This is a genomic window from uncultured Pseudosulfitobacter sp. (genome assembly GCF_963976325.1).
Classification (GTDB): Bacteria; Pseudomonadota; Alphaproteobacteria; order Rhodobacterales; family Rhodobacteraceae; genus Pseudosulfitobacter.
Window position 1 is genome coordinate 842,311 of record NZ_CAXBJW010000001.1, and the last position, 57,671, is coordinate 899,981.

At 61.9% G+C, this 57,671-nt stretch carries 51 protein-coding genes and 1 tRNA gene (2 of these 52 only partly in view); 27 read left to right on the top strand and 25 right to left on the bottom strand.

Features of this window, described 5'->3' with window-relative positions; all coding sequences use genetic code 11:
• Nucleotides 1–708, bottom strand: partial view of an alanine--tRNA ligase gene (alaS, locus tag AAC077_RS04195; protein WP_339766831.1) — the 5' end (the start) only. Its footprint begins 1,947 nt before the window's first position; only the first 708 of its 2,655 coding nucleotides appear in the window; it begins with the start codon at nt 706–708; its stop codon lies beyond the left edge, outside the window.
• A 150-nt stretch (nt 709–858) separates the two neighbouring features.
• Nucleotides 859–1,932 (bottom strand): recombinase RecA, encoded by a 1,074-nt coding sequence (recA, locus tag AAC077_RS04200; protein ID WP_339766833.1) that lies wholly within the window; start codon nt 1,930–1,932, stop codon nt 859–861.
• A 200-nt stretch (nt 1,933–2,132) separates the two neighbouring features.
• Between recA and AAC077_RS04205 the strand changes: the two genes are divergently transcribed.
• Nucleotides 2,133–2,726 carry a gamma-glutamyl kinase gene (locus AAC077_RS04205; RefSeq protein WP_339766835.1) on the top strand — a complete coding sequence of 198 codons (594 nt, stop codon included), beginning with the start codon at nt 2,133–2,135 and terminating at the stop codon, nt 2,724–2,726.
• 7 nt (nt 2,727–2,733) lie between these two features.
• On the opposite strand, the gene AAC077_RS04210 is transcribed toward AAC077_RS04205, so the two are convergent.
• The 3 genes from AAC077_RS04210 to guaB form a co-directional block, all read right to left on the bottom strand.
• Nucleotides 2,734–4,938 (bottom strand): ATP-binding protein, encoded by a 2,205-nt coding sequence (locus AAC077_RS04210; RefSeq protein ID WP_339767945.1) that lies wholly within the window; start codon nt 4,936–4,938, stop codon nt 2,734–2,736.
• 234 nt (nt 4,939–5,172) lie between these two features.
• Nucleotides 5,173–6,330, bottom strand: a complete 1,158-nt coding sequence (locus AAC077_RS04215) for an RsmB/NOP family class I SAM-dependent RNA methyltransferase (RefSeq protein WP_339766837.1) — start codon at nt 6,328–6,330, stop codon at nt 5,173–5,175.
• A 131-nt stretch (nt 6,331–6,461) separates the two neighbouring features.
• Nucleotides 6,462–7,910, bottom strand: coding sequence for an IMP dehydrogenase (gene guaB, locus AAC077_RS04220; RefSeq protein WP_339766839.1), 1,449 nt, complete (start codon nt 7,908–7,910; stop codon nt 6,462–6,464).
• A 138-nt stretch (nt 7,911–8,048) separates the two neighbouring features.
• On the opposite strand from guaB, the gene speB reads away from it, so the two are divergent.
• The 3 genes from speB to AAC077_RS04235 all read left to right on the top strand — a co-directional run bounded on the left by speB (nt 8,049) and on the right by AAC077_RS04235 (nt 12,355).
• Entirely contained in the window at nt 8,049–9,005 is a 957-nt protein-coding gene (speB, locus tag AAC077_RS04225; RefSeq protein WP_339766841.1) for an agmatinase, read from the top strand.
• Nucleotides 9,006–9,467: 462 nt separating this feature from the next.
• Nucleotides 9,468–11,522 (top strand): ASKHA domain-containing protein, encoded by a 2,055-nt coding sequence (locus AAC077_RS04230; protein WP_339766843.1) that lies wholly within the window; start codon nt 9,468–9,470, stop codon nt 11,520–11,522.
• Nucleotides 11,519–12,355 (top strand): methyltransferase domain-containing protein, encoded by an 837-nt coding sequence (locus AAC077_RS04235; RefSeq protein WP_339766845.1) that lies wholly within the window; start codon nt 11,519–11,521, stop codon nt 12,353–12,355. Before AAC077_RS04230 ends, AAC077_RS04235 begins: the two co-directional genes overlap by 4 nt.
• On the opposite strand, the gene AAC077_RS04240 is transcribed toward AAC077_RS04235, so the two are convergent.
• Complete coding sequence (locus AAC077_RS04240) at nt 12,356–12,775, bottom strand: hypothetical protein (protein WP_339766847.1); 420 nt, start codon at nt 12,773–12,775, stop codon at nt 12,356–12,358. It abuts the gene before it with no gap.
• A gap of 63 nt (nt 12,776–12,838) precedes the next feature.
• On the opposite strand from AAC077_RS04240, the gene AAC077_RS04245 reads away from it, so the two are divergent.
• The 3 genes from AAC077_RS04245 to AAC077_RS04255 all read left to right on the top strand — a co-directional run bounded on the left by AAC077_RS04245 (nt 12,839) and on the right by AAC077_RS04255 (nt 14,255).
• Nucleotides 12,839–12,912: transfer RNA gene (locus AAC077_RS04245), tRNA-Gly, on the top strand.
• Nucleotides 12,913–12,973: 61 nt separating this feature from the next.
• Nucleotides 12,974–13,255 (top strand): integrase core domain-containing protein, encoded by a 282-nt coding sequence (locus AAC077_RS04250; protein ID WP_339767987.1) that lies wholly within the window; start codon nt 12,974–12,976, stop codon nt 13,253–13,255.
• Between the two features lie 127 nt (nt 13,256–13,382).
• Nucleotides 13,383–14,255, top strand: coding sequence for a Hint domain-containing protein (locus AAC077_RS04255; RefSeq protein ID WP_339766849.1), 873 nt, complete (start codon nt 13,383–13,385; stop codon nt 14,253–14,255).
• 363 nt (nt 14,256–14,618) lie between these two features.
• On the opposite strand, the gene AAC077_RS04260 is transcribed toward AAC077_RS04255, so the two are convergent.
• From AAC077_RS04260 to AAC077_RS04270, 3 genes are all read right to left on the bottom strand, one after another.
• The gene (locus tag AAC077_RS04260; RefSeq protein WP_339766851.1) at nt 14,619–15,524 is read right to left on the bottom strand and encodes a Hint domain-containing protein; all 906 of its coding nucleotides are present in this window, start codon (nt 15,522–15,524) and stop codon (nt 14,619–14,621) included.
• 371 nt (nt 15,525–15,895) lie between these two features.
• A complete protein-coding gene (locus AAC077_RS04265; RefSeq protein ID WP_339766853.1) occupies nt 15,896–17,560 on the bottom strand; it encodes a calcium-binding protein in 1,665 nt (554 codons plus the stop codon).
• A gap of 200 nt (nt 17,561–17,760) precedes the next feature.
• Nucleotides 17,761–19,380, bottom strand: a complete 1,620-nt coding sequence (locus AAC077_RS04270) for a long-chain-fatty-acid--CoA ligase (RefSeq protein WP_339766855.1) — start codon at nt 19,378–19,380, stop codon at nt 17,761–17,763.
• A gap of 136 nt (nt 19,381–19,516) precedes the next feature.
• Between AAC077_RS04270 and AAC077_RS04275 the strand changes: the two genes are divergently transcribed.
• Nucleotides 19,517–19,990, top strand: coding sequence for a thioesterase family protein (locus AAC077_RS04275; protein WP_339766857.1), 474 nt, complete (start codon nt 19,517–19,519; stop codon nt 19,988–19,990).
• A 92-nt stretch (nt 19,991–20,082) separates the two neighbouring features.
• Here AAC077_RS04275 and pgi read toward each other — a convergent pair whose 3' ends face one another.
• Genes pgi through zwf form a run of 3 tightly spaced genes read right to left on the bottom strand, consistent with a single transcriptional unit; the run spans nt 20,083 to nt 23,790 of the window.
• Entirely contained in the window at nt 20,083–21,666 is a 1,584-nt protein-coding gene (gene pgi / locus AAC077_RS04280; protein WP_339766859.1) for a glucose-6-phosphate isomerase, read from the bottom strand.
• Between the two features lie 4 nt (nt 21,667–21,670).
• A complete protein-coding gene (pgl, locus tag AAC077_RS04285) occupies nt 21,671–22,339 on the bottom strand; it encodes a 6-phosphogluconolactonase (protein ID WP_339766861.1) in 669 nt (222 codons plus the stop codon).
• Nucleotides 22,336–23,790, bottom strand: coding sequence for a glucose-6-phosphate dehydrogenase (gene zwf / locus AAC077_RS04290; protein WP_339766862.1), 1,455 nt, complete (start codon nt 23,788–23,790; stop codon nt 22,336–22,338). The genes pgl and zwf overlap by 4 nt, the downstream gene beginning before the upstream one ends.
• Before the next feature lie 153 nt (nt 23,791–23,943).
• Between zwf and AAC077_RS04295 the strand changes: the two genes are divergently transcribed.
• Together AAC077_RS04295 and AAC077_RS04300 are read left to right on the top strand one after the other, a co-directional pair.
• A complete protein-coding gene (locus tag AAC077_RS04295; protein ID WP_339766864.1) occupies nt 23,944–24,903 on the top strand; it encodes a radical SAM protein in 960 nt (319 codons plus the stop codon).
• A 69-nt stretch (nt 24,904–24,972) separates the two neighbouring features.
• Nucleotides 24,973–25,440, top strand: a complete 468-nt coding sequence (locus tag AAC077_RS04300; protein WP_339766867.1) for a YbjN domain-containing protein — start codon at nt 24,973–24,975, stop codon at nt 25,438–25,440.
• 22 nt (nt 25,441–25,462) lie between these two features.
• Here AAC077_RS04300 and AAC077_RS04305 read toward each other — a convergent pair whose 3' ends face one another.
• Nucleotides 25,463–25,732 (bottom strand): usg protein, encoded by a 270-nt coding sequence (locus tag AAC077_RS04305; RefSeq protein ID WP_028957416.1) that lies wholly within the window; start codon nt 25,730–25,732, stop codon nt 25,463–25,465.
• A 228-nt stretch (nt 25,733–25,960) separates the two neighbouring features.
• On the opposite strand from AAC077_RS04305, the gene gyrA reads away from it, so the two are divergent.
• Together gyrA and AAC077_RS04315 are read left to right on the top strand one after the other, a co-directional pair.
• Nucleotides 25,961–28,690: a DNA gyrase subunit A gene (gyrA, locus tag AAC077_RS04310; protein ID WP_339767950.1), complete on the top strand. Its 2,730-nt coding sequence runs from the start codon at nt 25,961–25,963 to the stop codon at nt 28,688–28,690.
• Between the two features lie 144 nt (nt 28,691–28,834).
• Complete coding sequence (locus tag AAC077_RS04315; protein ID WP_339766869.1) at nt 28,835–29,185, top strand: DUF6614 family protein; 351 nt, start codon at nt 28,835–28,837, stop codon at nt 29,183–29,185.
• A gap of 129 nt (nt 29,186–29,314) precedes the next feature.
• Here the strand turns inward: AAC077_RS04315 and AAC077_RS04320 are convergent, their stop codons facing one another.
• From AAC077_RS04320 to AAC077_RS04335, 4 genes are all read right to left on the bottom strand, one after another.
• On the bottom strand, nt 29,315–29,662 hold the full coding sequence (locus AAC077_RS04320) for a hypothetical protein (RefSeq protein ID WP_339766870.1): 348 nt from the start codon (nt 29,660–29,662) through the stop codon (nt 29,315–29,317).
• A 240-nt stretch (nt 29,663–29,902) separates the two neighbouring features.
• The gene (locus tag AAC077_RS04325) at nt 29,903–31,378 is read right to left on the bottom strand and encodes a carboxypeptidase M32 (protein WP_339766872.1); all 1,476 of its coding nucleotides are present in this window, start codon (nt 31,376–31,378) and stop codon (nt 29,903–29,905) included.
• A gap of 6 nt (nt 31,379–31,384) precedes the next feature.
• A complete protein-coding gene (gene ctaA, locus AAC077_RS04330; RefSeq protein WP_339766875.1) occupies nt 31,385–32,551 on the bottom strand; it encodes a heme A synthase in 1,167 nt (388 codons plus the stop codon).
• 60 nt (nt 32,552–32,611) lie between these two features.
• Nucleotides 32,612–33,349 (bottom strand): RNA methyltransferase, encoded by a 738-nt coding sequence (locus AAC077_RS04335; RefSeq protein WP_339766877.1) that lies wholly within the window; start codon nt 33,347–33,349, stop codon nt 32,612–32,614.
• Between the two features lie 121 nt (nt 33,350–33,470).
• Here AAC077_RS04335 and AAC077_RS04340 point away from each other — a divergent pair, with 121 nt between their 5' ends.
• The gene (locus AAC077_RS04340; RefSeq protein WP_339766879.1) at nt 33,471–34,088 is read left to right on the top strand and encodes a thiamine phosphate synthase; all 618 of its coding nucleotides are present in this window, start codon (nt 33,471–33,473) and stop codon (nt 34,086–34,088) included.
• 17 nt (nt 34,089–34,105) lie between these two features.
• On the opposite strand, the gene AAC077_RS04345 is transcribed toward AAC077_RS04340, so the two are convergent.
• On the bottom strand, nt 34,106–35,248 hold the full coding sequence (locus tag AAC077_RS04345) for a HupE/UreJ family protein (RefSeq protein ID WP_339766881.1): 1,143 nt from the start codon (nt 35,246–35,248) through the stop codon (nt 34,106–34,108).
• Between the two features lie 49 nt (nt 35,249–35,297).
• On the opposite strand from AAC077_RS04345, the gene AAC077_RS04350 reads away from it, so the two are divergent.
• The 4 genes from AAC077_RS04350 (at nt 35,298) to AAC077_RS04365 (ending at nt 38,772) form a co-directional block, all read left to right on the top strand.
• Nucleotides 35,298–36,113: a DUF4198 domain-containing protein gene (locus tag AAC077_RS04350; RefSeq protein ID WP_339766882.1), complete on the top strand. Its 816-nt coding sequence runs from the start codon at nt 35,298–35,300 to the stop codon at nt 36,111–36,113.
• Between the two features lie 46 nt (nt 36,114–36,159).
• Entirely contained in the window at nt 36,160–37,047 is an 888-nt protein-coding gene (locus AAC077_RS04355) for a PfkB family carbohydrate kinase (RefSeq protein WP_339766884.1), read from the top strand.
• On the top strand, nt 37,044–37,961 hold the full coding sequence (locus tag AAC077_RS04360; RefSeq protein WP_339766886.1) for a pseudouridine-5'-phosphate glycosidase: 918 nt from the start codon (nt 37,044–37,046) through the stop codon (nt 37,959–37,961). The genes AAC077_RS04355 and AAC077_RS04360 overlap by 4 nt, the downstream gene beginning before the upstream one ends.
• A gap of 103 nt (nt 37,962–38,064) precedes the next feature.
• Entirely contained in the window at nt 38,065–38,772 is a 708-nt protein-coding gene (locus tag AAC077_RS04365) for a DUF502 domain-containing protein (protein ID WP_339766887.1), read from the top strand.
• 5 nt (nt 38,773–38,777) lie between these two features.
• On the opposite strand, the gene AAC077_RS04370 is transcribed toward AAC077_RS04365, so the two are convergent.
• A complete protein-coding gene (locus AAC077_RS04370; RefSeq protein ID WP_339766888.1) occupies nt 38,778–39,809 on the bottom strand; it encodes a patatin-like phospholipase family protein in 1,032 nt (343 codons plus the stop codon).
• A gap of 80 nt (nt 39,810–39,889) precedes the next feature.
• The gene (locus AAC077_RS04375; RefSeq protein ID WP_339766890.1) at nt 39,890–40,675 is read right to left on the bottom strand and encodes a 3-hydroxybutyrate dehydrogenase; all 786 of its coding nucleotides are present in this window, start codon (nt 40,673–40,675) and stop codon (nt 39,890–39,892) included.
• 406 nt (nt 40,676–41,081) lie between these two features.
• Between AAC077_RS04375 and AAC077_RS04380 the strand changes: the two genes are divergently transcribed.
• Genes AAC077_RS04380 through AAC077_RS04390 form a run of 3 tightly spaced genes read left to right on the top strand, consistent with a single transcriptional unit; the run spans nt 41,082 to nt 43,958 of the window.
• Nucleotides 41,082–42,794: an extracellular solute-binding protein gene (locus AAC077_RS04380; RefSeq protein WP_339767952.1), complete on the top strand. Its 1,713-nt coding sequence runs from the start codon at nt 41,082–41,084 to the stop codon at nt 42,792–42,794.
• 40 nt (nt 42,795–42,834) lie between these two features.
• The gene (locus AAC077_RS04385; protein ID WP_339766892.1) at nt 42,835–43,311 is read left to right on the top strand and encodes an arsenate reductase ArsC; all 477 of its coding nucleotides are present in this window, start codon (nt 42,835–42,837) and stop codon (nt 43,309–43,311) included.
• Complete coding sequence (locus AAC077_RS04390) at nt 43,308–43,958, top strand: MIP/aquaporin family protein (RefSeq protein ID WP_339766894.1); 651 nt, start codon at nt 43,308–43,310, stop codon at nt 43,956–43,958. Before AAC077_RS04385 ends, AAC077_RS04390 begins: the two co-directional genes overlap by 4 nt.
• Nucleotides 43,959–43,982: 24 nt before the next feature.
• Here the strand turns inward: AAC077_RS04390 and AAC077_RS04395 are convergent, their stop codons facing one another.
• Nucleotides 43,983–44,606 (bottom strand): XRE family transcriptional regulator, encoded by a 624-nt coding sequence (locus AAC077_RS04395; RefSeq protein WP_339766896.1) that lies wholly within the window; start codon nt 44,604–44,606, stop codon nt 43,983–43,985.
• Between the two features lie 65 nt (nt 44,607–44,671).
• Between AAC077_RS04395 and AAC077_RS04400 the strand changes: the two genes are divergently transcribed.
• From AAC077_RS04400 to AAC077_RS04420, 5 genes are all read left to right on the top strand, one after another.
• A complete protein-coding gene (locus tag AAC077_RS04400) occupies nt 44,672–46,186 on the top strand; it encodes a class I adenylate-forming enzyme family protein (RefSeq protein WP_339766897.1) in 1,515 nt (504 codons plus the stop codon).
• Nucleotides 46,187–46,249: 63 nt separating this feature from the next.
• Nucleotides 46,250–46,903: a DsbA family oxidoreductase gene (locus AAC077_RS04405; RefSeq protein WP_339766898.1), complete on the top strand. Its 654-nt coding sequence runs from the start codon at nt 46,250–46,252 to the stop codon at nt 46,901–46,903.
• A 125-nt stretch (nt 46,904–47,028) separates the two neighbouring features.
• Nucleotides 47,029–47,940, top strand: a complete 912-nt coding sequence (locus AAC077_RS04410) for a hypothetical protein (protein ID WP_339766900.1) — start codon at nt 47,029–47,031, stop codon at nt 47,938–47,940.
• Nucleotides 47,937–48,350, top strand: a complete 414-nt coding sequence (locus AAC077_RS04415) for an adenylyltransferase/cytidyltransferase family protein (protein ID WP_339766902.1) — start codon at nt 47,937–47,939, stop codon at nt 48,348–48,350. Before AAC077_RS04410 ends, AAC077_RS04415 begins: the two co-directional genes overlap by 4 nt.
• 131 nt (nt 48,351–48,481) lie before the next feature.
• Nucleotides 48,482–49,675: a multidrug effflux MFS transporter gene (locus AAC077_RS04420; protein WP_339767954.1), complete on the top strand. Its 1,194-nt coding sequence runs from the start codon at nt 48,482–48,484 to the stop codon at nt 49,673–49,675.
• Here AAC077_RS04420 and mfd read toward each other — a convergent pair.
• Both mfd and AAC077_RS04430 read right to left on the bottom strand, forming a co-directional pair.
• Entirely contained in the window at nt 49,672–53,142 is a 3,471-nt protein-coding gene (gene mfd, locus AAC077_RS04425; RefSeq protein WP_339766904.1) for a transcription-repair coupling factor, read from the bottom strand. The genes AAC077_RS04420 and mfd overlap by 4 nt on opposite strands.
• A gap of 34 nt (nt 53,143–53,176) precedes the next feature.
• A complete protein-coding gene (locus AAC077_RS04430; RefSeq protein WP_339766905.1) occupies nt 53,177–53,704 on the bottom strand; it encodes a component of SufBCD complex in 528 nt (175 codons plus the stop codon).
• A 118-nt stretch (nt 53,705–53,822) separates the two neighbouring features.
• Here AAC077_RS04430 and hemB point away from each other — a divergent pair, with 118 nt between their 5' ends.
• Both hemB and AAC077_RS04440 read left to right on the top strand, forming a co-directional pair.
• Entirely contained in the window at nt 53,823–54,824 is a 1,002-nt protein-coding gene (gene hemB / locus AAC077_RS04435) for a porphobilinogen synthase (protein ID WP_339766906.1), read from the top strand.
• A 203-nt stretch (nt 54,825–55,027) separates the two neighbouring features.
• The gene (locus tag AAC077_RS04440) at nt 55,028–55,594 is read left to right on the top strand and encodes a YSC84-related protein (protein WP_339766908.1); all 567 of its coding nucleotides are present in this window, start codon (nt 55,028–55,030) and stop codon (nt 55,592–55,594) included.
• A 68-nt stretch (nt 55,595–55,662) separates the two neighbouring features.
• On the opposite strand, the gene AAC077_RS04445 is transcribed toward AAC077_RS04440, so the two are convergent.
• Both AAC077_RS04445 and AAC077_RS04450 read right to left on the bottom strand, forming a co-directional pair.
• Nucleotides 55,663–56,874: a hypothetical protein gene (locus AAC077_RS04445; protein ID WP_339766910.1), complete on the bottom strand. Its 1,212-nt coding sequence runs from the start codon at nt 56,872–56,874 to the stop codon at nt 55,663–55,665.
• A gap of 113 nt (nt 56,875–56,987) precedes the next feature.
• Nucleotides 56,988–57,671: the 3' portion of an NAD(P)-dependent oxidoreductase gene (locus tag AAC077_RS04450; protein ID WP_339766912.1), read on the bottom strand. It continues 189 nt past the right edge of the window; only the last 684 of its 873 coding nucleotides appear in the window; the start codon falls outside the window, past its right edge; it ends in the stop codon at nt 56,988–56,990.

Here is a 57,671-nt window from a genome sequence, read left to right on the forward strand (position 1 = left end):
CGCGCCAATCCGTTCCAGACCCATGCCGGTGTCGATCGACTGCATGTCCAGCGGCACCATCGAGCCGTCTTCGAACTGTTCGTTCTGCATGAAAACGATGTTCCAGATTTCGATGAACCGGTCACCGTCTTCCTCGGGCGATCCCGGAGGTCCGCCCCAGATGTGGTCGCCGTGGTCATAGAAAATCTCGGTGCACGGACCGCAAGGGCCGGTTGGCCCCATCTGCCAAAAGTTGTCAGCGGTCGGGATGCGAATAATGCGATCATCGGGCAGACCCGCGATCTTTTTCCACAGGTTCGCGGCCTCGTCATCGGTGTGATAAACTGTGACCAGCAGCCGTTCGGCCGGAATGCCAAACCCTTGGGTCAGCAGTTCCCATGCATAGGTGATCGCCTCTTCCTTGAAATAATTTCCAAAGCTGAAATTGCCCATCATTTCAAAGAACGTATGGTGGCGCGCCGTATAGCCGACGTTGTCCAGATCGTTGTGTTTGCCGCCTGCGCGCACGCATTTCTGCGCGGTGGTCGCACGGTTGTAATCGCGCGTTTCAACACCGGTGAACAGGTTCTTGAACTGGACCATGCCCGAGTTCACAAACATCAGCGTCGGATCGTTGCGCGGAACCAGCGGACTGGACGGGACAATCTGGTGTCCCTGCTTTTCGAAAAAGTTCAGAAAGGTGGATCGGATGTCGTTCAACGTGGGCATGTGGTGTGGGCCTTTTTTGGCGCGGAAAGTGGCTTTGCGATGGGATACCTGCCGATCTGGCCGCTGTCCACCATGCAAAGGGGCACGACCAGACGCAACAAGGCGCACCCGTGGGCGCGCCTTGCGATAGATTACACGATTTGGGTCGGACTACCCTTCGAGAAGATCGTCATCCTTGTCGCCGGAATGTGCGTCAAAATCCAGACCGTGCGCGGCGCGAATCTTGTCCTCGATCTCGATGGCCACGGATGGGTTGTCTTTGAGGAACTGTTTCGAGTTCTCACGTCCCTGCCCCATGCGTTCGTCGCCGTAGCTGAACCAGGCACCCGATTTCTCAACCACGCCCGCTTTGACACCCAGATCAAGCAATTCGCCCATTTTCGAAATGCCCTCGCCGTACATGATGTCGAATTCGACCTGTTTGAAGGGCGAAGCCACCTTGTTCTTCACGACCTTCACGCGGGTGGCGTTGCCCACCACCTCGTCCCGGTCCTTCAGGGCGCCGATGCGGCGAATGTCCAGACGTACAGAGGAGTAGAACTTCAGCGCGTTGCCGCCGGTGGTGGTTTCGGGCGAGCCGAACATCACACCAATTTTCATCCGGATCTGGTTGATGAAAATGACCATGCAATTGCTGCGGCTGATCGAACCGGTCAGTTTGCGCATGGCCTGGCTCATCAGACGGGCCTGAACGCCGACGCTGCTGTCGCCCATGTCGCCCTCAAGCTCGGATTTCGGGGTCAGGGCTGCGACCGAATCGACCACCACCATGTTGACCGCGCCCGAGCGCACCAGCGTGTCGGTGATTTCCAGCGCCTGTTCACCAGTGTCGGGCTGCGAAATCAGCAGCTCGTCGATGTCCACGCCCAGCTTTCTGGCGTACTGCGGGTCCAGCGCGTGTTCCGCGTCAACAAAAGCGCAGACGCCGCCCGCCTTTTGCTGTTCCGCGATACAGTGCAAGGTCAGCGTGGTTTTACCCGAGGATTCAGGGCCATAGATTTCGATAATGCGCCCCATCGGCAGGCCGCCAATGCCCAATGCGATATCCAGACCAAGCGAGCCGGTCGAGCTGGCCGTGATATCCTGAACGGCGCCTTCTGCGCCCAGCTTCATGATCGAACCCTTGCCGAACTGCCGCTCGATCTGGGCCAGCGCACTGTCCAGCGCCTTTTGCTTGTCCGCGTTTTTCTTGCTGTCCATTGTCAAAAGATCTGCCGTTGCCATTGTTATGGTCCCTTAGTGTCATACCCCGACGGGGGCGGCAATCGCTGCCTGTGCTGCGTCGATGTTCCTATTGTGTTCTATATGCGTACAAAATGAGAACATTTCAATCTTAATTTTGCAGTCCCACTTTGAAGCAATAATTGTTAAAGAGTGGTGAACGGCTGATTTTTTGAAAGATGACTGCGAGGGTTACGGATTAAATGCTTGTTTTCTTTAAGGAACGTCTGGCTTTTCTCTCGGTGCCCAAAACCGGCACCACCGCTTACGAAAACGCGCTGCGGCCGCGCGCCGATCTTGTTATTTCGGAACCGCCGATGCTGAAGCACGCCCCAGTCTACCGGTACAACCGTTTCGTGCGGCCGATGTTTTTGAAAGTTTGCGACACCGAGCTTGAGGTGATGGCCGTGATGCGCGAACCCATAGACTGGCTTGGGTCGTGGTGGCGTTATCGCCAGCGCCCTTTCATGGCAGGCAAACCGAATGCAACCCACGGAATCAGTTTCGACGATTTTGTGCAGGCCTATATGAAAGGCAAGAAACCGAGCTTTGCCGACGTGGGCAGCCAGTTCAAGTTTCTCGAATCGCAACCGAACGGCGTCGGCGTGACCCATCTGTTCAAATACGAAGACCAGCCGCGCTTGCAGGCATTTTTGTCCGAGCGGCTGGACGTGACCCTGGACCTGGCCCGCGAGAATGTGTCACCCGAAATGCCATTGAACCTGTCGCCGGACATTGCAAGCCGGTTCCGGCGCAAGTTCGCGGAAGAGTTCGACCTGTACGACAGCATTGCCTGACGGGCACTCAATGCAGTTGTTTGTGAACGGTTTCTGTCAGTTCGTTCAGCGAAAACGGTTTGGGCAGGAAGACCGAGTTCGGAATAGCCGCTTGGTCATTGTTCAACCGGTCCTCGGCATAGCCCGACACAAAGACCACCCGCACCTCGGGTCGTGACTTCAGCGCTTCGCGCACCCAGCTTGGGCCGTCCTTGCCCGGCATCACCACGTCGGTGACAAACAGATCGACGTTCAGGTCCGTGTCTTCAAGCGTTTTCAAGGCGGACTCGGCACAGTCGGCTTCCAGCACGGTATAACCCCGCAATCGCAATGCGCGGCTGGCAAAAGCACGCACGGGCGCCTCGTCTTCCACCAGCAGGATGACACCGTCGCCGTGACTGGGTGCGGCCACCTTGGCGGGCACAGCAGGTTTTTCCAAAGCCATCGGTGCGCCGTCCAATACAGGGAACAGCAAGGAAAAACATGTACCTTTGCCAAGAGTGCTGTCCACGAAAATGAAACCGCCCGTCTGCTTCACGATCCCATAGGCCGTCGACAGACCCAGCCCCGTGCCCTCGCCCGTGCGCTTGGTGGTAAAGAAGGGTTCGAACACTTTTTGAAGTTTGTCAGGTGAAATACCGGTGCCCTGATCCACCACACGCACCGTCACATATTGCCCTGCCGGCACGGTCACGCGGTCGCGCTGCATCGGTTTTGTCAGGGTTGTGCATTCGGTTTCAATGCGAATCTCGCCACCCTCAGGCATGGCATCGCGTGCGTTGACCACAAGGTTCATCAACACCTGTTCCAACTGGCGCTTGTCTGCGCGGATCGCCTGCAACAGCGGATCGTGGCTGAGCGTCAACGTCACCTTTTCCCCCACAAGACGGTTCAGAAGATGCGTAAGGTCTGACAATGTATCGCGCATGTCCAGCATTTCCGGGCGCAGGGTCTGCTTGCGCGAGAAGGCCAGCAATTGCCCCACCAGCGCCGCCGCGCGGTTGGCGTTCTGGTTGATCTGTACAAGATCGCCATAGTCGGAATCGCCCTGGTCATGGCGCAGCAGCAGCAGATCGCAATGCCCCGAGATCGCAGTCAGAAGGTTATTGAAATCATGTGCAACGCCACCCGCAAGTTGTCCAATCGCCTGCATTTTCTGGCTTTGCACGAATTGCGCTTCCAGCGTTTTCAATTCGGTGGCGTCGGTCAGAACCGCGATCACGCTGGCCACGCCGTTTTCCGTGACGCGATTCAATGTCACCTGAACGAACATTTCCTTGTCGGACCGTTTCAAGCGCAGGAATTCCGAATGTTGAACCGCGCGACCTGCCAGCGTTTCGGCCAGCCAGTCGGTGATCGGACGCCCCAACCCTTCCATCAATGTGCTCAGGTGGACGCCCTCTGCGATGCCCAGCCCCACCAAGGCCGCAGCAGATCTGTTGTGCGCTTGAACGTGACCGTCGGCAGTAATCAGGACCAAGGGCACCGGCAACGTCTCGAACGCGCCCCAGCTGTCCGCCGGTGCCTGGGCACCTTGCGCCATAGGCAGCAAATAGAGGGCGTGCCGCCCCGCGCCGCTGTCCACCTGCGTCACCAGACAGCGCACCGCACCATCTTGTGTGGCCAGGTCCGCCACCTCGCCCGAGGTGGGCAAACCGCCCAGAAACAGACCTTCCAGCGTTTTGGCACGATGGCCTATCAAGGTGCGCGCACTGTCGTTCATGTAAAGAATGGCACCCGAACGTCCGGTCATCAGCATGGGCAGTCCCGGACCATCATGCGCCTGCTTCGCGCCGCGGTCGGACATGGTTTCCATGCGCCACAAATAGGCATCTGACCCCATCACGTGAACAGCCAGACGGATGTGGGTCTTGCGGGTGGCAATATCCTCGCGTGCGGCCCCTTCGGCATCGGCGGTTGTCTTCAGACGGTGAATGATTCCGCCAGGGTTGGCAAAAGTATCACGCAGCACCGCCGCCAGCGACCCACCGGCCGCGCTGGCATAGCGCGCGCGCGCCGCCGCGTTCATCGACAGAATTTGCCCGTCCCCGTCGGTCACAAGGCTAAGTGCGGCATCCTTTTCGATGAAATCGGACATCACGGCAAAGGCCATCCTGCGGCGGCGTTTCTGGCGGTGGCTGATTGCAAACATGATCCCCGACAGGGCAAGCACGGTGGACGCAGATGCCGCAAGCCCCAGTTGCACCACCCCCGCAGGCGCCATCGCGCCCATCAGCCCCAACAGCGCCGCCCCCATCATCAAGGCCCGCAACCGCGTGGCGCCCAGTTCCGAAATGCGCCCCAAGGGCCCTGTCGTCAGTGCACTGCCTTGCAAAACATCATCCTAACCTCGAATCGTCCTCGCGAGTGTCGCGCGAAAAGGATTAACTGCAGATTAACTGCATCAAGATATCAGATCAAAACCGGTGCCTGACCGCTTTTCGTCTTATAGTTGTGTAAGTGACGCTTATTCGCGGGTCAAGTGTGCGGTGAAGAACCCGTCGCCCTCGGCGCTGATATTCCAGCGTTTTTTCAGGCTGCACGTCCACCCCGAATGACGCGCCAAAAAGGCCGCGATCCGGTCTTCGTTCTCGCAGTTCAGCACAGAACAGGTCACGTAAACCAGCGTTCCACCGGTCGCCAGATGGGCCATCGCGGTGTCCAGAATGTCATCCTGGATCGCGTTCAATTCGTCCAGCCGGTCCTGGGTCAGCGCCCATTTGCCTTCGGGCGACCGCCGCCACGCACCGCTGCCGGAACAGGGCGCATCGCACAGGACCACGTCGAATTTCTCTTTCGCGGGCAACTGGTCGGGCGCCACCACGCGGATATGCACGCCAGCACGTTCGGCGCGGTCGGGAATGTCGGCCATGCGCCCCGGCGCGATGTCATGGGCCCAGACGGTAAAGCCGCGCGCAGCCAGCGCCAGCGCCTTGCCGCCGCCGCCCGCACAGTAATCAAGTGCCCGGGTGCCATCAGGAATGACATCCACCACGGCCTGACTGGCCGCATCCTGCATTTCGATCCAGCCATCGGTATAGGCCTGCGACTGGCGCACGCGGCGCGGGTTTGACAGCACGGTCAGTGCGGTAGCACTCAGGCTGTTGGCCTCGGTCAGGACCTGTTCGCTTTCCAGTGCAGACACCACATCGACCACGGAACATTGGCGGGTGTTGACACGCAGGGTGATCGGCGCGCGGTCCTGCGCGATCAGGGCGGCGGCTTCGGCCGCCTCGCCCAATGCGTCCTGCCAGTGCGGCAGCAGCCAGTCCGGCAGGTTCCAACGGTCGCCGGTTTCGGTCGGGGCGTTGCCTGCCTGCGTCTCTTGCTCGGTCAGCGGTGCGGGGGCATGGCCTGCATCGTCGAACAGCGCGTCAATGTCCGCGCCTTCGGCCCGCAGCCGTCCGATCATGCGCGCGCGGCCATCTGTCCCGCCGCCCAGAACCGCGTCACTGCGCCATGTGCGCAGGGCGGCAAAGACCAGATCCCGCACCGCAGCGCGGTCTTTGGACCCCGCAAACCGGCTGCCGCGTGCCCATCGGGTCAGCGCCTGTTCGGCGGCCTGACCGGCCAGAATATCGTCGATGATCTCGATCGACGCGGCCACCCGTGCACCGGGGGTCATGGGTGGCACCAAGCGTGAAGAACGTCGATCAAGGTCATGAAACGTATATCCAATTTAGCAACTTCAACATCGGCCCAAAGGGGCCGCACAGACGGCACCGGCCCGGCATCCACCGGACCGGCGCAAAGCGGTCAACCGACCCGGTAGTTCGGGCTTTCGCGGGTGATCTGCACGTCGTGCACATGGCTTTCCGACAGGCCCGCGTTGGTGATTTTGACAAAGGTGCAGTTCTTGCGCATCTCGGCCACCGTGGCGCAACCGGTATAGCCCATGGCCGCGCGCAATCCGCCAACCAACTGGTGGATCACGGCGTTGGCGCTGCCCTTGTAGGGAACCTGCCCTTCGATGCCCTCGGGGACCAGCTTGTCGCTGGCCGCATCCTTCTGGAAATAGCGGTCGGCCGAGCCGCGCGCCATGGCACCCAGCGACCCCATGCCACGATAGCCTTTGAAGCTGCGGCCCTGGTACAGGATGACCTCGCCGGGAGATTCGTCGGTGCCCGCGACCATGCTGCCGACCATGGCACAGGACGCGCCTGCGGCGATCGCCTTGGCAAAGTCGCCCGAGAACTTGATGCCGCCATCGGCAATGATCGGCACGTCGCCCGCAGCTGCTGCGCAATCCATGATCGCGGTCAGCTGCGGCACGCCGACACCGGCAACCATGCGCGTGGTGCAGATCGACCCGGGGCCGATGCCAACCTTGACGGCGTCCGCGCCTGCGTCGATCAGCGCGCGCACCGCAGCACCCGTGGCCACGTTGCCTGCAACCACCTGAACGGTGCTGGACAGTGCCTTGGCCCGGCGCACCGCCTCGGCCACGCCTTCGGAGTGGCCGTGGGCCGTGTCGATCACGATCATGTCGGCCCCCGCATCCACCAGCGCCTGCGACCGTTCAAAGCCTGCATCGCCCACGGTGGTGGCCGCAGCCACGCGCAGACGGCCAAGCTCGTCCTTGCAAGCCGTCGGGTTCAGCACCGCCTGTTCGGTGTCTTTCAGCGTCAGCAGGCCGGTCAGCTTGCCCTTGCCATCTGTCACCAGCAGCTTTTCGATGCGGCGCGCCTTCATCAGGCTGATCGCCTCGTCGCGGTCGGCGGGCTCTTGCAAAATCGCCAGATTGTCTGAGGTCATCATCACCCGCACCGGCGTTTTGTCATCACTGGCAAAGCGCATGTCGCGGTTGGTCACGATGCCGACAACGCGGCCGGTGTCGTCCACCACCGGAAAACCCGACACGCGGTAACGCTCTTGCAGCGCCTTGGCGTCGGCCAGCGTCTGGTCGGCGCGCAGGGTAATCGGGTTGTAGACGATCCCGCTTTCAAAGCGTTTCACCCGCCGCACTTCCTGCGACTGGGCGTCGATGTCCAGATTGCGGTGCACCACGCCGATCCCGCCGGCCTGTGCCATGGCAATCGCCATCCGGCTTTCGGTCACAGTGTCCATCGCCGAGCTGAGCAGCGGAATGTTCATTGCAATAGACTGGGTCACCCACGTGCGCGTGTCAGCGGTGCTGGGCAGCACGCTGGACGCCGCCGGAACCAGCAAAACATCATCAAAGGTAAGGGCCTCGCGAATCTCCATGTCACACCTCGCATCGGAGTTACGGTTGGCAAGGTCCTATTTCACGGGATCGTCGGGAAGAAAAGGGCAAATGGCCGATTGCATGGCAGCTATGCCTGCGTAAACCTGCGCGGGACACTGCGAACAGGAGCATCCCCAATGGCACATTCATATGACAGCGGACGGCTGGACCTGCCTTTTGTCGGCATCACGACCTTTGGCAAGCGACCGTACGCGCCGGACTGGGACGCGCTGGACGCGGATGTGGCAATTTTGGGCGCACCTTTTGATGCAGGCACGCAATGGCGGGCCGGTGCGCGGTTCGGGCCGCGCGGCGTGCGCGAGGCGTCGACGCTGTTCAGCTTTGGGCACGCAGGGGCCTATGACCACGAAGACGACGTGACCTACCTGCCCGCCTCGGTGCGCATCGTCGATATGGGGGACGCCGACATCATCCACACCGACACCGAAGGCAGCCACGCCAATATCGAGGCAGGGGTCAGGGCCGCGCTAAAGGCCGGCGCCCTGCCGGTGGTGATCGGCGGCGACCATTCGGTGAACATTCCGTGCATCCGTGCCTTTGACGACCAGGGCGATATTCACATCCTGCAAATCGACGCGCATCTGGATTTTGTCGACGAACGCCACGGCGTGCGCCACGGCCACGGCAACCCGATGCGCCGCGCTGCCGAACAGCCCTATGTCACCGGGTTGACGCAAGTGGGCATCCGCAACGTATCGTCCACGGCACGCGAAGGTTACGCCGATGCACGCGCGATGGGCTCTGACATCATTTCGGTGCGCCAGGCCCGCAAGATGGGCACGCAGGCGCTGCTGGCGCGGATACCGGTGGGCGCGCGGATTTACATCACGCTGGATATTGATGCGTTTTGCCCGTCGATCGCGCCGGGGACAGGCACGCCCAGTCATGGGGGGTTCCTGTATTACGAGGTGCTGGAGCTGTTGCAGGGCGTCGCCCAAGGGCACGAGATCGTGGGAATTGATCTGGTCGAGGTGGCGCCGGATTACGACCCCACGGGGTCAACCTCGGTGCTGGCAGCGCAGGTGTTGCTGAACCTGCTGGGGTTCGTGTTTCATGCGCGTGGGATGGAGTAGCCAGAGAAAACGCCGAGGTTCGGATACAGGTGCTGAATAATGTCCGGACGCTTTTGACGCGACGGTTGGGCACGATCACACTTAAGCAAGTCAGTTTTAAGTTGGACCTTATGCTACAAAGTTTACACCAAAGCCCGGAACAAAGGTGCGAAGCACCGCCGGGCAGCGCCCGACCGCCCGTCGCACCAAAGGTGCGCCGTCTAAAGTCGGCACGCCTTCGGCGTGACGGGCGGGCGCTTCCTCACTGTATCGCGATTCATATTTCCCGCGCGAAAGACGAAAAATAAAGTGGCAACTATCAACGGCGTGATGCCCACCCGCGGTCGGGCGCTGCCCGGCTGCCTGTCCGTCGCACCATCCTTCCCCACAAATGACGCCATCAACCCCGATTTTGCCGCTCTCTACCTTTCGCTTCCCTGCCAAACCCCTATGTTCGCGACAACAGACAGGCAAGGCATGTTCATGAACACCGATCCCTCCCAAGACCCCCTCGTCGTTTTCACCCCCTCGGGCAAGCGCGGACGCTTTCCCAAAGGCACCCCGATCCTGACCGCCGCACGCCAGTTGGGCGTCGATCTGGACAGCGTCTGCGGCGGGCGCGGCATTTGCAGCAAATGCCAGATCAGCCCCGGCTACGGCCAGTTCTCGAAACACGGCGTCACCGTGCACGCCGACGCGCTCAGCGAATGGAACAGCGTCGAGGAACGCTATAAATCCAAACGTGGCATGCTGGATGGCCGCCGCTTGGGCTGTCAGGCCATGGTGCAGGGTGATGTCGTGATCGACGTGCCTCCCGAAAGCCAGGTTCACAAACAGGTCGTGCGCAAACGCGCCGAGGCGCGCGACATCACCATGAACCCGTCAACCAAACTGTATTACGTCGAGGTGCAGCAACCCGACATGCACGACCCTTCGGGCGATCTGGAACGGCTGCGCGACGCGCTGCGCGAACAATGGGCGCTGGAAAACGTGCACGCCGACCTGCACATCCTGCAAACCATGCAGCCGATCCTGCGCAAGGGCGACTGGAAGGTCACCGTCGCCGTCCACCTGGGCGACCGCGAGAACGCACCACGCATCATGCACATCTGGCCCGGCTATTACGAAGGTTCGGTTTACGGGCTGGCCGTCGATCTGGGCTCGACCACCATTGCGGCGCATCTGTGCGACCTGCAATCGGGGGCTGTCGTCGCCTCGTCCGGCATCATGAACCCGCAGATCCGCTTTGGCGAAGACCTGATGAGCCGCGTCAGCTATTCGATGATGAACGCAGACGGCGCCCAGGCGATGACCGCCGCCGTGCGCGAGGGCATGAACGCCCTGTTCACCCAGATCAGCACCGAGGCACATATCGACAAGGCGCTGATCGTGGATGCGGTGTTTGTCTGCAACCCGGTGATGCACCACCTGTTTCTGGGCATTGATCCGTTCGAGCTGGGCCAGGCACCCTTTGCCCTGGCCACGTCCAACGCGCTGCGGCTGCGGGCGGATGATTTGCACCTGAACATCCACCCCTCGGCGCGGGTCTACCTGTTGCCCTGCATCGCGGGCCATGTGGGTGCCGATGCCGCCGCCGTCGCCCTGTCCGAGGCACCGGACAAATCCGAAGATCTGGTTCTGGTGGTCGATGTCGGCACCAACGCCGAAATCCTGCTGGGCAACCGCGAAAAGGTGCTGGCGTGCTCGTCCCCCACCGGCCCCGCCTTCGAGGGCGCGCAGATCAGCAGCGGCCAGCGCGCCGCCCCCGGCGCCATCGAGCGGGTCGAGATCGACCCCGTCACCAAGGAACCGCGTTTCCGCGTTATCGGCAGCGAGTTGTGGTCTGACGAGGATGGCTTTGAGGAGTCCATCACAGGGTCGGGTGTCACCGGCATCTGCGGGTCAGGCATCATCGAAATGGTGGCCGAAATGCGCATGGCCGGCATCGTCGATGCGCCGGGCCTGATCGGCACCCCCGAACAGACCGGCACCGACCGCTGCATTCTGGACGGGCGCACCTATTCCTATCTGGTCTATGACGCCACCGACCGCGGCGGCCCGCGCATCACCATCACCAACCGCGATGTGCGCGAAATCCAGATGGCCAAGGCGGCGCTGTATTCGGGCGCGCGCCTGCTGATGGACAAGTTCGGCGTCGACAAGGTGGACCGCATCGTGCTGGCCGGTGCGTTTGGCGCGCATATCTCGCCCAAACACGCGATGGTGCTGGGCATGATCCCCGACGCGCCGCTGGACAAGGTCACGTCGGCCGGCAACGCCGCAGGCACCGGCGCACGCATCGCCCTGCTGAACCGCGAGGCCCGCATGGAGATCGAGGAAACCGTGCGCGCGATCCACAAGGTCGAAACCGCCATCGAACCCCGCTTTCAAGAGCATTTCGTGAACGCCAGCGCGATGCCCAACTCGGTCGAGCCTTTCCCGATCCTGAATTCTATCGTCCACCTGCCTACGGCGACCTTCAACACCGGCGGCGGCGACAAATCCGATGGTGGGCGCCGCAGGCGCAGACGCGGATGAGCGACAATTCGGAACAGGCCGCGTTCTGGGCTTCGGAGGCGGGACGCAACTGGGTCAGACACCAGCGCGGGCTGGACATGATCATGGCGCCGGTTCTGGACGTGGTGCTGGAACATGCCGCCTTGCAGAGCGGCGAAACCGTGCTGGACATCGGCTGTGGCACGGGGGCGGCAACGCTGCGCGCAGCGCAGGCCGTCGGGGCCCAAGGCGCCGTGCATGGCTATGACATCTCACCGGTTTTGCTGGAACTGGCGGCCAAGCGCACCGCAGACCTGCCGCAGGTGACACTGACCCAAGCCGACGCCCAAACCCATATCTTTGCCGCAGGTGCTGCCGATGCGCTGATCTCGCGGTTTGGCGTCATGTTCTTTGCCGACACAACGGCAGCCTTTGCCAACCTTGCCCGCGCGTTGCGACCCAGCGGGCGGATGGTGATGGCGGCATGGGGACCTGCGCACCTGAACCCGTGGTTCATGGACCCCGCCCGCGTCGCCCGCGACCGTCTGGGCACCCCGCCAAAAGTGGACCGCACCCTGCCCGGCCCCTTCGCCTTCGAGGATGCCGACCGCGTGACCCGCCTGCTGGGGGCCGCCGGTCTGGACGTGACCGTAACGCCGGTTGATCTGCATCTGGGGCCGCTGGACACTGTGGACGCATTGGCGGAGCAAAGCTGTCACATCGGCCCGGCGGTGGGCATCATGCGCGAATTCAACGCCACCGACGCCGACCGCACAGCAATCCGTGACGGCATCGCGCAAGCGTTCTCGGCCTATGACACGGACACCGGCGTGCGCGTGCCCGCCCGCATCAACCTGATCACCGCGCGCCTCTGATCAGTCGTTCCACGCCGCCCATAACGCGCGCTCTTCCTCGGCAATCGCATCGCGCACCATCTTGTGCGGCGCATCCAGATGGGCACAGTTGCCACGCGCGCGGTCGATCAGCGTCTTCATACGTCTTTTGGTGCCGTCAAAGGGCGCGGAAAACGCATCGGCCACAGCGGCTTGCACGGCATCACGCAAATCATCATCGGACAGGCGCGCAGGTTTGGAATGCACAACCTCAGTCACCGGATCGGGCGCCGTGGCGCGATACCCCGTCAGTTCGGCAAAGCGGTCCTCGAAAGCGGCATAGGCATCTGCATCGGCCCCCACCAGATCGCGCATCCCTTGCATGTACAAAAACGCAGGCTTGCCGCCCGGATAGCCTTCGATCAGGTCATCGGCCAATGCTGCGGCCTCGTCTTCGGTCATCTTGAACCTTTCATAAATCGCGATTGACGGCCCCAAAGCCACCCGTTATCTGTCCAGCCTGCGGCGGGTATGGTGAAAAGGTATCACGGCAGCTTCCCAAGCTTTAGTTACGAGTTCGATTCTCGTTACCCGCTCCAGATCACCATCCTCAAAATACTCCATATAAGACAAGGGCATAACCCGCATCCCTTGCGCCCATTGTACCATAAGTTTGCGATGCTTTGTGGGAAAAAGTCTGAAACGCTTGGGCGCGCCTGCGGCAAACCTTCCTGCCGTTTCAGCGACATCGGCATTCCCCCGCAAATCGCGGTCATTGAACGCGACAACGGCAGTCTGCGGGATGAACCGCTGAACGAAAAACTGTTCGACACGCTGGGTGAAGCGCGCCGCGAACAGGCGCACTGGCCATACGGTAACAACCGCGTGAGTTCACACCCATTACCCGGAAAAAACACCCCTGGAAGCGCGTCAAGTGCTTGAACAATTTAAGGGTTTCAAACAAGAAGCGCCCACCCACAAAGCAGTCAAGACTATGCCCCCGAAAGGTCCCATCAAGAATGGGAGCGTCGCGGAGAAGCAGGTCAGGTGTAAAAAAGGAAATATATAGATGCCAGAAACGTTTAATGGATTTTATGAGGTAATAGACCTGGGTGGTGGCGCTTTTCAGATCACCGGGGCCTATAATCCCTCAAGCTCCACATTCTCCGACACGTCGGATGGAACAAATGATGGCTTCGTCGCGATCGGAGACCAGGTTACAGTCACTGCTGGCGCCAGCTTCCCCGAACCTCTGACAGGGATCGTCCCCGGTGCGGGGCTCATCTCTTTCAGCGACAAATTCTTGTACACGACCAATGATGCCAGTTTGAACATCGGGGACGTCGTGAACATCGACCAGACCGCTCCCTACACCTTTTGTTTTCTCGAAGGCACGCTTGTCTCGACCCCCAATGGCGAGATCGCAGTCGAAGAACTGCGCAGTGGTGACCAGATCCTGACCGCGTCGGGCAAGACAGTTCCTGTCAAATGGATGGGCCATCAGACGATCCACAACAACATATTTACCTCCCCAGCCCGTGCTCCGGTCTGCATTTCTGCCGGTGCTCTGGGCGACGGCTTGCCTCACAGTGACCTCTTCCTTACGGCCGAACACGGGATGATCCTTGACGGTCTTGTGATCAACGCCGGGGCCATGATCAATGGCGAAACGATCCGTGCTGTTCCCATGGCTGAAATGCCCAAGGTGTTTGTCTACTACCATGTCGAGACCGAAGATCATGACGTGATCCTGGCCAATGGTGCACCGGCTGAGACGTTTATCGACTACAACGAACGCCGCTCTTTCGACAATTACGACGAATACCTGACGCTTTTCGGCGAAGAGCGACCGATCCAAGAGATGAATATGCCCCGCGTGTCGGCCGCGCGCCTGCTGCCGCCAGCAATCAAGGCGCGTTTGAACACTCGAGCAGCGGCCTGATCCTGCCTGTCTCAGGGAACGGCGTCCTCAGGATGCCGTTCCCTTTCAGCTATGGAATGGCCCGGCTGTTCAATTGATCGAGCAAACAAAGAAATTCGTTTAATTTCGCACAGGCTTCTTATCGAAGTTCACACATACGCCGCATGATTTCCCCGCACGACGGCAGTCCCTGCCCGCCCCACCGTATCGAGAGTCAGCGGATCGGGTAATGCCTCGGCCAGCCGATCGTCGGCGCTTCAAGGTGCAGAGCGTGAAAAGCAGGGCCGACCTCCTATGGCTCTGAAGGAAACGCCAATTCCCTTCCCCAAAGAAAAACGGCGCTCCCCCGTGGGAACGCCGTTTTGTCATCGTCAGGTCGTTAGATCAGGCCGCGTTCTGCGCCAGAGCCGCGCCCAACCGCTGTGCAAGCTGCGGCGGCAGCAAACGTTTGGCCGAGACGCGCAGGCGGTTCATCTCGGGGATGATCCGGTCCGCACCGTAAAGGTCCAAGTATTCGAGATAGTTGTCGAAGCCTTTGCGGCCGACGTAGTCGATGAACGTCTCGGACGCCGCACCGTTCGCCAGGATCTCGTCGTGATGCTCTGTCTCGACGTGGTAGTATGTGAACTCGGACGGCATCTCGGACAGCGGCACAAAGCGGATCGTGTCGCCGTTCACCATGGCACTGGCGTTCACCACCATATCGTCCAGGATCATGCCGTGATCCGCCGTCAGATACAGATCGGTATGCGGCAGGCCGTGGCCCAAGGCACCGGCAGAAATGCAAACCGGTGCGTGTTTTTCCGGCAGCGCCATGTTGCGGAACTGGCGATAGGTCTGGCGGGCCATCCATTTCACTTCAACGGTGCGCCCGTCGGCGGTGGTGACCAGATCGCCGGTCCGCAAATCCTCGACCACCGTTTCGCCCGATGGCGTGGTGATGCGCGTGCCGGTCAGGAAACAGTTCGCGACATCGGCGTTTTCGGGGACCGAATTGAACGTCCAGGTCGACGGGTTGGTAAAGGCGCCCAGGTCATCATAGGCGATGTCGTAGGGGATAAAGTAGTCGTTACCATTAGAAAAAACAGCATAATCAGAACCGTTTATGGTAGCAGTCGTGCCAGAGTAAAGATAACTTGTGTTAAAAAAGTAATCCGTACTATCAATATCGCCATCACTGTTGATATCAAAAACTTCGGCGGGTTGGTTGGAGCTGGTCACCCCACCAGAGGCGTCTGTCGGACTACTGGAAAAATAATACAAAAAGCTCGATGTATTGAAATCTGCCATGGATGCCTGCTTTCTGTTGCCTGGTACGTCCGTTCGGAATGACCGAGTCGTGAATTAACCTTTTTCAGCTTTGAGCTTGATCAGGTTGAAATGCAAGAAAGGTCGTGTGAATTTCAGACCGGTTTCTCCTTTTCAAAAGGCCGGTTGTTTTGGCAGCACGTTGTGACTGGGCATTCGCGTGACGCAGACCCGCAAAGACTAACCTTTGCAAAGCCACCTCGTACAAACCAAAGAGAAAAAGCACTCAGTTCGTCAGCGTCCCATCACCCCCGCGATGGAACACCTCACGCGCGGTTTTGCGGCTGTGGCAGGCCTTGCACAGCGCCTGCCGGTTGGACCGGTCGCCCGTGTGGGGCTTGCTGAGGTCGGCATCAGAACACAAAATCAGTGGCATCCAGCGCGGTGTGATCCACCCCAGAAAATACAATCGTCACATCGGCAAAGGTCACCCGCGTGTCTGCGCCCAGATCGGTGATGGTCAGATCACCCATGGACGCGGCACCGGTCACGATCCTGATACGGTCCACGCCGTCCTCAAAGTCAGTGATGGTGTCCACGCCGTCTCCGGCCTTGAACACAAACAGGTCCGGCCCCGCCCCGCCTGTCAGCGTATCGGCCCCTTCGTTGCCCGTCAGCCGGTCGGCCCCGGCATCGCCAAACAGGACATCATCGCCCAGATTGCCATACAGCGCGTCCCTGCTGTCGCCGCCATACAGCGTGTCGTCCCCGCGCCCGCCATCCAGCACGTCGCGCGACCGCCCCCCGTCCAGCAGATCGCGGCCCCGCCCGCCGTACAGCCGGTCACGGTTGCTGCCGCCGCTTAGGGTGTCGTGGCCTGTGCCGCCGTCCAACGTGTCATTGCCGCGCAACCCGTTCAGGTCATCGTCGCCGTCCATCCCGTCCAGCGTATCATCACCATCGTGTCCCATAAGCGTGTCGTTCCATGCGCCCAGAAACAGATGGTCGTTGCCATCGGTGCCATCCACACGCGCGGCCTCCACCGACAGGATCTGCGCCATCACGTCATCTGCACCATCGCGCACCGCCGTATAGGTGACCACCAGCCGCCCGTCTGCCAGCTCGGCCAGTTGCGGCTGGGCTGACCCGTCTTGCCCCTCAAGGGTCAGCGACAGACGTCCCCCCACAGCGATCCCCGTGTCGGTATAACGCTGGGCAAAGACCTGCGGGGTCCCTGCATAAACCGTCCAGAACACCGCGAACCCGCCCGCCGACAGCGCCAGCGCATCGCCCTGCACCTCGTACAACGCGGGATCAGCCGCCACCTCGACCACCTCCAGCGCTGTGCCGCTGGCGTCAAAGATCGTCGCCTGCACATCGCCGCCGCCTGCGACCATGACAAAACCGCCGCTGCGCAGCGCATGAATGCCGGGGTTGTGGGCGGTGGTGCTCAGCAGCACCTCGGGCGACAGACTGCCGGTTTGGGCGTTGTAGATATGCGCAACGGCATGGCCATCGGCACTGCGAAAGGCGATGACATAACGCGCACCGCCCCCGGCCAGTTGCTGCACGCATATCTCGCTGTTGGCCTGGGCGTTCGCGCTGACCAGCACCGGCGCGCCCGCAGCACCGGGCGCAAGATCCGTCACATATACCGACGCATCCGATGCATAGGCCGCCACCTGCCCCGCCAGCCGCACGTTGCTTTGCCAGCCGGCGGCTGTGTCATGCAGGTTGAACACATCCGTCGTCCCCGACACATCGTCGAAACTGCGCCCCAGAACATCCAGATCACCGCCATCAGTGCGCTGCCACACCACCGTATAGCCGCCATCATAGGCAATCACATCCGGCCGCAGATCCGCCCCTGCAAAGGCGTCATGCACCTTGAAGTCCACCCCGACCTTCGTGCCCGTGGCGTCATAGCGGCAGGCAAAAATGTCGTATCCGCCGTCATGGGGCGACGACCAGGTGACCACAAACCCGCCATCGGTCAAGGCCGCGATTTCGCCCATGGTCTGGGCCCCCGTCGTGTCAGAGTTGACGGTGAATTCCGGCAGACTGCGCGTCCATGACATATGCGGTCCCTTGATCTGGTCGTGCGCACGGGGTCAGACCTGTTGCGCGCACCCAAGCTATACAAATCAAAACACCGGACAACCCCTAGGTCGGTCCCGTTAACCATTTTCAATCAAAGGATGAATCGGCGCAGCGCCGCGAACGAAAAAGGGCCAGCGCATAGTGCACTGGCCCTTTCCAATGTGCTGTCTGGTCGGCCTCAGCCCATCAAAACTTCGCCGAATTCCTCGCGCAGGTTGCGTTTCAGCACCTTACCCGTCGCGTTGCGCGGCAGCACGTCGGTGAACACCACACGGTCGGGGATCTGCCACTTGGCAATCTTGTCTTCAAAAATCGCCAGAATTTCCGCCTCGGACGGGTCCTGCCCTTCGGCCTTGACCGCCACCAGAACGGGGCGTTCGTCCCATTTCTCGTGGCGCGCGCCGATCACGGCGGCGTCGGCCAGCTTGGGGTGCGCAATTGCGATGTTTTCCAGATCAACCGAGCTGATCCATTCGCCACCCGACTTGATGATGTCCTTGGACCGGTCCTTGATGCTAAGGTATCCGTCGGCATCCAGCGTTGCCACATCGCCGGTGTCGAACCAGCCGTTGGTCAGGGTTTCATCAGTGGATTTGCGGAAATAGCTGTCCAGAATCCAGTGCCCGCGCACGTGCAGATCGCCTTGGGCCTTGCCGTCATTGGGCAGCGTCTTGCCCTCTTCGTCCACGATCTTCAGCTCGACCCCAAACGGCGGACGGCCCTGGTTTTCGCGCATCTTGTGACGGGCGTCATCGCTCAGCTTGTCATGTTTCGCCAGCAACTGGTTGACCGAGCCCAAGGGCGACATTTCGGTCATGCCCCAGGCGTGGATGGTCTCGACGCCGAAATTCTCGCGGAAGGCGGTGATCATCGATGGCGGGCAAGCCGACCCGCCAATGACGGTGCGCTCCAGCGTTTCCAGCTTGCTGCCGGATTTCAGCGCCTCGTTCACCAGACCCAGCCAGATCGTCGGCACGCCCAGGGCGACCGACACCTTGTAGCTGTCAATCAGCTTGACCAGCGACGCACCGTCCAGCCCCGGCCCCGGCAACACCATCGACGCCCCCGTCATGGCACATGCATAGGGCGTACCCCAGGCGTTGACGTGGAACATCGGCACCACGGGCAGCACACGTTTCGTGGCCGACAGGTCCAGACTGTCGGGCAGCGCCGCCACAAGGCTGTGCAACACGGTCGAGCGGTGGGAATACAAAACGCCCTTTGGGTTGCCAGTGGTCCCCGACGTATAGCACAGCGACGAGGCTGTGTTTTCGTCCAGATCAGGCCATTCGAAATCGGCGTCACCGGTGGCAATCAGGTCGTCGTAGAACTGCAAGCCCTCGATGGCGGCAGCGGCTTCGTCATCGTGGCCTTCCATCAGCACGATGTGTTTCAGGTTCGGGCATTTGTCACGGATCGCGGCGACCAGCGGCACGAACGTCTTGTCGATGAACAGCACCTGATCGTCGGCGTGGTTGATGATATACACCAACTGCTCGGGGAACAGACGCGGGTTGATCGTGTGACAGACAAAGCCCGCGCCCGACACACCAAAATAGATCTCCAGATGGCGGCGGTTGTTCCACGCGATCGTGCCGCAGCGCGCTTGCGGCTCCAACCCCAGCTTGGTCAGCGCGTCGCCCAGACGGTGCGCGTTGGCACCAACCTCACGCCAGCTTGTCGTCTCGACACCGCCCGCGGTCTGAACCGAGAAAATCTCGGTGTCTGCGTGATACCGCGCGGCGTGATCCACCAGCGAAGAAATCGTCAAAGGGGCAGTCATCATTTGGCCAAGCATGGGCATATCCTCCATAGCATACAGAGGTACGCCGCCTGACCTGTTGCCTTGCGTGCGCTGTCCTCCCGTTGGCACCGACTTTGCCAAGCCACAGCAGGGCTTGCAAGCACGAGTGCACAGATTTACGCATCGTCAGATGGACATAACTTACCACGCCCCGCTCAGCGCCGATCAACAAACGGGCCTTGGCATCAGCCCACCCGCGCCGCTGGCCGTGGCCGATCGCGTGCACCACGACGATCTGGATACGCTGAACCACGTCAACAACACCCGTTATTTCGTCTGGTTCGAACGGCTGCGCATCCGGCACATGCGGATGTACGGCATCGGCAAGCTGAACGACCCCGACAGCCCCCGCATCGTCATCCGCTCGGGCGAGGTGCGTTTTATCGAAGAAATCCGCACGGGCACCGATTACGTCATCACCACCACATGCAGCGCGCTGCGCACCACGTCGATGACGCTGGATCAGGCGATCTGGGCCGAGGGCCGCAAACGCGCGACCTTCTCTTGCGTGATGGTGCTGCTGACGCAGGACGGATCAGACCGGATGCCGATCCCGCAAGACATCCGCTCAAAACTCATCGCAGACGGGGCGGTCGAACACTGACGCCGCCCCTTCTCTGGTTCAAAAAATCCCCGCCGGAGGCCACGATTTCCGCACGGAAATCAAACAGTCATACGTGCCGACAGGCACGCCGCCTAACTGCGATGTCGGTGGATAAAGTCCACCAGCCCGCGTGTTGACCCATCCTTGGCTTCCGCGCTCTCGGTTCCTTCGACCACGGGCTGCAACGCCGTCGCCAGCTCCTTGCCCAACTCGACGCCCCATTGGTCGTAAGAGTTGATGCCCAGGATCACCCCTTCGACAAACACCCGATGCTCGTACAGCGCCACGATCATCCCCAGCGTTTCAGGGTCCAGCAGCGGATAGACCAGCGTCACCGATGGCCGGTTGCCCGGAAACACGCGGTGCGCCGCCTGACGCTCCAGCTCGGCGCCGTCAAACTTTCCCGCGACCTTGGCGCGCGCCTCGTCCAGCGACCGGCCTCGCATCAGCGCCTCGGATTGGGCCAGGCAATTGGCCACCAGCAGATCGTGATGGTGGCGCAACTCGGCCTCGTGGCCTTGGGCAGCGATCATGAATTCGCAGGGGATCACGTCGGTGCCCTGATGGATCAACTGGTAAAACGCGTGTTGCCCGTTGGTGCCGGGTGCGCCCCAGACCACGGGGCCGCTTTCGACCGCCACGGGTTGGCCGTCCATGGTCACCGACTTGCCGTTGCTCTCCATCTCAAGCTGCTGGAAATAGGCGGGCAACAACGCCAGCCGCTGGTCATAGGGCAGCACGGCGCGGGTCGCGTGCCCCTGAACCTGCCGGTGCCACATCCCCACCAGCGCATGCATCAGGGGCATGTTTTCCACGCCCTCCGCTGCACAGAAATGCCGGTCCATCGCCTGCCCGCCACGCAGGAACGCGTCAAAGGCTTTGGGCCCCACGGCGATCATCACGCTCAGCCCGATCGGCCCCCACATGGAATAGCGCCCGCCGACCCAATCCTCGAACCCGAACACACGCGCGGCCGGAATACCGAAATCGCCGGTCTTTTCCATATTCGTCGACAGCGCCGCGAATTGCTGCGTTGGATCGCCGCCATGGTCCTGCATCCATGCGCGCGCGGTGCGCGCGTTGGTCATGGTTTCGATGGTTGTAAAGGTTTTCGAGGCGACAATCACCAGCGTGGTCTTTGCATCCAGCCCCTGCAAGGTATCGGCGATATGCGCGCCGTCCACGTTCGACACGAAATGCACCCGCGGCCCGTCATGATAGGGCGCCAGCGCCCGTGTCGCCATCGCAGGCCCAAGGTCCGAGCCGCCGATGCCGATGTTGATCACATCCGTAATGTCGGACCCGCGCACCGCATCGGCATAGCTGCGCATCCGTGCCAGCGTGTCCAGCACACCCGGCATCACATCCGCGCCGTCCACCATGACGGTGCCACCGTCCAGATTGCGCAAGGCCGTGTGCAGCACCGCGCGCCCTTCGGTGTCATTGATCGGCGCGCCCGCAAACATCGCGTCACGTTTCGCCTGCCAGCCAGCGGCCTCGGCCAGCGCCAGCAACTGATCGCGTGTATCGTCGTCCAAATTCGTCTTGGAATAATCCAGCCGCATGTCGCCCGTCTGCGCGCTGAAACGGTCGGCGCGGTCGGGATCGGCCCGGAACAGGTCCAGCATATGCCGCCCGGCCACCGCGGCGGCTTTGTCTTTTAATTCAGTCCACATGAAATCACTCCGCCCAATGTACCGTCAGGTCTTCCAGAACGGCCGCAATCGGCGCGTTCCGGGGGTCCATATCGACAGCACGTTCAAATGCTGCCCGCTTTTCCGCGCCAAAAATCAACAGATGTTTGGACATGGCATTGTCCAGCACCTGCGCCGACAGGCTGATGCGCGGCTCTTGCCCTTCGGCGTGAATAGCCAGGGCCACGGGCGCGTCGGCGGCCAACGCAGCGTCCAGCCCGTCGGCCCCCGGAAACAACGACGCGGTGTGCATATCCGCCCCCATGCCCAGCAGCAGCACCGAAATCGGCAGATGATCCGCCAGCGCGGCAGACACATCCGCAGCGCCCGCATCCACGTCCATCCCGTCCCGATAAAGCGGCTTGAACGTCGCCGCAGCCGCACGGTCCACCAGCAACCGCCGCCGCAACAGCGCACCGTTCGAGCGGTCCGAGCTCTCATCGACCCAGCGTTCATCCGACAGGGTCACATCGACACGGTCCCAATCCACCCGCGCCCCTGAAAGCACGTCGAAAATCGGCCCCGGCGATGTCCCGCCCGGCACTACAAGCGTCGCACGTTCATGGGTGAACAGCGCGTTTTCCAACCGCCCCGCCATCACGTTGGCCACGTCAATCGCCAGCATATCGCGGTCGTGGTATTCCTCGAACTTCATGGCTTCACCTCGCGCCAGACGCGGGTGTCGCGGGCCAGCATCTGCACCGCGTCGCCGGGGCCTGCACTGCCGCTGTCATAGGGCTTGGGCACATCGCCGCGTGTCTCCCACCCCGCGATGATCGGGTCGGTCCAGGCCCAGGCCGCCTCGACCTCGTCGCCGCGCATGAACAGGGTCTGGTTGCCGCGGATCACGTCCATGATCAGCCGCTCGTATGCATCGGGCGGGTCCTCGGCCTCTTCGCCCAATGCATCGGCAAAAGTCATGTCCAACGGCACATCAACCAACCGCATCCCGCCCGGTCCCGGTTCCTTGATCGTCACGTTCAGCGTGATGCCTTCGTTCGGTTGCAGGCGGATCGACAGGGTGTTGCGATGGTCCTGTTTCTCGCCAAAGATCGAATGGTTCAGTTCCTTGAACACCACGGTGATTTCACTGGACCGCGCCACAAGCCGCTTGCCGGTGCGCAGATAGAACGGCGTGCCGGCCCACCGCCAGTTTGAGATACCGACTTTCATCGCCACATAGCTTTCGGTGCGCGACCGCGGGTCTTCGACCGCCTCGCGGTAGCTGGGGCCATCGGGGCTGGCGTCATACTGTCCACGCACAACGTGGTGCGGGGCGACAGGGTCCAGCGCGCGGATCACCTTCAGCTTTTCGTCGCGCACCGCGTCGGGGTCGAACTTGCTGGGCGGCTCCATTGCGATCAGGCACAGCAGTTGCATCAGGTGGTTCTGCACCATGTCGCGCATCGCCCCCGAACGGTCATAGTAGTCACCCCTGCCCCCGACCCCCACGGTTTCGGCCACGGTGATCTGGATGTGATCAACGTATTGCGAATTCCACAGCGGTTCGAACAGCATGTTGCCAAAGCGCACGGCCATCAGGTTTTGCACCGTTTCTTTGCCCAGATAATGGTCGATCCGGTAAATCTGCCCCTCGTCAAAATGTTCGGCCAGCGACGCATTCAGCGCCTTGGCACTGGCCAGATCGCGGCCAAAGGGTTTTTCGACCACGATGCGGGTCTGGTCGTTGGTCAGTTCCCATTTGTGCAGGCGCGAGGCCAGATCGCCGAACAGGCTGGGCGCGACCGAGAAATAATAGGCCCGCACCACGTCGCGCCCATCCATCAGCTTGACCATCTCGGCCCAGCCGTCATCGCCCTTGGCATCGACCGTCACATACTCAAGCCGCGTCTGGAATGCCTCAAGCGTGCCATTCTCGCACGACATGCCGCCGCTGAATTCACGAATCGCGTCCGCGACAAAGGCGCGGTAGTCGTCCGATGACATCTCGGAGCGTGCTGCGCCAATAACCCGCGCCGTTTCCGGCATTTGCCCTGCACAGAACCGCCGGAACAGCCCCGGCAGGATCTTGCGGCGGGCCAGATCACCGGTGCCCCCGAAAATAACCAGATCAAAAGGATCGACCGGAATGACGCGCGAAACCATGCTGTGAGCCCTTGTTTCATCAATTGTTAGCGCAAACATGCCGCAAACCGCCCCGGATCACAATAGTGTCAGGCCAAGTGGGTCGGCTGTTCTTGCCTTTGCGGGTACCCTACCACAAATGAAGGACAGGCAAAGACCAGAGGGGCCGCGAAGATGAAAGACATTTCAGACGCACAATCGGGGGGCAACGCGGGCAAGTTTCAAGACCCTGCGCGCACCGCCAAGGGCGAGGATCGCGCAACCGTGGCGCTGTCACACCCTGAAACGCTGTGGTTCAACACCGGCACGCTGTGCAACATCGAATGCGCGAACTGCTATATCGAAAGCAGCCCCACCAATGATGCGCTGGTCTATATCACCGCGGACGAGGTGCGCGATTATCTGGACCAGCTGACAGATCGCGCATGGCCGGTGACCGAAATCGCGTTTACCGGCGGCGAGCCGTTCATGAACCCGCAGATGATCGACATGACGCAGGCGGCGCTGGAACGCGGCTATGACGTGCTGATCCTGACCAACGCCATGCGTCCGATGATGCGCAAGACCATGCAGGACGGGCTGTTGCGGCTGAACGCCGAATACCCCGGCAAACTGACCCTGCGCATTTCCGTCGACCATCACCGCGCCGAACTGCACGACGCCGAACGCGGCAAGGGCAGCTTTGACAAGACGCTGAAAGGCATGGAATGGCTGCGTGACAACGGCTTTCGCATGGCGGTCGCGGGCCGGTCGATTTTCGAGGAAGACGAAACAACATCGCGGGCGGGCTATGCCGCATTCTTTGCGAAGCATAACTTTAACATTGATGCGCAAAACCCCGGTATGACTGTTCTTTTCCCTGAAATGGACGAACAGGTCGAAGTGCCCGAGATCACCACCGCCTGCTGGGGCATTCTGGACAAATCGCCCGATGCGGTCATGTGTGCGTCGTCGCGCATGGTGGTCAAACGCAAGGGCGCGGACAGCCCTGCGGTGCTGGCCTGCACCCTGCTGCCTTATTCACCCGAATTCGAACTGGGCACCACATTGCAACAGGCCGAAGCGCCCGTCGCCCTGAACCACCCGCACTGCGCGAAGTTCTGCGTTCTGGGCGGGGCAAGCTGCTCGGCATGACGGGCATCTTCATTTGACATAAGCCGACGCTCTGGCAAAACTGGGGACCTGACCACAAGGAACCCGGATATGAACAAATTTATTGCCAGCGCCGCCACGGCCCTTTTCCTGGCCTCGGCGCAGATCACTTTTGCGCAGTCCATCAGCGCGTCCAATCCTGAATCGTTGACCAACATGCTGTCCGAATCCGGCTACCCCGCCGAGATTGTCACCGACAGCTACGGCGACCCGCAGATCAAGACCGAGATTGACGGCACCAAGATGGACATCAATTTTTACGGCTGTGACGATGGCCGCAACTGCCGCGACATCCAGTTTCGCGCCAGCTTTGACACCTCGGGGAACACGTCACTGCAAACCCTGCACGACTGGAACCGCGACTTTTTCATCGGCAAGGCCTATCAGAACAGTCAGGGCTATTCGGTGATCGAACATGCCGTCGCAGGCGTTGACGGCATGTCGCGCTATACTTTTGATCGCATCCTGACCCGCTGGACCAGCGCGGTCGAAAGCTTCAAGGAACACATCGGGTTCTGATCCCTGGCCCAGCTGCGGCCCATCAGTGAATGATGAATTCACCCACCTGATTGCGCCATTCCCCCGGCGCAATCAGCTTGCGGTGGGTGAACCGCACCGAATGCAGCGGTCCCTCGATCTCGCGCTGCCAGAATTCAACGAATTCGAACAGCCGCGGATGATCGGGCGCCGTGTCGTAATCCTGCCAGGTGTAGCTGTTCAACACGTGCTGATAATCCGGCATCCGATAGAAAAATTCGGCCGTGGTCAGGCCGTACCCGCGAAGCATCATTTCCGTTTCCGAGACCTGCATTTGCGCACCTTTCATGCTGCTTTTCTTTTATCCTGCCACAGCCAGATTACTTTTCAATAAAAACAGTATGTTGGCACTCACGCTCTTATGCTGCCAAGGCTGCGGGAACGGCTGCCATTGCACCTTATATGCGGCATCTGATAAGGTTCCTCACAACATATAGACACTCAGAAAAAGACGGGCAGCCAAGTGAACGACACGCCAGAAACACCTGAGAACAATGATGAAATGCCGCCGGAGCGTCCCGTTTACTCGGGGCCTTCGGTCACCATCGAACACGAGATGCGCACATCCTATCTGGATTACGCCATGTCGGTCATCGTCAGCCGCGCCATCCCCGATCTGCGTGACGGGCTGAAACCGGTGCACCGGCGCATCCTGTTTGCGATGCACGAAACCGGCAACACGCACGACAAATCCTACCGCAAGTCCGCCCGTCCCGTGGGCGATGTGATGGGTCAGTATCACCCGCACGGCGACAGCGCGATTTATGACGCGCTGGTGCGGATGGCACAGGATTTCTCGATGTCGCTGCCGCTGCTGGACGGTCAGGGCAACTTTGGCTCGATGGACGGCGATAACGCCGCCGCCATGCGCTATACCGAAGTGCGCATGGACAAGCCCGCCGCCTACCTGCTGGCCGACATCGACAAGGAAACAGTCGATTTCCAGGACAACTATGACGGCAAGCAAAAAGAACCCACCGTTCTGCCTGCGCGCTTCCCGAACATGCTGGTCAACGGCGCGGGCGGCATTGCGGTCGGCATGGCCACCAACATCCCGCCGCACAATCTGGGCGAGGTTGTCGATGCCACGCTGGCGCTGATCGAAGACCCCGACCTGACCTCCGAGCAACTGATCGACTATGTGCCCGGCCCAGACTTTCCCACCGGCGGCACCATGCTGGGCCGGTCCGGCGCGCGCAAAGCCTACCTTGAGGGGCGCGGCAGCGTCGTCATCCGCGCCAAGACCCGCGTCGAGGAGATCCGCAAGGACCGCTTTGCCATCATCATCGACGAGATCCCCTATCAGGTGAACAAGGCCACGATGATCGAACGCATCGCCGAGGCCGCACGCGAAAAACGGATCGAAGGCATCGCGCACGTTCAGGACGAATCCGACCGCAACGGCGTACGGGTTGTCGTGGAACTGAAACGCGACGCCACCGCCGAGGTAGTGCTGAACCAGTTGTTCCGCTTTACCCCGATGCAGGTCTATTTCGGCTGTAACATGCTGGCGCTGAACGGCGGCCGACCCGAGCAATTGACCCTGCGCCGGTTCCTGACCTGCTTTATCGACTTCCGCGAGGATGTCGTGGCGCGCCGCACCGCCTATCTGCTGCGCAAGGCCCGCGAACGCAGCCACATCCTGTGTGGTCTGGCCGTGGCCGTCACCAACATCGACGAAATCGTGGCCACCATCCGGTCCTCCGCCGACGCCGCCGAAGCGCGCGAAAAGCTGATGACACGCCGCTGGCCCGCGGCGTCGATCCTGGATTACATCGCGCTGATCGACGATCCGACCCACACCGCCAACGACGACGGCACCTATAACCTGTCCGAAACGCAAGCCCGCGCCATTCTGGAGCTGCGCCTGCAACGTCTGACCCAGATCGGCGTCAAGGAAGTCACGGACGAACTGGAAGAGCTGGCCGGCAAGATCAAGGAATACCTTGAGATTCTGGGCAGCCGCGACCGCATCATGGGCATCATCGCGGACGAACTGCGCGAAGTGCGCGAACTGTTCGCCGTGCCGCGCCGCACCGAGATTGTCGACTGGTCCGGCGACATGGACGACGAAGACCTGATCGAACGTGAAGACATGGTCGTGACCGTCACATCGGGCGGCTACATCAAACGCACCCCTCTGGCCGATTTCCGCGCCCAGAAACGCGGCGGCAAGGGCGTGTCGGGCATGCAGACCAAGGAAGAGGACGTGATTACCACCCTCTTCGTGGCCAACACCCACACGCAACTGCTGTTCTTCACCACGGACGGGATGTCCTACAAGCTGAAGACATGGCGCCTGCCTCAGGGCAGCCGCACCTCCAAGGGCAAGGCGATCGTCAACATCCTGCCGATCCCCGTTGGCGTGTCCGTGGCCGCCATCATGCCCGTGGACCGCGACGAAAAGGACTGGGACGACCTGCAAGTGGTCTTTGCCACCTCAGCAGGCACCGTGCGCCGCAACAAGCTGTCGGATTTCACCAACGTCATGCGCAACGGCAAGATCGCGATGAAGTTCGAGGGCGAGCACGAGGGCACCACCCTGATCAACGCCCGCATCGCGTCCAACGACGACGATGTGATGCTGATCACCAACTCGGGCCGCGCCATCCGCTTCCCTGCGACGGATGTGCGGGTGTTCAACAGCCGCGCGTCGGTCGGGGTGCGGGGCATCAAGCTGGGCGCGAAAGACACGGTCGTGTCCATGTCGATCATCCGCCACTTTGACGCGACATCGGAAGAACGCACCGCCTATCTGAAAATGCGCCGTGCGATGGCCGGTCTGGCCGACGAGGAAACCGACGAGGAAGAAGCGCCCGCCGATCCGAACTTTTCGAACGAACGCTATGTCGAGATGTCGGCGGCTGAAAACCTGATCCTGACGATCACGGCGCAGGGTGCGGGCAAACTCAGCTCCAGCCACGATTACCCCGTGCGCGGGCGTGGGGGCTTGGGTGTCACAGCGATGGACAAAGCCATGCGCGGCGGCGAAATCGTGGCGTCCTTCCCTGTCGAGATGGACGACCAGATCATGCTGGCCACCTCCAAGGGCCAGTCGATCCGCGTGCCGGTTGATGGCATCAGCTTCCGGTCGCGCAGTGCCGGCGGTGTGCGGGTGTTCAACACCGGCAAAAACGAAGAAGTCGTCAGCGTGGCCTGGATCGCCGATCAGGGCGACGCAGACATCGAAGGTGACAGCACGCCCGAGGCTGAGGCACCCGACGCGGAATAACCGCGCGACAGCAACACCAAAAACAGCGGCGGCCCCGATCAAGGGCCGCCGTTTTTCGTTTCAGGCAGCAGATCTGGTGCTGCTTAACCAAGTGGAAACCCCTTTGGCCCCAAAGTGCCCGCGAGTTTGCTCAAGGGGACCGGAATGAACCTCTATCATTGCCTGATTGATCTGAAACACGATGCCAAGGCGCTTGGCTTTTCCAAGGCGCTGGATGACTGGATGGCGCATTTGCAGCAGGCGGGCGCAATCCAGAACTGGCGCTTGCTGCGCCGCAAACTGAACCTTGCGTCGGAGGGTCACCGCGACTTTCTGCTAGAGATCGAGGTGCGCGACCTGGCGCAACTGGATCAGGCGTTCCGCCTGTCCGGCGCGCAGGACGAAGACGTCGCTGCCCTGCACCGCGCCGTGCACGATCATGTGGCGCAGGCTGATTTCGGGCTGTACCGCCCCTTTCCCGACCCAGAAAGATCAGAGCGGATGGCACTGATGTAAGCCGATAACACCGGTTGCACCCTGCGTAGGTTTGCTGCTTCCACATCCCAACGCAAAAACGGCGGCCCATCGCTGGACCGCCGTTTTCATATCTGTCCGTGCGGATCGGAACCCGCAAGGAAATCTAAATCAAGGTGTCGATGTTGTGGTCGAGTTGTCGTCGTCACCGGCCAGCAGCGCCACGACAGTCAGCGCACCAATGCCTGCGACGACTGGACCCAGTTCACCAGCGACCAATGCCGAATTGGTTGTGCCGACTGGAATGTCCGCGCGGACGCACAAACGTTTCTGAACGCCATTTTCCAAGTAAAGGTTCGCTTCACATTCGTAATTAACGCCGTCCGAGCCTTGTACCGCGACCGGATAGTTGGGGTTGCCTGTGGACCCCTCGACTGCGACCTGACGCACCACGCCTTGCGCCATTGCTGTGCTTGCCATCAAGGCAAGAATGCCTGCACCTGTAATAATCTTCTTCATCTGGTACCTCCGTACAAATAGATAAATCTTGCCCATCTCATAGCATCTAAATGCTGATTAGCCTACTATTGTTCCTAATTTTTTCAGTTTCAGCGGCGGTTTGCTTAAAAATCGGGTGAACCCGTCGAATTCGTGGCAACGCGAAAAACCATCTGGCATCAGTGTCTATCAGCCAAAGCCGGGAACACACCGTCCTTCGAAAGCGCTGAGAATATCAAAGGGCATTTGATTTCAATGCCTTCACAGCTTGTAAATGCCCGAAAACTTATCCTTGAGATAGTCAAGCAGCGGTCCCTCGCTGGGTTCCATGCCACTGGCCATGGTGATGGTCACCCGCGGATCATAAAGGCCCCCGTTCACCTGAACATTGTCTCGCAGCCAATCCGTCGCCGGTTCGGTGTTGCCCTGCGCCAGATGGTCGTCCAGATCCGGCACAGCGGTGCGCAGCGTCTGGTGCAGGCAGCCCGCATAGACATTGCCCAGCGAATAGGTCGGGAAATACCCGAACAGCCCCACCGACCAGTGCACATCCTGCAACACGCCGTTGCTGGCTTTGTCCACGGCATAGCCAAAATCGGCCTTGAACCGGTCGTTCCATGCCGCCTCAAGGTCCGCGACCGCCAGATCGCCCGACATCAATGCCCGTTCCAGATCAAAGCGCATCAGCACATGCAGGTTGTACTGAACCTCGTCCGCCTCGGTGCGGATATAGCCGTTGTTCACACTGTTCACACAGGCGTAGAACGCATCCTCGTCGGCAATGCCAAAGTCGCCAAAGGCGTCTTTCATCTGCCCGAACAGCCAACCGGTAAAGGCACGGCTGCGGCCGATCTGGTTTTCATAGATGCGGCTTTGGCTTTCGTGCACGCCCATCGACACGCCATTGCCCAGCGGGGTCAGCAAATAGGCCTGGTCGATGTTCTGTTCATAGGCCGCGTGGCCAACCTCGTGGATGGTCGAGTAAAAGCAGTTGAACGGGTCTGTCGGATTGGTCCGCGTCGTGATTCGCACATCGTTGCCGCTGCCCGAGCTGAACGGATGCACCGCCTTGTCCACGCGACCGCGCTGCATGTCATAGCCAAAGGTGCGCGCCAGATGGCGGCTTAGCTTCATTTGCGCGCCTTCGTCAAAAGTGCCGGTCAGGCTTGCAGGTTTTTCCGCCTCCAGCACGGCGGCGCGCAGATCGGCCAGCACGGGGCGCATGGCCGAAAACATCGCCTCGATCTCGGCGCCGGTGGTGCCGGGTTCATAGTCTTGCAGCATCGCATCGTACAGATCGCCACCCGCGGCCAGCGCGGCACCTTCTTCGCGCTTCAGCGCCACGACCTCTTGCAGCACGGGTGCAAAGGCCGCGAAATCATCCGCGCCACGCGCTTCGGCCCATTTGCCCTGGGCCACCGATGTCAGCCGCGCCAGTTTGGTGGCCAATGCGGCAGGCACCTTGGTCGCGCGGGCATGGGTGCGGCGGATGTGGCGCATCTGCGCCTGCCCCACCGCGTCCAGCGTGCTGTCGTCGATACCGTCCAGCCAGTCACCCACTTGCGGCGCGGTGCGGCGCGCGTGCAGCACCGCCTCCATCGCGGCCATTTCCTCGCCGCGCTGGTCAGCGGCACCGCGTGGCATCATGGTCTCCTGATCCCACCCCAGACGCCCCGCCACCTGGGCCAAAGCCTGTGTGTCACGGTCGTAAGCCATCAGCGCGTCATAGAGGGTCATGGAATATCAGCCTTCTCGGATTGAGGATTGGATAGGGTAAGCAGACAGGAACCGCGCCCGCAGGATCAACACCCACAGGACCACAGCCAGCCCCTGATGCAGGATCGCCACCTGCCACGGTGCGCCATACAGCACCGTGGTGATGCCAAGGGCAATCTGCAAAGCCAGCGCGGCAAAAACGGCGTTGAACGCAAACCGCGTGCGCCGGTGCGCGCTGCGCCGTCCGCGCAGCCACACGACCACGCCAAAGGCGGCCAGCAGATAGCCCACGATGCGGTGAATGAACTGCACCAGACCGGGGCTTTCAAAGATGTTGCGCCACATCGGCTCTACGGGAAACGCATTGGGCGGGAACCATTGCCCCCCCATCATCGGCCAGTCGGTATAGCTGCGCCCCGCATCAATGCCCGCCACCAGCGCGCCGATCAGGATTTGCAGGAACGCGAAATGCAACAGCCCGGTGGACAGGCCAAACAGCTTGGCCTCTTTGCTGCGGCGGGCCTGCATCAGATCCCGCTCGGTGCGGCCCAACTGTAATATGTACCACGTCAGCACACCCAGAATGATGAACGCCAGCCCCAGATGGGTGGCCAGCCGGTAGCTGGCAACGCTGGTCGCCCCCTCGCCCTGCGTCACACCGCTGGACACCATCCACCAACCGATCGCGCCCTGCGCGCCGCCCAGCAGACCGACAAACAACAGCTTGCGGTTCCAGCCCACAGGCACCTGACGGCGCACCGCGAAGTAGGCAAAGCCCAAGGCCCAGACCAGCCCGATCACACGACCAAGCTGGCGATGGCCCCATTCCCACCAGTAGATCGCCTTGAAATCCGACAGCTCCATCCACTGGTTCATGATGCGGAACTGGTCAATCGCCTGATATTTGGCGAACTCTTCTTCCCAATGCGCTTGCGTCAGCGGCGGCATAGCACCGGTGAACGGCTTCCATTCGGTGATCGACAAACCGCTGTCGGTCAACCGCGTCAGCCCGCCCACGGCAATCATCACAAACACCAGCGCGAACAGGATCATCAGCCAGATCCGAATGCCGCGCCGCGCACCACCGCGCCCGCGATCAATCACGCCCGCAACGGGGGCGTTCCGCGCCGCCGCTTCGGGGCTTGCGACCTCTTCGAAAATATTGCGTTTGCCGCCGGTGGGTTTGCCGCTCATGATCTGGTCCTCGTCTTTGTCGGGCAACCTAGGGCCACGCCGCACGATGGTCCAGAACCATCAGTCGCGCTTTTGCGCCCATCGGACCATCTGCCGCATCACGCCGTGGAACATCTGCACATCGGCGCGGGTCAGCGGCATCCGGCTCCACATATTGCGCAGGTTGGTGCGCATGCTGGCCGACTTGTGTTCGGGAAAGAAAAACCCCGCCGTGTCCAGCGCGTCCTCGTAATGCACGGCCAGATGTTCCACCTCGACGCCTTGCGCCCAGTCGGTGCCTGCCATCTCGTCGCTGCGGTGCACAACCTCGCCGCTGGCGCGCATCCATTCGTAGCCCACCAACAGCACGCATTGCGCCAGGTTGAGCGAGGCGAATTTCGGGTTCACCGGCACCGAGATGATGGCATTGGCCCGCGCAATGTCCTCGTTCTCCAACCCTGCGCGTTCGGGGCCGAACATCACCGCAACCTTCTGGCCATCCGCAATACGGGCCGCCGCGTCACGCATCGCCGCTTCGGGCGACAGCACCGGCTTGGTCAGGTCACGCGCGCGCGCCGTGGTGGCATAGACATAGGTACAGTCCTGCACCGCATCCGGCAGATCGGGCGACAACTGCGCCTCGTCCAGCAAACGCCCCGCCCCCGATGCCAGCGCCACAGCCGATTGGTTGGGCCAGCCATCGCGCGGGGCGACAATGCGCATCCGGTCCAGACCAAAGTTCCACATCGCCCGCGCGGCGGACCCGATGTTTTCGCCCATCTGCGGGCGCACCAGCACAAAGAAAGGAATATCGCTCATGCCGCCCCCATACACAGCCCCGTGCTTGTGGAAAAGCCCCCCAACGCACGCAGGCTGTTGTTTCCTTTCCCTGCGCGATCCGCTATCTGCGCTGCCAGTGACGACAAAGGATCAACCGATCATGGCCGAGACCGAGCAGCAGCCGCAACTTTACCTAATCACCCCGCCCGAGCTGGAACTGTCGCAGTTTCCCGACACGCTGGCGCGGGTGCTGGACGCCCATGCCATCGCCTGTGTGCGGCTGGCGCTGGACACCCGCGACGAAGACCGCCTGTCACGCGCCGCCGATGCGCTGCGCGCGGTGACAGATGCGCGTGATGTCGCACTGGTGGTCACCGACAACGTACCGCTGGCCGAACGGCTGGGTCTGGACGGTGTGCACCTGACCATTCCCGGATCGGTGCGCGATGCCCGCAAGGTGCTGGGCCCCGATGCCATCGTCGGCGCCTTCTGCGGCGGCTCGCGCCACGACGGGCTGTCGGCGGGCGAAGCGGGGGCCGATTACATCGCCTTTGGTCCGGTACAGGGCAAGGACGCCGACGACGACAGCGCCGCCGAGGCGGAGCTGTTCCAGTGGTGGTCCGAGGTCATCGAAATCCCGGTGATCGCCGAGGGCAACCTGGACCGCGCGCAAATCGCGGCCCTTGCCCCCTACACCGACTTTTTCGGCATCGGCATGGAAACCTGGGGTCAGGACGATCCTGCCGCCGCCCTGACGGCCCTGTTGGCCGATATGTAAACGCCGGGTGGCGGGTGTTACAGAAACACCCGCTCGACCACCCACCACGCGCCGATCAGCGCGATCAACAGCGACCCTGTGATCGAGATGGCGCGGAACATCACATCCCGCTCCTGCACGAATATCTCGTCGCCATCCAGCTCGACCGCGCGCGCCGCCGAAACCGACAGCGCCACAAGGATCGCCGCCAGCGCCACAACGGTAAGCTGTCCCACCTCGACGCCCACGTTGAAGCCCAGCAACGCCGGAATGAACTGATCCGCAGGCAGGCCAAATTCGCCCAGCACCGAGGCAAACCCAAGCCCGTGCAACAACCCGAACCCGAAGATCACAAAGGGCCGCCACGGCGAAAGCTTGCGCCAGAATATGTTTTCAACAGCGACATAGACGATGCTGGCGGCAATCAACGGCTCGACGATGCTGCCCGGAATGCTGACGATCCCCAGCGCCCCCAGCGCCAGCGTGACCGTATGCGCCACGGTGAAGGCACTGATTTGCAGCAACAATGGCCGCCACGCGGTGCTCAGCAGGAACAGCCCCAGCACGAACAGGATATGATCCAGCCCCTGCGGCAGGATGTGATCGAAGCCGACAGGAATATAGCCCGCAAAGGTGCCCCAACCGGTCAGCGCACCGCCACCCGACAGCGCAATCGCACCGCTGTCCGCGCCACTTTCCACGTAGCCGGTGAACGGATCATCGACGCCCTGCTGGCGCAGCACCAGCGACCCCTGCCCCTTGGGCCAGGCCACCACAACCTCGGACGCGCCGACGGGCAGTTGCCCCACCAGCGTCACCAACGACTGGCGCGGCGCGGCGGGATCGGGTGCTTCGGCCACCTCGAACCCTTGCAAGACCAGCGGCACCGCTTCACCATCCGCGCGCAGCATCGGCAGGGCGTTCCACTTCTGGACCAGCCCTGTCATCTGCGCTTCAATCTCGTCCACGGGCCGCGCGCGCAGGGCGTCGTAATCCTCGGCCTGCGCCGCCTCGTCCGTGTCGCTGACCGCGTCCATGTCGATGCCGGCCAGAAACGCCTCGACGTTGGCGCGCATCTGAATGGTGACGGTGCCACCCTCATCGCTCAGGTCGGCAATGGTTGGCAAAATCTCGTGCGCGTTCGCCGCTGACGCAACCGTCAACAGCCACAGGGTTGACATTGCTGCAATACGGCGCAGCTTGCTCGTTAACTTAACCAAAGGTTTTATCATGCGTCTGTCCCGGTTTTTATGTGTCGCCGCCGTGTTGTGCAGCCCCGTGTTGGCGGCCAATGGGGTCCTTGCCCACGAGTCTTGGCTGGAACCGCAACAGTATCAAGTCGAAACTGGCGGTGACCTGACCGCAGACCTGAAGAACGGTCAGAAATTTACGGGTTCGACGCTGGCCTATTTCAAAAGCAACATCATACGCTTTGACATGATCATGAGCGACACACTGGTGCCGGTCGAGGGGCGTCTGGGCAATATCCCGGCGCTGGCCACCACCGCGCCCGCCGTGGATGGGTTGCTGGTGCTGGTCTATCAATCGACGCCCTCGTCGCTGAAATATAGCGAATGGCAAAAATTCATGGACTTCGCCGCGCACAAGGATTTCAAAACCGCCGAGGCCGACCACACCGCCGCAGGCTGGCCCCAACAGGATTTCCGCGAGGTCTATACCCGCTACATCAAATCGCTGGTCGGTGTCGGCAACGGCGAAGGCGCGGATGTGGTCACCGGCATGGAGACCGAATTCGTCGCCCTGACCAACCCCTATTCCGCCACCTTCGACGGCACGATGCAGGTGCAGGTTCTGTATCAGGCCCAGCCGCGCGCCGATGCGCAGGTCGAGATTTTCCACCGTGATCCAAAGGGCGAGGTCGTGGTGACCACCACCCGCACCGACGATCAGGGTGTCGCCAGCATTCCCGTCACTCCGGGCAGCGAATACCTGCTGGATGCCGTGGTGCTGCGCCCCTACGCGGGGGACAAGGATGCGCTGTGGGAAACGCTGTGGGCCGCGCTGACGTTCAAGGTGCCCGAGTAGCGCCGAAACGCTTGCATCACAGACCGCTTCCAGCCATGAAGCGCGGATGAAAAAGACAGCAGACATATTGTGCATCGGATCGGTCCTGTGGGACGTGATCGGGCGGTCGGCCTCGGTCATGCGACAGGGATCGGACGTGCCTGGGCGCATCACCCGCCTGCCCGGTGGCGTGGCGATGAACATCGCGATGACGCTGGCGCGCTTTGGCCTGACGCCCGCGCTGCTGACCGCCATTGGCCGCGACGCCGAGGGTGACGAGCTGATGGCCGCCTGCGCCGCGCGCGGCATGATCACCGACACGATCTATCGCTCGGACGACCTGCCGACCGACCGTTACATGGCCGTCGAAGGGGCAAACGGGCTGATCGCAGCCATCGCAGACGCCCATTCGCTCGAGGCCGCAGGCGCCAAGATCCTGCGCCCGCTGACCGATGGCACCCTGCCCGCGCCATACAGCGGACTGGTCGCACTGGATGGCAACCTGACACTGGACCTGCTGGCCGAGATCGCCACCGGCGACGCATTGGCTCAGGCCGATCTGCGCGTCGCCCCCGCCTCGCCCGGCAAGGCCGAGCGGCTGACGCCGTTCCTGAACAACCGCCGTGGCACGCTCTATGTAAACTGCGAAGAGGCAGGATTGCTGTGTCAGACCACCTTTGCCACCGCCCCCGACGCCGCCGCCGCCCTGCTGAAACGGGGCGCGGCCCGCGTTCTGGTCACCAACGGCGGCCATGATGCCGCCGAAGGCGACGCCACGGGCGGCGTCATCCATGCCACACCGCCGCAAGTTCTGGTCACCCGCGTGACCGGCGCCGGCGACACTTTCATGGCCGCCCACATCGCCGCCGAGGCGCGCGGCGCAGACCGCCACGCGGCCCTTGCGCAAGCCTTGGAAGCGGCCGCCATCTACGTCTCAGGAGACACCCCCAATTGACCCATTCCTACGCCCGCTCGACCGAAGTCGCCAACGCCCAGGCCAGCGGATCGCCCGTTGTCGCACTGGAAAGCACGATCATCACCCACGGCATGCCCTATCCGCAAAACCTTGAGGTTGCCCGCCAGGTCGAGGAAGACGTGCGCGCCGCCGGGGCCACCCCTGCCACGATGGCCGTGATCGCGGGCCGCCTGCACGTGGGCCTGACCGACGCACAACTGGAAGCTTTGGCGCAGGCCAAGGATGTCGACAAGATCAGCCGCGCCGACATGGCCGTGTGCATGGCCAAGGGCCGCACGGGGGCGACCACCGTCGCCGCCACCATGATCGCGGCCCGTCTGGCCAACATCAGCGTCTTTGCCACGGGTGGCATTGGAGGCGTGCACATGGGCGCGGATCAGACCTTTGACATCTCGGCCGACCTGATGGAACTGGCGCAAACCGCCGTGACCGTCGTGGCCGCCGGTCCCAAGGCGATCCTCGACATCCCCAAAACGCTGGAAGTGCTGGAAACCCAAGGTGTGCCCGTTATCGCCTACGGGCAAAGCGCCCTGCCCGCCTTCTGGTCGCGCAGCGCCGGTTTTGACGCGCCCCTGCGCATGGACACCGCCGCCGAAATTGCCGCCGCCCACAAGATGCGCGCGCGACTGGCCCTGCCCGGCGGTCAACTGGTCGCCAACCCGATCCCGGAAAGCGACGAGATCGCGCCCCAGGTGCTGGCCCCGATCATCGCCCAGGCCCAGTCCGAGGCCGACGCCCAAGGCATCAGCGCCAAGGCCGTCACGCCTTTCATGCTGCAACGCATCTTCGAGCTGACCGAAGGCCGGTCGCTGACCGCCAATATTGCACTTGTGCGCAATAATGCACGGCTGGCCGCACAGATTGCAGTCGAAATGACCAAACTGGCGCAATAGTCGTTGATCCAATGGGCCAACCGGTGTTGAAGGTCGCAGCAAAACCCCTATTTTCAAATAGTCTGCCGCAGGATCGTAGAATCCACCTTTTTCCGGGAATCTGATGAACACACCTTTTGACGAGGAACCACGCCGCAAGGGCAGCCTGCTTGGGCGTTTGCGCGCGTCGTTCCTGACCGGACTTGTGGTGATTGCACCTGTCGGTCTGACCATCTGGCTGATCTGGACGGTTGTCGGCTGGATCGACGGCATGGTGCTGCCTTTTGTCCCGCGCGCCTATCACCCCGACCGGATGATCCAGGATTTCTTTGGTCTGGCGCGCGACTCGCAGATCAACGTGCGCGGCATCGGTGTGATCATCTTTCTGGTGTTCACCATCATCGTCGGCTGGATGGCCAAGGGTCTGATCGGGCGCTCTGTCCTGCGCTTTGGCGAAAGTCTTGTGGAACGCACGCCGGTGGTGCGGTCGATCTATTCGGGGATCAAACAGATTTCCGAAACCGTCTTTGCCCAGTCCGAACGCAGCTTTGAAAAGGCCTGTCTGGTGGAATATCCCCGCCGTGGCATCTGGGCCATCGGCTTTGTCTCGACCACCGCCAAGGGCGAGATCACGCGCCACGCAGGCAACCAGAACGGGCTGATGTCCGTGTTTTTGCCGACCACGCCAAACCCGACCTCGGGGTTCTTGCTGTTCGTGCCCGCCGAAGAAGTGATCGAGCTGGATATGAGCGTGGAAGATGCCGCGAAACTGGTGATCTCGGCGGGGCTGGTCTATCCGAATTCCAAGGACCCCAGCCTGCCGCCGGAATAAGGCGCTCAGCTGTACATCGCCCGCATGTCGATGCTGGACCGCTGGTTCAGATCGTCGAAATGCTGCGACAGAAACGTATCCGCAGCCGCCCGCCCGGCCTGCTTGAGCTTGCCCAGAACATAGCCGTTGGGCACGGTTTTCGTGGCCACCGACAGATCGTTCATCAGATCATCATCGGCAATCATATGCATGTGCACCCGCGCCATACGCTCCTCGGGAATGGTGCCGTCGTCCAGCAAACGCTGCACAAGTGCGATCGCCCGCATCTCGCGCAGCAGCGACGAATTAAAGCTGATTTCGTTGATCCGGTTCTGGATCTGCTGCGGGGTATAAGGCACGTCCTCGCGTTCCAGCGGGTTGATGTTGATCACCACGATGTCCGGCGGCAGGTCGCGCTCAAAAAACGGGAACAGCGCCGGATTGCCGGTATAGCCACCGTCCCAGAACGCCTCGGTCCGGCCCGTCTGGCTGTCGAACAGCTCGACCGCCTGAAACAGCGTCGGCAAACAGGCCGAGGCCATGATGACATCGGCGTTCACCTCGTCGGCGCGGAACACCCGCAACTTGCCGTTGCGCACGCGCGTGGCGTTCACAAAAAACGCAGGGCCATCGTCAGCGCACACCTTGTCGTAGTTGAACGCAGCGACAATCGACGTCAGCGGATTGGTGTAAAACGGACCTATCGCGTAGGGTGACAACCCATGGCTGATCGCCTCGCCCATCAGGTAGAACGGGTTCATCTCCATCGCCTGACTGACACTGCGCACGCCCAGCGGGGCCATCCAGCTTTCCGCCTCGATCCCTTGCAGGCCTGCAACCTCATGCCACAGCGCATCCAGCGCAGCGCGCGCGCCCTCGGCGCCGCCGGTGACCATACCGGATTTCAACGCCGCCCCGTTCAGCGCCCCGGCAGAGGTGCCGGAAATGGCCGCGATTTCGATCCGGTCGTCTTCCAGAATGCGGTCCAGCGCACCCCAGGTGAACGCGCCGTGCGCGCCGCCGCCTTGCAGGGCCAGGTTGATGCGTTTGCGTGTCATGTCAGGGCCTTTCTGTCCGCCGCAGGCTGCGGGAGCCTCCGGCGGGAATTTATTGGCAAGATGAAATCGGCGGCCCCGCGTTAAAGCGCTGTCCAGCCGCCATCGACGCTGATGGTGGTGCCGGTGATCTGGGCCGCCGCATCCGAACACAGGAACACCGCGGTGCCGCCCAGTTGTTCGGTGGTGGCGAATTCCTTGCTGGGCTGGCGCGTCAGCATGACGTTCTGGATCACTTCCTCGCGGGTCATGTTGTATTCCTTCATCGTGTCGGGAATCTGCTTTTCCACGATGGGGGTCAGCACATAACCCGGGCAAATCGCGTTGGCCGTGATCGGATCGGTCGCGGTTTCCAGCGCCACTGTTTTCGTCAGCCCGACAATGCCATGTTTCGCCGCGACATAGGCGGATTTATAAGGCGACGCAGTCAGCCCGTGGGCCGAGGCGATGTTGATGATCCGCCCCCAACCGCGTTCGCGCATCCCCGTCACGGCCACCGCGCTGGTGTGAAAGGCCGAGCTGAGGTTGATCGCAATGATCGCGTTCCACTTGTCGATCGGAAAATCCTGGATCGCCGCGACATGCTGGATGCCCGCGTTGTTCACCAGAATGTCGCAACCGCCCGCAGCCACAACCAGACGGCGACAATCCTCGGGTTTGGACATATCGGCCTGAATGTACGTCACATCGACCCCAAGGCTGCGCGACAGCTCAGCGGCCAGATCGTGATCTTCGTCAGAATCGGTAAAGCTGTTGAGAACCAGATTGGCCCCCGCCTTGCCCATTTCCTTGGCAATGCCCAACCCGATGCCCGAGTTCGATCCGGTGATAACGGCGGTCTTGCCGGACAGGTCGTGTGTGATGGCCATGAGAATGCTCCTTCGCGGTTTGCGTGCTACGGCAACCTTGCCATGCTGCATCTGCAAAAGGAACGGCAAAGCGCGTGTGGCGGTTCCCACGGCGGGCCGCTGCCGTCAGGGCAAAAAAAAAACGCCAGCACGAAGCTGGCGTTAAGTTATTGAGGCAGGTTTCATACAGGCAAGAAACCTATCGAGCAGTAAGGTCTTTATAAGCAATCTAAGGCCGAGGGCCAAGCTAAAAGTTTGAAATCACCTGAAAGCCCAGATACCGCTGGGTCTAGCAAAACAAGGGCAGAAGGGAATTGTTGCCAAAATGGGCCTCAATATTTTCCAAACCAAACTTCGCAAATGCGTCATCGCGGCACTGATTCTGGGGGCCACCGTGGCCGAATCCCAGCCCACGCATGGCATAGCTATGTATGGCGATCCCGCCCTGCCACCCGATTTTGTGTCGCTCCCTTATGTGAACGCCGACGCCCCGCGCGGCGGGTCCATCGTTCTGGGCAACACGGGGGGCTTTGATTCCCTCAATCCCTTCGTGCGAAAAGGCAACGCGCCGTGGCAATTGTCGACCTTCACGCACGAAAGTTTGATGGGGCGCACTCTGGACGAGCCCTTCACTTTGTACGGTCTGCTGGCCGAATCGGTCGAGGTTTCGGACGACCGGTCCGAAGTACGATTCGTCCTGCGCCCCGAGGCCGCGTTTTCAGACGGCACACCCGTTACGGTTGAGGACGTGATCTGGAGCTACGAAACTCTCGGCACCGAAGGGCACCCGCGCTACCACGGGCTGTGGGCGCAAATCACATCGATCACTCAGGACGGGCCGCGCGCGGTCAAGATGACGTTTGAACCGGGCAACCGCGAACTGGCCCTGCTGGCCGGCATGCGCCCGATCCTCAGCAAGGCACAGTGGGAGGGCCGCAATTTCGCCAATGCGCCGCTGGCCGACGTGCCCCTGGGCAGCGGTCCCTATGTGGTGTCCGGCTACGAGGGCGGGCGCTACGTGCAACTGACCCGCAACCCCGACTATTGGGGCGCCGATGTGCCGGTGCGGCGCGGGACCAACAATTTTGACAAGATCCGCATTGATTTCTATGGCGACAGCACCGTCCTGCTGGAGGGGTTCAAAGCCGGCGAGATTTCCGCGATCCGTGAATTCAACGCCGAAAGCTGGACCTCGCAATACGATTTCCCCCGCGCGCTGAACGGCGACGTGGTCAAGACCGAGATCCCCCACGGCAAGCCGTCGGGCATGACCGGGCTGGCCATGAACACCCGCCGCGCGCCCTTTGACGACTGGCGCGTGCGCTCGGCGCTGATCCATGCGTTCAACTTTGAATATATCAACGACACTCTGACGGGGGGCGCACAGCCGCGCATCACCTCGTATTTCTCGAACTCGGTCCTGTCGATGCAGGACGGACCCGCCGCAGCGGATGTGGAGGCCCTGCTGGCCCCCTTTGCCGCCGATCTGCCGCCGGGCACGCTTGACGGCTACGCCCTGCCCGTCTCGGACGGCAGTGCGCGCAACCGTCAGGGGCTGCGCGCGGCCACCAACCTGCTGCAACAGGCCGGTTTCTCAGCCGAAGGCGGCACCCTGCGCGGCCCGGATGGCACGCCGTTCACCTTCGACATTCTCCTGCCCAAGGGCAGCACCGAAAACATCGCCATCGCCGACATCTACGTGGGCGCACTGGCGCGGCTGGGCATCACCGCACGGATCGAAACCGTGGACGATGCGCAATTCCTGGCCCGCACCAACAGCTTTGATTTCGACATGACCTTTTTCCGCCGCGCCCTGTCGCTGTCTCCGGGCAACGAACAGCGCTATTACTGGGGCAGCGACGCCGCCACCGCCGAAGGGTCGCGCAACCTGCCGGGCATCCACAACCCTGCGGTGGATGCGATGATCGACACCATGCTGGAAGCCAAGGAACAGGACCAGTTCATCGCCGCCACCCGCGCGCTGGACCGGGTGCTGACGGCGGGGGCCTATGTGATCCCCTTCTGGCAATATTCCGAAGGACGCATTGCCCACGTCAAGGAAATGAAGCACCCTGAGGTCATCCCGATCTATGGCGACGGGCCGAATTACATGCCCGAAGTCTGGTGGTGGGAACAATAATGTCACGAAACTTTTACAAATGACCCGTAACCGCAGCCTCATGAATATTCTCGTCCTGTGCACCGGCAACTCGGCCCGGTCGATCCTGTTGGAACATATCCTGAATGACGCAGGCATTGGCCGCGTCCGTGCCTTTTCGGCAGGGTCGCAGCCGACCGGTCAGGTGCATCCGCAATCGCTGAACCTGCTGGACGCGATGGAGATCGACACCTCCGACGCGCGCTCCAAAAGCTGGGACGAATTCGCCGCCGATGATGCGCCGATCATGGATATGGTGATCACGGTTTGCGGGTCCGCTGCAAATGAAACCTGCCCGATGTGGCCCGGCGCGCCGGTGCGTGCGCATTGGGGCGTCGAAGACCCCGCTGCGGCACCTCAGGCCGCGCAGGAAGCGGCGTTTCAGGACACCTTCGAGATATTGAACCGGCGCACGCAAGCGTTGCTGGACCACCCGTTTGAAACCATGGACGCGGGCGAGCTGGACGCGCTTTTGAAACGGATCGGCACCCTGCAATGATGCGCAAGCTGCTGGCCGAGGGGCTGGGCACCGCCCTGTTGCTGGTCGGCGTTGTCGGCTCTGGCATCATGGGGCAGACGCTGGCGGACGGAAACACTGCCATTGCGCTGCTGGCCAATGCGATTGCTACGGGCTGTATGCTGTATGTGATCATCACCACGCTGGGGCCGATCTCGGGCGCACATTTCAATCCGGCGGTGACGCTGGCCTTTTGGCTGCGGGGCGAGATTACGACGCGCCCCGCCTTGGGCTATGTCGCGGTGCAGATCGTCGGTGGCATATTGGGCGTCTGGGCCACCCATGCCATGTTCGATCTGTCGATCTTCCAAGCCTCGACCACGATGCACCGCACAGGCATCGCGCAATGGTGGTCCGAGGCGGTCGCAACCTTCGGCCTGTTGTTCGTGATCTTTGGCGGCTTGAAATCACGCCCCGACGCGGTGCCGACGCTGGTGGCGCTGTACATCACGGGGGCCTATTGGTTCACCGCATCCACCAGCTTTGCCAACCCCGCGGTGAGCATCGCACGCGGATTTTCCGACACCTTCGCGGGCATCTACCCCGGACACATCGCGGCCTTTATCGTGGTGCAACTGATCACTGTGCCGCTGGCGCACCTGATCCTGACACGGCTGTTCCGCGACTAAAGGGCCGGCCCTGGAGTTCTGCCCTCACGCCAGCGACGTCACCCACAGGATCATCGCATCCTCGGGGCTGGTGCTGACCACGTTGTGGCCCATGGTGGCATCATAATAGGCGCTGTCGCCCCGCCGCATCTCGATCGGTTCGTAGAATTCCGTGTACAGGGTGATGACCCCCGTCAGCACATACAGAAACTCTTCGCCGTCGTGGCGCACCCAGCCGTCGAATTCGTCCATGCTGCGGGCGCGCACACGGGCGCGGTACGGCAGCATCTGTTTCTTCACCAGCGTTTCGGCCAGCAGTTCGTGTTCATAGGTGGCCGTCGCCTGATGGTTGCCCTGCCCGTCCTTGGTCACCGACATGCGGCCATTCACCCGTTCGGCCTGTGGCGGGGTGAACAGTTGCGGCACCGAAATCTCCAGACCGACAGCCAGCTTTTTCAGCGCGTCATAGGTGGGCGACATCTGACCGTTTTCGATCTTGGACAGGGTCGACCGCGCAATCCCCGCCTGTTTCGCCGCCTGCTCCAGCGTCCAGTCGCGCGCCTTGCGCAGATCACGCACCCGCGCGCCCAGATCCAGCGGCTGGGCGGGCATATCCTCGCCGCTGGTGCGGGCGATTTCGATCAGCGATCTGGGCGTTTGTCCGGTCATGCCGGTGTCTATAAGCTGCGGCCCTGCACCTTGCAACGGCGCGGCGGTCGGTCTACCGATTTGCCATGCTGTCCGTCTTTGCCCAAGGGGTTCATCCCCGCTGCCCCGCTCCGTTCAATATGGCCGACCACGTCTTGCGTGCGGGGGCTGCCTGCCCTGACCAGCTTGCGCTGCAAATCCTGCATGGCGACCAGACCGAGGACTGGACCTATGCCGCCCTGATCGCCGCCGTGCGCGGCACGGCCACGGGGCTGTTGCAACACGCCCAGGCGGGCCAGATGGTCCTGATGCGGCTGGGCAATACCGTGGATTTCCCCATTGCCTATCTGGGGGCCATCTGGGCCGGACTGGTGCCTATCCCGACCTCGGCGGCGCTGACCGACGCCGAGGTCGCGGCCATCCTGAACGAGCTGCCGGTTGCCACGATCCTGCGCGATCCGGCGGTCGCCTGCCCCGACGATGCGCGCTGCATCCCGCTGGACGCGCTGCAAGCGATGCGCGGGCTGGCACCGGCGGATGCGGCGATGGGCGATCCCGACCGGCTGGCCTATGTCATCTATACCTCTGGCACTTCCGGCAAACCGCGTGCCGTCGCCCACGCGCACCGGGCGATCTGGGCGCGTGGCATGATGCATCAGGGCTGGTACGGGCTGCGCGCCGATGACCGCCTGTGCCACGCAGGCGCGTTCAACTGGACCTATACGCTGGGAACTGGCCTTATGGACCCGTGGACGCTGGGCGCCACCGCGCTGATCCCGGCACCGGGCACGCCCGCCTCTGACTTGCCCGACCTGCTGGCCCGCCACCGCGCCACCATCTTTGCCGCAGCCCCCGGCGTTTACCGCCAGATGCTGAAAGGGCGCGACACGCTGCCCCTGCCCGCCCTGCGCCACGGGTTAAGCGCGGGCGAAAAACTGCCCGACCGCATCCGCGACGCGTGGACCGTGGCCACCGGCACGCCGGTCTACGAGGCTTACGGCATGTCCGAATGCTCCACCTTCATCTCGGCCAGCCCGACCAACCCCGCCACGGGCGGCGCGTCCGGCAGGCCGCAACCGGGCCGCCACATCGCCATCGTCGATGACACCGGCACGCCGCAACCCATCGGCCAGCCGGGCATCATCGCCGTCCACCGAAGCGACCCCGGCCTGATGCTGGAATACATCGGCGCGCCGGACGAAACCGCGCAAAAATTCGCAAACGACTGGTTCCTGACCGGAGACGAGGCGCAGATGAGCGCCGATTTCCAGATCACCTATCTGGGCCGCGCCGATGACATGATGAACGCAGGCGGCTACCGCGTGTCACCCATCGAGGTCGAACAGGCGCTGCTGTCCCACGACGGCATCACCGCCGTCGCCGCCACCGATGTGCTGGTCAAGGCCGACACCCGCGTGATCGCCGCCTTTTACACCGGCCCCGACCCATTGGACGAGGACGCGCTGAAATCATGGGCCGAACCGCGTCTGGCCCAATACAAACGCCCGCGTCTCTATGTACACGTCAACGCCCTGCCCACGGGTGCCAACAACAAGATCCTCCGCCGCCAGTTGCGCGCGGACCATGACGCAGGCCAATGAGCGCGGGGGGTGCATCCGCCCCCAAACCCCGCTATGTGAGCCCAAACAACCAAGGTGACCCCGATGCCCGCAGCCGCCATCAAGCTTGATATCATGTCCGACCCGATCTGCCCGTGGTGCTATATCGGCAAAACCTATCTGGACCGTGCGCTGGAACAAAATTCCGACCACCCGTTCCAGATCGAATGGCATCCCTTCCAGCTGAACCCCGACATGCCGCCCGAAGGCATGGACCGCCGCGCCTATCTCGAGGCCAAGTTCGGCGGCAAGGACGGCGCGGTCAAAGCCTATGCGCCCGTGGTTGAACACGCACAAAAGGCCGGACTGAAAATCGACTTCGAGGCGATGAAGCGCACGCCCAACACCCTGAACGCCCACCGGCTGATCCATTGGGCCGGCATCGAAGGCCGCCAGACCGCCGCCGTGTCGTCCCTGTTCAAGGCCTATTTCGTCGAAGGCCGCGACATTGGCGACATCGACACACTGTCCGACATTGCCGACGGGATCGAACTGGACGCTGCCGTGATCCGCCGCTTGCTGGACTCCGACGCCGACCAACAGCAGATCATCGACCGCGACGCGCACAGCCGCAAAATGGGCATCACATCGGTCCCCACATTCATCGTTGCAGGCAAACACGCCGTGCCCGGCGCGCAGCCGCCCGAACTGTGGTCAAAAGTCATCGCAGAGCTGAACGAACAAGAAAGCAACAGCTAGGGCCTGTTGCCTGCCTTATTTTTAACAAAATTGTAGCAAATCCAGCGAACCTGCCGTATCCTGTTGGGAACGAGGGGCAAAAGTCCCCGTTTCTAATAATAAAAATAACCTATTGAGCGGGTGACATGGCAGAACAACAGGTATCGCCCTCAGAGGCGCGCAGCCTGCGCATATCCGAAATCCGGATGATGGCGATGGCAGAAATTGCAACAAAATCCACAGGCATGGACCATTGGGCCTATTACGTTGAACTCAACGAGTTGAAACGCCGCCCGCTGTCCATTGAATGGCTCGAAGCCGTCGTCATGCTGGCCGTCATCGGCCGCATCCGCCCCGCCCGCGTGTTCGGCTGGATGAACAAACTGCGCGAAAAGCGTGAAAAACTTGGGCAAATGGACGACTTTGCCAGCTTTGACACCCGGCTGCGCAGCTATCTTTACCCCGAAACGCTGACCAACCACGGATACGACCGCCAGACCTTTGCCGATCTGGACCACGACAGTGTCTGGAGCCATGTCGAAAGCCACCTTAGCGCGTTGCGCGATGAAGGCTACGAGGTGTTCCTGAACTCGGGGACACTTCTGGGCGTGGTCCGCGATGAAAAGCTGATCGAACATGACGACGACATCGACCTTGCCGTGATCCTGAAAGCAGGCACCGAGGAAGAGGCCGCGCAGGAATGGCGCGACCTCAAGGGCCGTCTGCAAGAGTTGGCATTGTTTGACGAGGACAACCACACACAGGCCGCGATCTATAAACTGACCCCCGCAGGCCAGACCCAGATCGACCTGTTCCCGGCATGGGTGCAGAACGGCAAGGTGTTTGTCTATCCGCACACCCACGGCGAACTGGCCTTGGAAGACGTGCTGCCGCTGCGCAAATGCGCCGTCACCGGCAACGCCCTGCCCGCCGCGCCCGAGAAGATGCTGACGCTGAACTATGGCACCGGGTGGGACACACCCGATCCGCTGTTCAAATTCCCTTGGGCCGCTGCGAACGACCGCTTTGCCCCTTTCCTGAAAAGGCTGGCGAAATGATCCGACCCGCGACCACCGTCCTGACTTATGGCACGTTTGATCTGTTCCACCACGGCCACGTCCGCCTGTTGCAACGCCTGTCGCAACTGGGCGACGAGCTGATCGTTGGGTGTTCGACCGATGAATTCAACGCGGTCAAAGGCAAACGCTGCGTGATGCCCTATGGCCAGCGCCGCGAGATACTGGAAGCCTGCCGTTACGTGGCCCGTGTGATTCCCGAAGAAAGCTGGGCGCAAAAGCGGTCGGACATCGTGAATTACAACGTGTCGATCTTTGCCATGGGCGACGACTGGGCCGGTCATTTTGACGATCTGGGCGACCTGACGCGGGTGATGTACCTGCCACGCACCCAGGACGTGTCCACAACCGAGCTGAAAGAGCGCATTCAACAGCGGGCCGGCGCCCGCTGACCCGGCGCCTGCGTCTTTGACCTGACCATGTTGTGATCCTGTAAATGCTGGGTTAAACCCCTGCGTGTATGACGCCGTTGCGCGCCACTTCCAGGAGCCAACTGCCCGTGTCCACACAAAAACCTTCGCCGATCGGCCGTGTCGAATTCATCGCTTTGATGGGCATGATGTTCGCCACGATTGCCTTTTCCATTGATGCGATGCTGCCCGCCCTGCCCCAGATCGCCGACGACCTGACGGACGGCGACGCGGCACAGGCGGCGCTGATCCTGTCGGTGTTCCTGATGGGCATGGGGCTGGGCACGTTTTTCACCGGCCCCCTGTCCGATGCGCTGGGGCGCAAGCCGGTGGTTTATGCCGGTGCGGCGCTTTACATCGTCTCGGCCGCTGTGGGTTGGTACGAAGACAGCTTTGTGCCGGTGCTGATCGCGCGGTTCTTTCAGGGGCTGGGGGCGGCCGGTCCGCGCGTTGTGGCGCTGGCGATCATCCGCGATCTGTATGCGGGGCGTGGCATGGCGCGGATCATGTCCATCGTGATGATGATCTTTACGCTGGTGCCCGCCTTTGCCCCCGCCATGGGGGCGGTGATCATGGGCTTTACCGGCTGGCGCGGCATTTTCGGAGCCTTCGTTCTGTTCTCGATCATCTCGGTGGGCTGGCTTGGCTTGCGCCTGCCCGAAACCCTGCCCCGCGCAGACCGCCGCCCGCTGCGTTTCCGCCTGATGCGCGACGCGGTGATCGAGATGTTCCGCCACCCCACTGTGCGCCTGTCGATCATCGTGCAGACCCTGATCGTGGCCATGCTGTTCAGCACGCTGATGCTGATCCAGCCGATCTATGCCGATGTCTACGGACGCGGCGACAGCTTTCCGTTCTGGTTCGGGCTTGTGGCGCTGGTGTCGGGGCTGGCCAGCCTGACCAACGCGCTGGTGGTGGTCCGGCTGGGGATGCGGCGGCTGGTCACCTGGGCGCTGGCCACACAGGTCGTTCTGGCGGGGGCGATGCTGGTGCTGACAACCGCGCATCTGCCGGGCGAATTCTATCTGTTCCTGCTGTGGCAGCTTTCACTGTTCTGCACCGCCAGCTTTGCCATCGGCAACCTGAACGCCATTGCGATGGACCCGATGGGCCATATCGCAGGCATGGCGGCATCGGTGATTGGCGCGTTTTCCACATTGGCCGCCGCCGCCATCGCATCGCCTGTGGCGCTGTTCTATGACGGAACCGCGCGCCCCCTGGCCGTTGCCGCCCTGCTGTTCGTGGCGGTGGGCTATGTGCTGATGCTGTGGATGGGCCGGATCGAACGGGCCGAGGCGCAGGCCTAAGCCTTTGCCTTGGTCTTTTTCTTCTCGGCCACAACCTTTTCCGCCAGATCACGGGCAATCGCAAAGGCGCCCTTGATCTTGTCCGCGTCGGATTTCCAGTCGCGGCGCACCACGATCTTGTTGTCCTTGACCTTGGCCAGCCCGCGCTGGTCCTGAATAAAGGTGACCAAGCCCGCAGGCGACGCGAACTTGTCGTTGTGGAACTGGATCACGGCCCCCTTTGGCCCGCCGTCCAGCTTGGCAATGCCCGCACGCTTGCACATCGCCTTGATACGCACCACCAGCATCAGCGTGTTGACCTCGCGCGGCAGCGTGCCGAACCGGTCGATCAGCTCGGCGGCAAAGCCTTCCAGCTCGACCTTGGTGCTCAGACCGCTGAGACGACGGTACAGGCCCAGACGCACGTCCAGATCCGGTACATAATCCTCGGGAATAAGTACAGGAACGCCCAGATTGATCTGCGGCGCCCATTGCTCGTCGGCCTCGCTCAGACCTTCCAGCTCCCCGGCCTTGATCTTGGCAATCGCCTCTTCCAGCATCGACTGGTACAGCTCAAACCCCACGTCCCGCATCTGGCCGGACTGTTCCTCGCCCAGCAGGTTGCCGGCACCACGAATGTCCAGATCCTGACTGGCCAGCGTGAACCCCGCGCCCAGCGTATCCAGGCTGCCCAACACCCGCAGGCGTTTCTCGGCCACCGCCGTCAGCTTGGCGCGCGGTTTGGTCGTAAGGTACGCATAGGCGCGGGTTTTCGACCGCCCCACCCGTCCACGTATCTGGTACAACTGCGCCAGCCCGAACATATCGGCGCGGTGCACCACCATCGTGTTGGCGGTGGGAATATCCAGACCGGATTCGACAATCGTGGTGGCCAGCAGAATGTCGAATTTGCCGTCATAGAATGCGTTCATCCGGTCATCCAGCTCGCCCGCCGCCATCTGGCCATGTGCGACGACATAGGTCAGCTCGGGCAATTGCGCCTTCAGGAACTCCTCGATTTCCGGCAGGTCCGACAGGCGCGGCACCACATAGAACGACTGCCCGCCGCGATAATGTTCGCGCAGCAACGCCTCGCGCACGGTCACCGCGTCAAACTCGCTGACATAGGTGCGGATCGCCAGACGGTCGACAGGCGGCGTGCCGATGATCGACAAATCACGCACCCCCGTCAGCGACAGTTGCAGCGTGCGCGGGATCGGCGTGGCGGTCAGGGTCAGCACATGCACGTCCGACCGCATCTGTTTCAGCCGTTCCTTGTGACCGACGCCAAAGTGTTGTTCTTCATCAATAATCAGCAGGCCCAGATCCTTGAACCGCGTGTTCTTGGCCAGCAACGCATGGGTGCCGATCACAATATCCGCCGTGCCGCGCGACATCGCCTCGCGGGTGTCGGACGCTTCCTTGGTGCTGACAAACCGGCTGAGCGTGCGCACCTCGATGGGGAAACCACGGAACCGTTCCGAGAAGCTTTTGTAGTGCTGCCGCGCCAGCAGGGTCGTGGGTGCGATCACCGCCACCTGCACCCCTGCCATCGCCGCGACAAAGGCCGCCCGCATCGCCACCTCGGTCTTGCCAAAGCCCACGTCGCCCACCACCAGCCGGTCCATCGGCGCACCGCTGGTCAGGTCCTGGATCACGTCCCCGATGGCCTTGAGCTGATCGTCGGTTTCCTCGTAAGGGAACCGCGCGCTGAACGCGTCCCACATGCCGGGGGGGGGCTCAAGCACCGGCGCGCGGCGCAGGGCGCGTTCGGCGGCGATACGGATCAGCTTGTCGGCCATCTCGCGAATGCGCTCTTTCAGCTTTGCCTTTTTCGACTGCCACGCGCCGCCGCCCAGACGGTCCAGCAGACCCTCGTCATGGCCGTATTTCGACAGCAATTCGATGTTCTCGACCGGCAGATACAGCTTTGAATTCTCGGCATATTCCAGCAGCAGACATTCGTGCGCGGCCCCGGCGGCGGTGATCACCTCCATGCCGTGATAACGGCCAATGCCGTGGTCCACGTGCACGATCAGATCGCCCGGTGTCAGGCTGGTGGCCTCGGTCAGGAAATTGTCGGCACGACGCTTGCGCTTGGGTTGGCGGATCAGCCGGTCGCCCAGCACGTCCTGTTCCGAAATCACCGTCAGATGCTTGCCGTCCACCGGCCCTTCGAACCCGTGTTCCAGCGCCCAGACAACCAGATGCAAGCCACGCTTGCCGATGCGCGTGCCGTCGGTGATGGGTATGGTCTCGGCCAGCCCTTCATCCTCGATCAGCCCGCTTAGCCGTTCCCGCGCACCGGCGGAATAGCTGGCAACCACCACGGGGCCATCCGCAAGCTTTGCCTTAATATGCGCGGCCAAAGCACCGAAAAGGCTGATGTTTTCCTGTTGCCGCTCGGGCGAGAAATTGCGCCCGATGCGCCCGCCTGCGTCCACCACGCCGGGGCCGGTGGACTGTGCCAGTGCCCGAAACTGCACCACGCGACGGCCCGAAACAGCGGCCTCCCACGCGGCATCGTCCAGATACAGACCCTGCGGCGGCGCGGGTTTATAGACCGAATCCATCTTGGACCGGTTCAGCATCGCCAGCCTGCGCGTCTCGTATTGATCGACAATCGTGTCCCAGCGCGCCAGCCGCGTCGGTGTGACCTGATCGTCCAGCGTGATCGCGGCATCGGGCAGGTAATCAAACAGCGTCTCAAGATGATCGTGGAAAAACGACAGCCAGTGTTCCGCGCCCTGATGCTTGCGCCCTGCGCTGATCGCCTCGTACAGCGGATCGTCGGTGCCCGCCGCGCCAAACTCCAGCCGGTAGTTCTGGCGAAACCGCGTCACCGCCGCCTCGTCCAGTATCACTTCGGAGACCGGGGCCAGTTCGATCAAGTCCAGCTTTTCGGTGGTGCGCTGCGTCGCCGGATCAAACCGGCGCGCGCCGTCCAGCACATCGCCGAACAGGTCCAACCGCACCGGCCCCAGATCGCCGGGCGGGTAAATGTCGATGATACCGCCGCGCACGGCGTAATCGCCGGGTTCCGTCACCGTGGGCGATTGCACGAACCCCATGCGCACCAGAAACCCGCGCAACGCCGCATCGTCAATCCGGTCACCGACCCGCGCGGCAAAAGCAGCCTCGCGCAGGACCGACCGCGCGGGCAGCTTTTGCGTGGCGGCGTTCAACGTGGTCAACAGCACGAACGTCTTGGGCATCCCATGCGCAAGTGCCGCCAGCGTCGCCATCCGCTGCGCCGAAATATCGGCATTGGGCGACACCCGGTCATAGGGCAGACAATCCCAAGCGGGGAACTCGATCACCGGCACATCTGGGGCAAAAAACCGCAGCGCATCGCGCATGGCAACCAGCCGCTTGTCATCGCGCGCCACATGGCACACGGGCACGCCGCGCGCCAGTTCCGTCAGAATGCGGGTGGCGTCGAACCCTTCGGGCGCGCCGGATACGGTGATATGTGCAGGATCAGTCATTTGCGCGCTTCATGTGGTGCAGTCCACCCCACTGTCAACCGCCCAGTGCCCCGATGCTTAGGTTCTGGTACATGCCCCACATGGCTGTGACGAAAATGGCCAGCATACCAATCGCCTGCGTATAGGTGCGGTGACGGGTCAACCGGCGGCGCAAGCCCTCGCTGGTCAGTTGGTCACGCTCGATCAGCCGCGCGGTGGACAGGTTCAGCGCGCCCACCAACGACATCGGGAACGCCAGCAGGAACACAGCCTGCGCGAATTCGATGTCATAGACCCAGCCCAGCAAGCCCAGCATGGTCAGCACAAAACAGACCAGGCCCAGCAACCAAAGGCCGGACAGCCGCGCGATATACAAAAGCCGGTTCACGTTGATGCGCACCAGATCTTCCAGATCTTCCTCGATCTGGCCACCCGATTTGCGCGCCCGCGCCACCATGTCAAATGGCACCCCCAGCACCCAATGGCTGGCCGTAGACCACATGACCGCAAGAACGATCCAGAACCAGAGGTTGGAAAACGACCGCATGTCGATCAGTTCGAAAATGGTTTGATGCCAGTTCAACGCCGCTGCCTTTTGCGTGGGATTTGTTCCTCTTACCGCCGCGGTGCGCCAATTCCTACCCTTGCACGGTGCAATTTTACGTGGCACCCAAGAATGACTTTCAAAAAGGCAACACATCATGCGCCCAACGCTCGCACCCTTCCCGGCCACCCGTCTGCGCCGCACCCGCACCACGCCGCAAATCCGCGCGCTGGTGCGCCAGAATACGCTGTCGGTCGACGATTTCATCTGGCCGGTGTTTGTACGCTCGGGCGAGGATGTGATGGAACCCATCCCCTCGATGCCCGGTGTCTATCGCCGCTCGGTCGACAAGGTGGTCGAAGCCGCGCGCGAGGCGGCCGATCTGGGGATCAACGCGATTTGCCTGTTCCCCTACACCGGCCTCGAAGACCGCACCGAGGATTGCGCCGGCGCCTGGGACCCAGACAACAACATCAACCGCGCCATCCGTGCGATCAAATCGGCGGTGCCCGACATCGCGATCATGACCGACGTGGCGCTGGACACCTATAACATCAACGGCCACGACGGTTTTGTCGAGAATGGCGAGATCGTCAATGACCGCTCGGTCGAGGCATTGGTGAAAATGGCGGTGGCACAGGCCAATGCCGGAGCCGACATCATCGGGCCGTCCGATATGATGGACGGGCGCATCGGTGCCATGCGCAGCGCGTTCGAAAGCGCGGGCCATCAAAACGTGATGATCCTGAGCTATGCCGCCAAATACGCCAGCGCCTTCTACGGCCCCTTCCGCGATGCGGTGGGCGCGTCGGCGGCTCTGACGGGGGACAAGAACACCTATCAGATGGACCCAGCCAACGCGGACGAGGCCATGCGCCTGATCGAGCGTGATCTGGCCGAAGGTGCCGATATGATCATGGTCAAGCCCGGCCTGCCCTATCTGGACATCTGCCGCCGCGCCCGCGACACCTTTGGCGCGCCGACTTTTGCCTATCAGGTGTCTGGCGAATTCGCGATGATCCAGGCCGCCGCGCAAAACGGCTGGATCGACGGCGAGCGGGTGATGATGGAAAGCCTGACCGCCTTTAAACGTGCGGGCTGCGATGGCATTCTGACCTATTTCGCCCCTGCCGCCGCGCGGTTGCTGGCCAAGGGCTAAACCCCTTCATCTTGCTCGGTAAACTCCGGGGGGCGCAGGGGGCAGCGCCCCCGCATCCGCACTGCCCGCACGCGCCTACGTCAAAAGACAGGCATACCCCCGCCCATAGGTGCCTTCTCGCGTGACAGGTGGCAATCTTGCGCCTATAGTTTCGGCCAAGACCGGACAACCGGCAGCAGAGCAACAATCACAGGCGGTTCACAATGACCCTATCCTCCCTCTCACGTCGGGCTTTTGCCTTTGGCGCACTTTCCTCTACTGCGGTGCTTGCGGCCTGCGGCAATGGCATTGGCGGACGCGGTCCGGCGATGATCGACGCGCGCGTCGATGCAACGCTGGCGGAAATGTACCGACTTTACCCCAACACCCAATCGCTTGCCCAAAAAGCCAACGGTATGCTGGTCATGCCGCTGGTCACCGAAGCGGGCCTTGGGCTGGGCGGCGCTTACGGGCGCGGCGCATTGCGGGTCAACAACGTGACGGTGGATTACTATTCGGTCACCAAAGCCTCGGGCGGCCTGCAAATCGGCGCGCAGCAATATGCACACGTCCTGTTTTTCATGACCGAACAGGCGCTAAGCGACTTCCGCCGCTCGCCCGGTTGGGCCGCGGGTGCCGATCTGGAGTATGTGATTTCGGATCAGGGCGACAGCCTGAACGCCGAAACCACAACCGTGCTGGCGCCGGTTCTGGCGGCGGTGTTTGGCCGGGCCGGCCTGCGTCTGGGCGCGACGCTGGAAGGCACCAAATATTCGCGCATTATTCCGTAAAACAGGGAAAACCCATTCCCGAACAGGCTACGAACACCCGCCACCGGCGGGTGTTTTGCCAAACGGCCTTAGGCCGCGCGCACCGGCATCAAACGGTTGGTCCGGTCCTCGATCACGCTGATGCTGGTTTCAATCGAGTCGATGACCTCGCTAAGCTGGCGTTCGGCCCGGTGCAAGCGGCCGACGATTTCGTTCAGCCCGTCCACGTTCTTGGCATATTTCGACTGTTCGATCTTGCACATGACGCGGCTCATCTCCAATCCCGACATCACCCGCCGCATATCCGTCGACATGCCACGATAGGCCGCAACAGCGCGCATCACCTTGGACACAGAAGCGGTTTCGCGGATCTGGCAATCGGTGATCAGCGTGGCAAGGCGTCTGGCCTCGGCGTCGCTGTCCAGCCCGGCCACCGCTGGGTTGTTGCGGAACTGTGTCGCAACGTCCTGGGTCAGCACCCGGACACCGGCGTTAAACCGCGCCAGACCTGTATGCGCGACCCCGTCCACCACGGCGGTTCGGAACCGCCGCAGAATGTCGCCCAATGATTGGGCCATCACCTGATGGTTGGTCGAAATCACGCTGATCGGGCCGTTTGCCCCCTCAAGGCTGCGGGCCTGAATGCTCAGGTTGTTGGGGATCAACGCCGTGCTGTGGAAAATCGTGTCCACCATGTCACCATAGCGATGCATGTTGTGCACCGCCTCGGCCAGACCGCGCATTGCCTGAAGACCATGATCGACCCGCCGCCGCATCCCCGTTGCCCGCGCGCCCAGTTCTTCGGACAGTGCATAGCTCATAAAGGTATCATAGTCGGGATAGCCCATATCGCGCAGCTTTTGCAGCAACAGGTCCTGCGATTGTTCGGGCGTCACGCGCCCTGCATTTTCCTCGCCACGCAGCGCAGCATAAAGATCGCCAATTTCCGCAAACAGATCGCTGCTGGGTTTCAGCCGCATCGACAGATATCCATCGTCCAGCGGCAGCACCACGGCAAAGACCCAATAGTGCGTGTGATCGGTCGCCAGATTCTTGACATAGGCGCCGATGGGCCGCCCCGCCGCGATTTCCTGCCACATCAGGTGAAACACACCCGACGGCATATCCGGATGGCGGACGATTCTATGCGGTGCGCCCTCAAGATCGGACCAGTCAAAGCCCGATACATGAACAAAAACGCTGTTGGCGGCCTGAATCACCCCGCGCGGATCGGTGCGCGAGAAAAACAGGTCTTCCAGATTGAAACGGTCAGTCTCGCGGGTGGGATGATCGTTGGACAAGGTGCGGCCCTTTAATATGAGATGTGCCCCATACCTAGCCGCGCAAAGTTTCCAGTTGGTTAAACGCGCCAATCAAAATGGCTCTGGCAGCGCCTGCCAGAGCCTGTGCCGCCTTAACCCATCGCCCGCAGGCGTTTGATCAGGCTGGATGTGTCCCAGCGCCCGCCGCCCAGTTTCTGCACATCCTTGTAGAACTGGTCGACCAGCGCCGTCACCGGCAGCGACGCGCCGTTTTCGTCCGCCGTGTCCAGACAAATGCCCAGATCCTTGCGCATCCAGTCCACTGCGAAGCCGTGGTCGAACTTGTCGTCCAGCATGGTTTCATAGCGGTTGGTCATCTGCCACGACCCGGCGGCGCCCTGGCTGATCACCTCGACCACCGCGCGCCCGTCAAGGCCCGCTTTCTCAGCAAAATGCAGTGCCTCGGACAGGCCTTGCACCAGACCGGCAATGGCGATCTGGTTGCACATCTTGGTCTTTTGGCCCGCGCCGCTTTCACCGATGCGGCGGCACATCTTGGAATAGACCTCCATCACCGGCTGCGCGCGGTCGTATGCGCCCTGATCGCCGCCACACATGATCGACAGCACGCCGTTTTCGGCCCCCGCCTGCCCGCCCGACACCGGTGCATCGACAAAGCTGATTTGCGCCGCATCGGCCGCGGCATAAAGCTCGGCCGTGACTTGCGCCGAAACGGTGGTGTGATCGACAAAGATCGCGCCGCTGGTCATGCCCTTGAACGCGCCATCGTCGCCGGTGCAGACCGACCGCAAATCATCGTCATTGCCCACACAGCA

Excerpts from the sequence above, each read along its gene's own strand:
- recA (WP_339766833.1), bottom strand. The coding sequence starts at position 1,932 with ATGGCAACGGCAGATCTTTTGACAATGGACAGCAAGAAAAACGCGGAC.
- AAC077_RS04205 (WP_339766835.1), top strand. The coding sequence starts at position 2,133 with ATGCTTGTTTTCTTTAAGGAACGTCTGGCTTTTCTCTCGGTGCCCAAA.
- AAC077_RS04210 (WP_339767945.1), bottom strand. The coding sequence starts at position 4,938 with ATGGGCGCGATGGCGCCTGCGGGGGTGGTGCAACTGGGGCTTGCGGCA.
- AAC077_RS04215 (WP_339766837.1), bottom strand. The coding sequence starts at position 6,330 with ATGACCCCCGGTGCACGGGTGGCCGCGTCGATCGAGATCATCGACGAT.
- guaB (WP_339766839.1), bottom strand. The coding sequence starts at position 7,910 with ATGGAGATTCGCGAGGCCCTTACCTTTGATGATGTTTTGCTGGTTCCG.
- speB (WP_339766841.1), top strand. The coding sequence starts at position 8,049 with ATGGCACATTCATATGACAGCGGACGGCTGGACCTGCCTTTTGTCGGC.
- AAC077_RS04230 (WP_339766843.1), top strand. The coding sequence starts at position 9,468 with ATGAACACCGATCCCTCCCAAGACCCCCTCGTCGTTTTCACCCCCTCG.
- AAC077_RS04235 (WP_339766845.1), top strand. The coding sequence starts at position 11,519 with ATGAGCGACAATTCGGAACAGGCCGCGTTCTGGGCTTCGGAGGCGGGA.
- AAC077_RS04240 (WP_339766847.1), bottom strand. The coding sequence starts at position 12,775 with ATGACCGAAGACGAGGCCGCAGCATTGGCCGATGACCTGATCGAAGGC.
- AAC077_RS04255 (WP_339766849.1), top strand. The coding sequence starts at position 13,383 with ATGCCAGAAACGTTTAATGGATTTTATGAGGTAATAGACCTGGGTGGT.
- AAC077_RS04260 (WP_339766851.1), bottom strand. The coding sequence starts at position 15,524 with ATGGCAGATTTCAATACATCGAGCTTTTTGTATTATTTTTCCAGTAGT.
- AAC077_RS04265 (WP_339766853.1), bottom strand. The coding sequence starts at position 17,560 with ATGTCATGGACGCGCAGTCTGCCGGAATTCACCGTCAACTCTGACACG.
- AAC077_RS04270 (WP_339766855.1), bottom strand. The coding sequence starts at position 19,380 with ATGCTTGGCCAAATGATGACTGCCCCTTTGACGATTTCTTCGCTGGTG.
- AAC077_RS04275 (WP_339766857.1), top strand. The coding sequence starts at position 19,517 with ATGGACATAACTTACCACGCCCCGCTCAGCGCCGATCAACAAACGGGC.
- pgi (WP_339766859.1), bottom strand. The coding sequence starts at position 21,666 with ATGTGGACTGAATTAAAAGACAAAGCCGCCGCGGTGGCCGGGCGGCAT.
- pgl (WP_339766861.1), bottom strand. The coding sequence starts at position 22,339 with ATGAAGTTCGAGGAATACCACGACCGCGATATGCTGGCGATTGACGTG.
- zwf (WP_339766862.1), bottom strand. The coding sequence starts at position 23,790 with ATGGTTTCGCGCGTCATTCCGGTCGATCCTTTTGATCTGGTTATTTTC.
- AAC077_RS04295 (WP_339766864.1), top strand. The coding sequence starts at position 23,944 with ATGAAAGACATTTCAGACGCACAATCGGGGGGCAACGCGGGCAAGTTT.
- AAC077_RS04300 (WP_339766867.1), top strand. The coding sequence starts at position 24,973 with ATGAACAAATTTATTGCCAGCGCCGCCACGGCCCTTTTCCTGGCCTCG.
- AAC077_RS04305 (WP_028957416.1), bottom strand. The coding sequence starts at position 25,732 with ATGCAGGTCTCGGAAACGGAAATGATGCTTCGCGGGTACGGCCTGACC.
- gyrA (WP_339767950.1), top strand. The coding sequence starts at position 25,961 with ATGCCGCCGGAGCGTCCCGTTTACTCGGGGCCTTCGGTCACCATCGAA.
- AAC077_RS04315 (WP_339766869.1), top strand. The coding sequence starts at position 28,835 with ATGAACCTCTATCATTGCCTGATTGATCTGAAACACGATGCCAAGGCG.
- AAC077_RS04320 (WP_339766870.1), bottom strand. The coding sequence starts at position 29,662 with ATGAAGAAGATTATTACAGGTGCAGGCATTCTTGCCTTGATGGCAAGC.
- AAC077_RS04325 (WP_339766872.1), bottom strand. The coding sequence starts at position 31,378 with ATGACCCTCTATGACGCGCTGATGGCTTACGACCGTGACACACAGGCT.
- ctaA (WP_339766875.1), bottom strand. The coding sequence starts at position 32,551 with ATGAGCGGCAAACCCACCGGCGGCAAACGCAATATTTTCGAAGAGGTC.
- AAC077_RS04335 (WP_339766877.1), bottom strand. The coding sequence starts at position 33,349 with ATGAGCGATATTCCTTTCTTTGTGCTGGTGCGCCCGCAGATGGGCGAA.
- AAC077_RS04340 (WP_339766879.1), top strand. The coding sequence starts at position 33,471 with ATGGCCGAGACCGAGCAGCAGCCGCAACTTTACCTAATCACCCCGCCC.
- AAC077_RS04345 (WP_339766881.1), bottom strand. The coding sequence starts at position 35,248 with ATGTCAACCCTGTGGCTGTTGACGGTTGCGTCAGCGGCGAACGCGCAC.
- AAC077_RS04350 (WP_339766882.1), top strand. The coding sequence starts at position 35,298 with ATGCGTCTGTCCCGGTTTTTATGTGTCGCCGCCGTGTTGTGCAGCCCC.
- AAC077_RS04355 (WP_339766884.1), top strand. The coding sequence starts at position 36,160 with ATGAAAAAGACAGCAGACATATTGTGCATCGGATCGGTCCTGTGGGAC.
- AAC077_RS04365 (WP_339766887.1), top strand. The coding sequence starts at position 38,065 with ATGAACACACCTTTTGACGAGGAACCACGCCGCAAGGGCAGCCTGCTT.
- AAC077_RS04370 (WP_339766888.1), bottom strand. The coding sequence starts at position 39,809 with ATGACACGCAAACGCATCAACCTGGCCCTGCAAGGCGGCGGCGCGCAC.
- AAC077_RS04375 (WP_339766890.1), bottom strand. The coding sequence starts at position 40,675 with ATGGCCATCACACACGACCTGTCCGGCAAGACCGCCGTTATCACCGGA.
- AAC077_RS04380 (WP_339767952.1), top strand. The coding sequence starts at position 41,082 with ATGTATGGCGATCCCGCCCTGCCACCCGATTTTGTGTCGCTCCCTTAT.
- AAC077_RS04385 (WP_339766892.1), top strand. The coding sequence starts at position 42,835 with ATGAATATTCTCGTCCTGTGCACCGGCAACTCGGCCCGGTCGATCCTG.
- AAC077_RS04390 (WP_339766894.1), top strand. The coding sequence starts at position 43,308 with ATGATGCGCAAGCTGCTGGCCGAGGGGCTGGGCACCGCCCTGTTGCTG.
- AAC077_RS04395 (WP_339766896.1), bottom strand. The coding sequence starts at position 44,606 with ATGACCGGACAAACGCCCAGATCGCTGATCGAAATCGCCCGCACCAGC.
- AAC077_RS04400 (WP_339766897.1), top strand. The coding sequence starts at position 44,672 with ATGCTGTCCGTCTTTGCCCAAGGGGTTCATCCCCGCTGCCCCGCTCCG.
- AAC077_RS04405 (WP_339766898.1), top strand. The coding sequence starts at position 46,250 with ATGCCCGCAGCCGCCATCAAGCTTGATATCATGTCCGACCCGATCTGC.
- AAC077_RS04410 (WP_339766900.1), top strand. The coding sequence starts at position 47,029 with ATGGCAGAACAACAGGTATCGCCCTCAGAGGCGCGCAGCCTGCGCATA.
- AAC077_RS04415 (WP_339766902.1), top strand. The coding sequence starts at position 47,937 with ATGATCCGACCCGCGACCACCGTCCTGACTTATGGCACGTTTGATCTG.
- mfd (WP_339766904.1), bottom strand. The coding sequence starts at position 53,142 with ATGACTGATCCTGCACATATCACCGTATCCGGCGCGCCCGAAGGGTTC.
- hemB (WP_339766906.1), top strand. The coding sequence starts at position 53,823 with ATGCGCCCAACGCTCGCACCCTTCCCGGCCACCCGTCTGCGCCGCACC.
- AAC077_RS04440 (WP_339766908.1), top strand. The coding sequence starts at position 55,028 with ATGACCCTATCCTCCCTCTCACGTCGGGCTTTTGCCTTTGGCGCACTT.